Source organism: Variovorax sp. P2_H12, assembly GCF_056403395.1.
The window spans coordinates 1-55,968 of the sequence record NZ_JBFUFO010000010.1 but is presented as its reverse complement, the minus strand read 5'-3'; the positions used below and the strand labels follow the sequence as shown (position 1 = coordinate 55,968).

At 65.8% G+C, this 55,968-nt stretch carries 50 protein-coding genes and 1 pseudogene (1 of these 51 only partly in view); 19 read left to right on the top strand and 32 right to left on the bottom strand.

What is annotated here, in order from left to right; all coding sequences use genetic code 11:
- The 4 genes in view from AC1DYK_RS09120 to AC1DYK_RS09105 are tightly spaced (at most 7 nt apart) and all read left to right on the top strand, a layout consistent with a single transcriptional unit that may run on beyond the window.
- Positions 1-968, top strand: partial view of an NAD(P)H-quinone oxidoreductase gene (locus AC1DYK_RS09120; protein WP_478165982.1) — the 3' portion only. The gene continues 10 nt to the left of window position 1, outside the view; 968 of the gene's 978 nt are visible here — the last part of the coding sequence; its start codon lies off the left edge, out of view; the stop codon is at positions 966-968.
- Positions 968-1,588 carry a glutathione S-transferase family protein gene (locus tag AC1DYK_RS09115; protein WP_478165981.1) on the top strand — a complete coding sequence of 207 codons (621 nt, stop codon included), beginning with the start codon at positions 968-970 and terminating at the stop codon, positions 1,586-1,588. Before AC1DYK_RS09120 ends, AC1DYK_RS09115 begins: the two co-directional genes overlap by 1 nt.
- A 7-nt stretch (positions 1,589-1,595) precedes the next feature.
- Positions 1,596-2,084 carry a type II 3-dehydroquinate dehydratase gene (locus tag AC1DYK_RS09110; protein WP_478165980.1) on the top strand — a complete coding sequence of 163 codons (489 nt, stop codon included), beginning with the start codon at positions 1,596-1,598 and terminating at the stop codon, positions 2,082-2,084.
- Positions 2,071-3,027: a 2-hydroxyacid dehydrogenase gene (locus AC1DYK_RS09105; protein WP_478165979.1), complete on the top strand. Its 957-nt coding sequence runs from the start codon at positions 2,071-2,073 to the stop codon at positions 3,025-3,027. The genes AC1DYK_RS09110 and AC1DYK_RS09105 overlap by 14 nt, the downstream gene beginning before the upstream one ends.
- A 131-nt stretch (positions 3,028-3,158) precedes the next feature.
- Here the strand turns inward: AC1DYK_RS09105 and AC1DYK_RS09100 are convergent, their stop codons facing one another.
- Entirely contained in the window at positions 3,159-6,710 is a 3,552-nt protein-coding gene (locus AC1DYK_RS09100) for an indolepyruvate ferredoxin oxidoreductase family protein (protein ID WP_478165978.1), read from the bottom strand.
- 134 nt (positions 6,711-6,844) lie between these two features.
- Complete coding sequence (gene ilvB, locus AC1DYK_RS09095) at positions 6,845-8,644, bottom strand: biosynthetic-type acetolactate synthase large subunit (protein ID WP_478165977.1); 1,800 nt, start codon at positions 8,642-8,644, stop codon at positions 6,845-6,847.
- A gap of 58 nt (positions 8,645-8,702) precedes the next feature.
- Between ilvB and AC1DYK_RS09090 the strand changes: the two genes are divergently transcribed.
- Together AC1DYK_RS09090 and AC1DYK_RS09085 are read left to right on the top strand one after the other, a co-directional pair.
- Complete coding sequence (locus AC1DYK_RS09090; protein ID WP_478165976.1) at positions 8,703-9,203, top strand: Lrp/AsnC family transcriptional regulator; 501 nt, start codon at positions 8,703-8,705, stop codon at positions 9,201-9,203.
- Positions 9,204-9,221: 18 nt separating this feature from the next.
- Positions 9,222-10,109 (top strand): LysR family transcriptional regulator, encoded by an 888-nt coding sequence (locus AC1DYK_RS09085; RefSeq protein ID WP_478165975.1) that lies wholly within the window; start codon positions 9,222-9,224, stop codon positions 10,107-10,109.
- Between the two features lie 117 nt (positions 10,110-10,226).
- Here AC1DYK_RS09085 and AC1DYK_RS09080 read toward each other — a convergent pair whose 3' ends face one another.
- From AC1DYK_RS09080 to AC1DYK_RS09060, 5 genes are all read right to left on the bottom strand, one after another.
- Complete coding sequence (locus tag AC1DYK_RS09080; protein ID WP_478165974.1) at positions 10,227-10,721, bottom strand: hypothetical protein; 495 nt, start codon at positions 10,719-10,721, stop codon at positions 10,227-10,229.
- A gap of 380 nt (positions 10,722-11,101) precedes the next feature.
- Positions 11,102-11,617: a hypothetical protein gene (locus AC1DYK_RS09075; RefSeq protein ID WP_478165973.1), complete on the bottom strand. Its 516-nt coding sequence runs from the start codon at positions 11,615-11,617 to the stop codon at positions 11,102-11,104.
- 47 nt (positions 11,618-11,664) lie between these two features.
- Entirely contained in the window at positions 11,665-12,552 is an 888-nt protein-coding gene (locus AC1DYK_RS09070) for a DUF2092 domain-containing protein (RefSeq protein ID WP_478165972.1), read from the bottom strand.
- Entirely contained in the window at positions 12,552-13,142 is a 591-nt protein-coding gene (locus AC1DYK_RS09065; protein ID WP_478165971.1) for a hypothetical protein, read from the bottom strand. The genes AC1DYK_RS09070 and AC1DYK_RS09065 overlap by 1 nt, the downstream gene beginning before the upstream one ends.
- The gene (locus AC1DYK_RS09060) at positions 13,142-14,092 is read right to left on the bottom strand and encodes a SphA family protein (protein WP_478165970.1); all 951 of its coding nucleotides are present in this window, start codon (positions 14,090-14,092) and stop codon (positions 13,142-13,144) included. The genes AC1DYK_RS09065 and AC1DYK_RS09060 overlap by 1 nt, the downstream gene beginning before the upstream one ends.
- Positions 14,093-14,303: 211 nt before the next feature.
- On the opposite strand from AC1DYK_RS09060, the gene AC1DYK_RS09055 reads away from it, so the two are divergent.
- Both AC1DYK_RS09055 and AC1DYK_RS09050 read left to right on the top strand, forming a co-directional pair.
- Complete coding sequence (locus AC1DYK_RS09055; RefSeq protein ID WP_478165969.1) at positions 14,304-14,513, top strand: hypothetical protein; 210 nt, start codon at positions 14,304-14,306, stop codon at positions 14,511-14,513.
- A 29-nt stretch (positions 14,514-14,542) separates the two neighbouring features.
- Positions 14,543-16,945 carry a DUF1254 domain-containing protein gene (locus AC1DYK_RS09050; RefSeq protein WP_478165968.1) on the top strand — a complete coding sequence of 801 codons (2,403 nt, stop codon included), beginning with the start codon at positions 14,543-14,545 and terminating at the stop codon, positions 16,943-16,945.
- Positions 16,946-17,014: 69 nt separating this feature from the next.
- On the opposite strand, the gene AC1DYK_RS09045 is transcribed toward AC1DYK_RS09050, so the two are convergent.
- The gene (locus AC1DYK_RS09045) at positions 17,015-18,697 is read right to left on the bottom strand and encodes a histidine kinase (RefSeq protein ID WP_478165967.1); all 1,683 of its coding nucleotides are present in this window, start codon (positions 18,695-18,697) and stop codon (positions 17,015-17,017) included.
- A gap of 102 nt (positions 18,698-18,799) precedes the next feature.
- Between AC1DYK_RS09045 and AC1DYK_RS09040 the strand changes: the two genes are divergently transcribed.
- From AC1DYK_RS09040 to AC1DYK_RS09020, 5 genes are all read left to right on the top strand, one after another.
- The gene (locus AC1DYK_RS09040; RefSeq protein WP_478165966.1) at positions 18,800-19,489 is read left to right on the top strand and encodes a response regulator; all 690 of its coding nucleotides are present in this window, start codon (positions 18,800-18,802) and stop codon (positions 19,487-19,489) included.
- Positions 19,490-19,563: 74 nt separating this feature from the next.
- Positions 19,564-20,598 (top strand): Lnb N-terminal periplasmic domain-containing protein, encoded by a 1,035-nt coding sequence (locus AC1DYK_RS09035; protein ID WP_478165965.1) that lies wholly within the window; start codon positions 19,564-19,566, stop codon positions 20,596-20,598.
- Positions 20,595-22,571: an esterase/lipase family protein gene (locus tag AC1DYK_RS09030; RefSeq protein WP_478165964.1), complete on the top strand. Its 1,977-nt coding sequence runs from the start codon at positions 20,595-20,597 to the stop codon at positions 22,569-22,571. Before AC1DYK_RS09035 ends, AC1DYK_RS09030 begins: the two co-directional genes overlap by 4 nt.
- 498 nt (positions 22,572-23,069) lie before the next feature.
- Positions 23,070-23,945 (top strand): tol-pal system protein YbgF, encoded by an 876-nt coding sequence (gene ybgF, locus AC1DYK_RS09025; protein WP_478165963.1) that lies wholly within the window; start codon positions 23,070-23,072, stop codon positions 23,943-23,945.
- Positions 23,946-24,456: 511 nt separating this feature from the next.
- A complete protein-coding gene (locus tag AC1DYK_RS09020) occupies positions 24,457-26,094 on the top strand; it encodes an alpha-amylase family glycosyl hydrolase (protein WP_478165962.1) in 1,638 nt (545 codons plus the stop codon).
- 4 nt (positions 26,095-26,098) lie between these two features.
- On the opposite strand, the gene AC1DYK_RS09015 is transcribed toward AC1DYK_RS09020, so the two are convergent.
- From AC1DYK_RS09015 to AC1DYK_RS09000, 4 genes are read right to left on the bottom strand one after another with little or no spacing between them, the layout of a single operon-like run.
- On the bottom strand, positions 26,099-28,378 hold the full coding sequence (locus AC1DYK_RS09015; RefSeq protein WP_478165961.1) for a CocE/NonD family hydrolase: 2,280 nt from the start codon (positions 28,376-28,378) through the stop codon (positions 26,099-26,101).
- Positions 28,375-30,135 carry an ABC transporter ATP-binding protein/permease gene (locus tag AC1DYK_RS09010; protein WP_478165960.1) on the bottom strand — a complete coding sequence of 587 codons (1,761 nt, stop codon included), beginning with the start codon at positions 30,133-30,135 and terminating at the stop codon, positions 28,375-28,377. Before AC1DYK_RS09010 ends, AC1DYK_RS09015 begins: the two co-directional genes overlap by 4 nt.
- Entirely contained in the window at positions 30,132-31,565 is a 1,434-nt protein-coding gene (locus AC1DYK_RS09005; protein ID WP_478165959.1) for a glycoside hydrolase family 15 protein, read from the bottom strand. Before AC1DYK_RS09005 ends, AC1DYK_RS09010 begins: the two co-directional genes overlap by 4 nt.
- Positions 31,562-32,857, bottom strand: a complete 1,296-nt coding sequence (locus tag AC1DYK_RS09000; RefSeq protein ID WP_478165958.1) for a glucoamylase family protein — start codon at positions 32,855-32,857, stop codon at positions 31,562-31,564. The genes AC1DYK_RS09005 and AC1DYK_RS09000 overlap by 4 nt, the downstream gene beginning before the upstream one ends.
- Positions 32,858-32,984: 127 nt before the next feature.
- Between AC1DYK_RS09000 and AC1DYK_RS08995 the strand changes: the two genes are divergently transcribed.
- Positions 32,985-35,129, top strand: coding sequence for a glycoside hydrolase family 3 N-terminal domain-containing protein (locus tag AC1DYK_RS08995; protein ID WP_478165957.1), 2,145 nt, complete (start codon positions 32,985-32,987; stop codon positions 35,127-35,129).
- A 450-nt stretch (positions 35,130-35,579) separates the two neighbouring features.
- Here the strand turns inward: AC1DYK_RS08995 and AC1DYK_RS08990 are convergent, their stop codons facing one another.
- A complete protein-coding gene (locus tag AC1DYK_RS08990) occupies positions 35,580-35,885 on the bottom strand; it encodes a winged helix-turn-helix transcriptional regulator (RefSeq protein ID WP_478165956.1) in 306 nt (101 codons plus the stop codon).
- 3 nt (positions 35,886-35,888) lie between these two features.
- Positions 35,889-36,155 carry a DUF1488 family protein gene (locus AC1DYK_RS08985; RefSeq protein ID WP_478165955.1) on the bottom strand — a complete coding sequence of 89 codons (267 nt, stop codon included), beginning with the start codon at positions 36,153-36,155 and terminating at the stop codon, positions 35,889-35,891.
- A 243-nt stretch (positions 36,156-36,398) separates the two neighbouring features.
- Here AC1DYK_RS08985 and AC1DYK_RS08980 point away from each other — a divergent pair, with 243 nt between their 5' ends.
- A complete protein-coding gene (locus AC1DYK_RS08980) occupies positions 36,399-36,656 on the top strand; it encodes a hypothetical protein (RefSeq protein ID WP_478165954.1) in 258 nt (85 codons plus the stop codon).
- 51 nt (positions 36,657-36,707) lie between these two features.
- On the opposite strand, the gene AC1DYK_RS08975 is transcribed toward AC1DYK_RS08980, so the two are convergent.
- The 6 genes from AC1DYK_RS08975 to AC1DYK_RS08950 all read right to left on the bottom strand — a co-directional run bounded on the left by AC1DYK_RS08975 (position 36,708) and on the right by AC1DYK_RS08950 (position 41,560).
- Positions 36,708-36,953: a hypothetical protein gene (locus AC1DYK_RS08975; protein WP_478091676.1), complete on the bottom strand. Its 246-nt coding sequence runs from the start codon at positions 36,951-36,953 to the stop codon at positions 36,708-36,710.
- Between the two features lie 319 nt (positions 36,954-37,272).
- Positions 37,273-37,572, bottom strand: a complete 300-nt coding sequence (locus tag AC1DYK_RS08970) for a hypothetical protein (protein ID WP_478165953.1) — start codon at positions 37,570-37,572, stop codon at positions 37,273-37,275.
- Between the two features lie 263 nt (positions 37,573-37,835).
- The gene (locus AC1DYK_RS08965; RefSeq protein WP_478165952.1) at positions 37,836-38,075 is read right to left on the bottom strand and encodes a hypothetical protein; all 240 of its coding nucleotides are present in this window, start codon (positions 38,073-38,075) and stop codon (positions 37,836-37,838) included.
- 43 nt (positions 38,076-38,118) lie between these two features.
- The gene (locus AC1DYK_RS08960; protein ID WP_478165951.1) at positions 38,119-39,108 is read right to left on the bottom strand and encodes a hypothetical protein; all 990 of its coding nucleotides are present in this window, start codon (positions 39,106-39,108) and stop codon (positions 38,119-38,121) included.
- A 1,095-nt stretch (positions 39,109-40,203) separates the two neighbouring features.
- Positions 40,204-40,647: a YdeI/OmpD-associated family protein gene (locus AC1DYK_RS08955; RefSeq protein WP_478165950.1), complete on the bottom strand. Its 444-nt coding sequence runs from the start codon at positions 40,645-40,647 to the stop codon at positions 40,204-40,206.
- A 283-nt stretch (positions 40,648-40,930) separates the two neighbouring features.
- The gene (locus AC1DYK_RS08950) at positions 40,931-41,560 is read right to left on the bottom strand and encodes a DUF2652 domain-containing protein (protein WP_478165949.1); all 630 of its coding nucleotides are present in this window, start codon (positions 41,558-41,560) and stop codon (positions 40,931-40,933) included.
- Here AC1DYK_RS08950 and AC1DYK_RS08945 point away from each other — a divergent pair.
- Positions 41,471-41,791, top strand: coding sequence for a high-potential iron-sulfur protein (locus tag AC1DYK_RS08945; protein ID WP_478165948.1), 321 nt, complete (start codon positions 41,471-41,473; stop codon positions 41,789-41,791). The genes AC1DYK_RS08950 and AC1DYK_RS08945 overlap by 90 nt on opposite strands.
- A gap of 284 nt (positions 41,792-42,075) precedes the next feature.
- On the opposite strand, the gene AC1DYK_RS08940 is transcribed toward AC1DYK_RS08945, so the two are convergent.
- A complete protein-coding gene (locus AC1DYK_RS08940) occupies positions 42,076-42,366 on the bottom strand; it encodes a hypothetical protein (protein WP_478165947.1) in 291 nt (96 codons plus the stop codon).
- A 643-nt stretch (positions 42,367-43,009) separates the two neighbouring features.
- Here AC1DYK_RS08940 and AC1DYK_RS08935 point away from each other — a divergent pair.
- Positions 43,010-43,519 (top strand): hypothetical protein, encoded by a 510-nt coding sequence (locus AC1DYK_RS08935; protein WP_478165946.1) that lies wholly within the window; start codon positions 43,010-43,012, stop codon positions 43,517-43,519.
- 13 nt (positions 43,520-43,532) lie between these two features.
- Positions 43,533-44,321, top strand: a complete 789-nt coding sequence (locus AC1DYK_RS08930) for a DUF1266 domain-containing protein (protein WP_478165945.1) — start codon at positions 43,533-43,535, stop codon at positions 44,319-44,321.
- Between the two features lie 162 nt (positions 44,322-44,483).
- On the opposite strand, the gene AC1DYK_RS08925 is transcribed toward AC1DYK_RS08930, so the two are convergent.
- From AC1DYK_RS08925 to AC1DYK_RS08905, 5 genes and pseudogenes are all read right to left on the bottom strand, one after another.
- On the bottom strand, positions 44,484-45,404 hold the full coding sequence (locus AC1DYK_RS08925) for a DUF6999 family protein (RefSeq protein ID WP_478165944.1): 921 nt from the start codon (positions 45,402-45,404) through the stop codon (positions 44,484-44,486).
- Entirely contained in the window at positions 45,388-47,304 is a 1,917-nt protein-coding gene (locus AC1DYK_RS08920; RefSeq protein ID WP_478165943.1) for an iron-containing redox enzyme family protein, read from the bottom strand. Before AC1DYK_RS08920 ends, AC1DYK_RS08925 begins: the two co-directional genes overlap by 17 nt.
- Positions 47,305-47,307: 3 nt before the next feature.
- The gene (locus AC1DYK_RS08915; protein WP_478165942.1) at positions 47,308-48,264 is read right to left on the bottom strand and encodes a fatty acid desaturase; all 957 of its coding nucleotides are present in this window, start codon (positions 48,262-48,264) and stop codon (positions 47,308-47,310) included.
- Positions 48,245-49,018 carry a sterol desaturase family protein gene (locus AC1DYK_RS08910; RefSeq protein WP_478165941.1) on the bottom strand — a complete coding sequence of 258 codons (774 nt, stop codon included), beginning with the start codon at positions 49,016-49,018 and terminating at the stop codon, positions 48,245-48,247. The genes AC1DYK_RS08915 and AC1DYK_RS08910 overlap by 20 nt, the downstream gene beginning before the upstream one ends.
- Positions 49,019-49,103: 85 nt before the next feature.
- A pseudogene (locus AC1DYK_RS08905) lies at positions 49,104-49,232 on the bottom strand (IS66 family transposase); the annotation flags it as partial.
- Positions 49,233-49,344: 112 nt separating this feature from the next.
- Between AC1DYK_RS08905 and AC1DYK_RS08900 the strand changes: the two are divergent.
- Positions 49,345-49,560, top strand: a complete 216-nt coding sequence (locus AC1DYK_RS08900; protein ID WP_478165940.1) for a hypothetical protein — start codon at positions 49,345-49,347, stop codon at positions 49,558-49,560.
- Here the strand turns inward: AC1DYK_RS08900 and AC1DYK_RS08895 are convergent.
- The 6 genes from AC1DYK_RS08895 to AC1DYK_RS08870 all read right to left on the bottom strand — a co-directional run.
- Positions 49,557-50,447: an NAD(P)-dependent oxidoreductase gene (locus AC1DYK_RS08895; protein ID WP_478165939.1), complete on the bottom strand. Its 891-nt coding sequence runs from the start codon at positions 50,445-50,447 to the stop codon at positions 49,557-49,559. The genes AC1DYK_RS08900 and AC1DYK_RS08895 overlap by 4 nt on opposite strands.
- 7 nt (positions 50,448-50,454) lie before the next feature.
- A complete protein-coding gene (locus AC1DYK_RS08890; RefSeq protein ID WP_478165938.1) occupies positions 50,455-51,903 on the bottom strand; it encodes an aldehyde dehydrogenase family protein in 1,449 nt (482 codons plus the stop codon).
- A 10-nt stretch (positions 51,904-51,913) separates the two neighbouring features.
- A complete protein-coding gene (locus AC1DYK_RS08885) occupies positions 51,914-53,314 on the bottom strand; it encodes an amidase (protein WP_478165937.1) in 1,401 nt (466 codons plus the stop codon).
- 4 nt (positions 53,315-53,318) lie between these two features.
- Positions 53,319-54,812: an ABC transporter substrate-binding protein gene (locus AC1DYK_RS08880; protein WP_478165936.1), complete on the bottom strand. Its 1,494-nt coding sequence runs from the start codon at positions 54,810-54,812 to the stop codon at positions 53,319-53,321.
- 29 nt (positions 54,813-54,841) lie between these two features.
- On the bottom strand, positions 54,842-55,675 hold the full coding sequence (locus AC1DYK_RS08875; protein ID WP_478165935.1) for an ATP-binding cassette domain-containing protein: 834 nt from the start codon (positions 55,673-55,675) through the stop codon (positions 54,842-54,844).
- A gap of 5 nt (positions 55,676-55,680) precedes the next feature.
- Positions 55,681-55,968, bottom strand: a 288-nt coding sequence (locus AC1DYK_RS08870) for an oligopeptide/dipeptide ABC transporter ATP-binding protein (RefSeq protein WP_478165934.1), incomplete at its 5' end; no start/stop codon positions are given.

Below are 55,968 nucleotides of genomic sequence, written 5' to 3'. Positions count from 1 at the left end.
TCGTCGCCCGGGAGCCCGGCGACGCCAGCGTGCTGGTGCTGGCCGAGCGCCCGATGCCCGTGCCCGGAGCCGGTGAGGTTCTGCTGCGCGTGCTCGCCGCCGGCATCAACCGGCCCGATGTCATGCAGCGCCAGGGCATCGCCAAGCCCGCACCCGGCATCACCGATGTGCTCGGCCTGGAGGTGTGTGGCGAGGTGGTCGCCTGCGGCCCCGGTGTCGACAGCGCGCTTCTCGGCCAGCGCCTCATGAGCCTGGTGCCCGGCGGGGGCTATGCGCCGTGGTGCACGGCGTCGGTCGATCATTCCTTCGTGGTGCCGGCCCATCTGTCCGACGTCGAGGCAGCGGCCTTGCCCGAAGGGCTCTTCACTGTCTGGCACAACCTGTTCGAACTCGGGCGTCTGGCGATGGGCGAAACGGTTCTGATCCACGGCGCCGCGGGCGGCATCGGCACGCTGGCGATCCAGATGGCCCATGCGGCCGGCTGCACAGTCATCGCGACCGACAACGACGAGGCGCGATTTCCCGAACTGAAGGCTCTGGGCGCCGATCTGGCGATCTGCTGGCCCACCACCGACTTCACCCAGGCCTGCCTTGACTACACCGATGGGCGCGGTGTGGACGTGGTGCTCGACATCGTTGGCGGCGACTATGTGCGCCGCAATCTTCAAGCCATGGCTTTCGGCGGGCGGCATGTCAGCCTGTCCTTCATGCAGGGCTCGGCGATCACCATCGAACTGCTGACGCTGATGCAGCGCCAGCTGAGCCTGCACTCCTCCACCATGCGTCCGCAGAGTCACGCTGAAAAGGCCCGCATGGCCAGGCGCCTGGCCCACCATGTGATGCCGCTGTTGAAAAGCCGGCGGATCGCGCCGCGCATCCACAGCACTTTCCCGGTCGCGGATGCCGCGGCATCCCATGCCATGCTGGAAAGCGGGAAGGTGTTCGGCAAGCTGGTGCTGGTGCCCTGATGTTGAAACTCCTCTTTGCTGCTACATCCCCCTTCGTGCGAAAGGTCATGGTGTGCGCGCATCTGACCGGACAGGCCGACAAGATCCGGCTCCTGGACAGCGCCGCTCATCCGGTTCGACGCGACCCGCGCATCGCGGCTCACAACCCGCTCGCCAAGGTGCCGACCCTGATCCTGCAAGACGGCCAGGCCCTCTACGACAGCCGGGTGATCTGCGAGTACCTGGCCAGCCGGGCGGGCGCAGAGACGATATTTCCTGCGTCCGGCGCCGATCGATGGACGGCACTCAGCCGCCAGGCGCTGGGCGATGGCCTGCTCGACGCCGCGCTGCTGGCGCGCTACGAGCTGACGGCGCGTCCCGCCGAATTCCAGTGGCCCACCTGGCACGAAGCCCTTTTGACGAAAGTCACGAGCTGCCTCGCCACCATCGAAGCCATCGCATCCGACCTGGCCCACGAAGAACCCACCATCGGCGAGATCACCATCGGCTGCGCATTGGGATACCTGGACTTCCGGTTTCCCGCACTGAACTGGCGTGCCCAATGCGGCGTCGCAGCCCGTTGGAACGAAGCCTTCCAGAGCCTGCCCGCCATGCAGGCCACCCGCCCCTACGAAGCTTGAAGAACACATGACCGAAACCTCGAAGCCTCCTGTCACCGTCTGGTTCCTGAACGGTCCCAACGCCAACCTCTATGGCCTGGATGCCAACAAGAACTACGGCACCGACAGTTTCCCCGTCCTGCAGTCGCGCTGTGAGCAGAAGGCAGCCTCGCTGGAGGTCGGCCTGCGTTTTCTGCAGTCGAACCATGAAGGACAGCTGATCGACTGGATTCAGGAAGCACGCGGCGTTGCGGACGGCATCGTCATCAATGCGGCCGGTTTGACCTACACGTCCATCCCCATCCTGGATGCCCTGATGTCTTTCCCCGGAAAGATCATCGAAGCCCATATGAGCAACATCTGGAAGCGCGAGCCCTTCCGCCATCATTCCTACATATCGAAGGTGGCGGATGGTGTCATTGCCGGACTCGGGGGGGACGGCTACGAACTCGCCATCGAGGCCATTGCGCGCCTGGTGCGAAAGAACAAACAGGCTTTTGAAAATGACGTTTCCTGAAGCAAAGTCTGTCGGCACCCTGGCCTTCTATAGCGACTTCGACGATTTCCAGACTTGGAAAAAGGCGCTTCAGGCGCAGCTTCCGGCACTTCATGTGGTTCACGCGAGCCAGACCGAGCGGCCGGAACTGATCGACTACGCCCTGGTCTGGAAGCCCCCGCAGGGCATCTTCAGGCAGATGACGAATCTTCGGCTGATCATCAACCTGGGCGCCGGAGTGGATTCGCTGGTGACACGTGACGACCTCCCCGGGGACATTCCCATCACCCGGATCACCGATCCGCAGATGTCGAGGATGATGGCCGGCTATGTGCTGTTCGCGGTGCTCCGGCACGCCCGGGACATTCCGGTCTTCGAGCAGGCCCAGCGCTCAGGCCGGTGGACTTATCGCCACCCGCGTTCGCCGGAGGAAATCACCGTTGCGGTGCTGGGACTGGGACAGCTGGGAGCCAAGGCCGCGCATGAGATTCAGCGTCAGGGGTTCAAGACGCTGGGTTGGTCGCGCAGCCTTGCGCAGATCGATGGCGTGGCGTGTTCTGCCGGCATGGAGACGCTCGATTCCGTGATTGGCCAAGCGGACATCGTCGTCCTGATGCTGCCGCTTACGCCGCAGACGAACCAGCTCTTTCATCGCGGACGCCTCGAAAAAATGCGGCCCGGCGCTGCGCTCATCAACGTCGCCAGGGGCGCCCTGGTGGATCAGGCCGCTTTGACGGAGCTGCTCCAAAGTGGCCACATCGGCGCGGCAACGCTGGATGTCTTCGAGCGCGAACCCCTGCCGGCCGGAGATGCGCTGTGGAGCATGCCCAATGTGCTCATCACCCCACATCTCGCATCGGTGGCCATTCCGTCATCCTCGGCCAAGCAGATCGCAGCCAACATCCTCCGCGTCTCAGCCGGCGAATTGCCAGACAACATCATCGAGCCATCACGCGGATACTGACGGGCCATGCGGAGGCTGGCGCAATCAGATCGCAAGCGCGCAGGCCCCACCGACTCGAGCACCACAAAGAAAGCGCCACGCCGTCCTTGAGCACGGCGTGGCGATAGCGGCCGGGGTAGGCTCGGGCCGCGCTAGGCGGGAACGCCCTCACGCTCCACACTCAGCCTCCGCACCCCACGCAGCTCCTGAGTGAGCTTCGACCACCTGACACGCGCCTGCACCAGGCTCTCCTCCTTCACATGCCCATACCCGCGGATCTGCTCCGGCAGCCGCGCCAGCGCGACCCCGGTGTCGAGCACAGCATCCAGCCCCGCCTGTTCGACGCGCGCCAGCACCTCCTCGATGGTCGCCCGGTACTCTTCGATGAGCTGCCGTTCGGTCTTGCGTTCGGCGGTCCGTCCGAAGAGGTCCAGCGGCGTGCCGCGCAGCCGGCGCAGCGCCGCCAGCACGCGAAAGCCATGCAGCATCCACGGACCGAAGCTCTGCTTGACCGGATGGCCGTGCACATCGCGCTTGCCCAGGATCGGCGGCGCGAGATGGAAGCGCAGCCTGGCCTTGCCTTCGAAGGCCTGCGCCAGCTGTGCCTGGAAGCGCCCGTCGGTGTAGAGCCGGGCCACTTCGTATTCGTCCTTGTACGCCATGAGCTTGAACAGATTGGCCGCGACCGCGCGGGCCAGCGCATCCTTGCCGCCACGCTTGGCCTCGACGGCCTGCACGCGTTCGACAAGATCCGCATAGCGCTTCGCATAGGCGGCGTCCTGATAGGCGGTGAGGAACTCGACGCGGTCCGCAACCAGCGCACGCAAGGTCGTCGGCCGCGAGACCGAAACCACCTGCGCCGGCGAGGCCTCGCGCGTGACCGCGGCCAGATCGAGCGCCGCCTTGCGCCCCCAGTTGAAGGCCGCCTGGTTGGCCTTGACGGCCACGCCGTTGATCTCGATCGCCTTCAGCAGCGCGGCCGACGACAGGGGAATGCGGCCCTTCTGGAAGGCGAAGCCCAGCAGGAACAGATTGGAGGCGATGGCGTCCCCCATCAGGCGGGTGGCCAGGGCGGTCGAGTCGATGAAGTCGGCACCGCCGCCCTCGACGGACTCCTCGATCAACGCGCGCACCTGCGCCGCGGGAAAGACCCAGTCGGCATCCTGCGCGAAATGGCCGGTCGGTTGTTCGAAAGTGTTGATCAGCGCATAGGTGCGGCCGGGCCGCATCTTCGAGATGGCATCCGGCGCGCCCGCGGTGAGCATGTCGCAGCCCAGCACCAGGTCGGCCTCGCCGGTCGGAATGCGCTGCGCCTTGAGCTGCGCGTTGTCGTGCGCGATGCGCACGTGCGAGGTCACCGAGCCGTTCTTCTGCGACATGCCGGTCATGTCGAGCACGCTCACGCCCTTGCCTTCGAGGTGCGCCGCCATGCCGATCAGCGCGCCGACGGTGATGACGCCGGTGCCGCCGATGCCGGTGATCAGGATGTTGTGGATGTTCTCCAGCGACGCGCCCGCGGGCTCGGGCAGCGCCACCGCCGCTTCGGCTTTCGCCGCCACCGGCTTGCTCTTGCGCGGCGTGACGCCCTCGACGCTCACGAAGCTCGGGCAGAAGCCCTTGACGCAGGAATAGTCGGCGTTGCACGAGCTCTGGTCGACGCGGCGCTTGAGGCCCAGGTCCGTCGGCTGGGGCAGCAGCGAGGTGCAGTTGGATTGCTCGCCGCAATCGCCGCAACCTTCGCACACCAACTCGTTGATGAAGACACGCTCGGCGATCTGCGGGAACTCGCCCTTCTTGCGCCGCCGCCGCTTCTCGGCCGCGCACACCTGGTCGTAGATCAGCACCGACACGCCTTCGTAGTCGCGCAGCATGCGCTGCACGTCGTCCATCGCGTCCCGATGGTGGACGGTGAGCGACAGGCCCTCGCTGTCGGCCGGCAGCTTCGAGCGGTCGGACCAGCGGCCCGGGTCCTCCGCCACCAGCGCGATGCGCCGCACGCCTTCGGCCGCCACCTGCTGCGCGATGCGCGGCACGCTGATCGGCCCGTCGACCGGCTGGCCGCCGGTCATGGCGACGGCGTCGTTGTAGAGGATCTTGTAGGTGATGGAGATGCCGGCCGCCACCGCCGCGCGGATCGCCATCGATCCCGAGTGGTAGTAGGTGCCGTCGCCGAGGTTCGCGAACACGTGCCTGCGCTTCGAGAACCAGGCCTGCCCCAGCCACGGCGCGCCCTCCCCGCCCATGTGGGTGGTGGTCTTGTTGTGCTCGGGGTAGATCGCGGTCGCCATCACGTGGCAGCCGATGCCGGCCAGCGCCAGGCTGCCTTCGGGCACCTTGGTCGAGGTGTTGTGCGGGCAGCCCGAGCAGTACCAGGCGGGCCGCGCCGGCGTGGCCACGGACTTGCCGAGCACCACGTCCTTGGCGTCGAGGATGGCCAGCCGCGTGCGGATCATGTCGCTGGTATGAAAGCGCGCGATGCGCCCGGCGATCACGCGGGCGATCTGCGCCACCGAGAAGTCGGCCGTGGCCGGCAGCAGCCAGCGGCCGCGCGGCGACGCCCACTCGCCGGCCTCGTCGAACTTGCCGATGACGCGCGGGCGCACGTCCTCGCGCCAGTTGTAGAGGTGCTCCTTGAGCTGGTACTCGACGATCTGGCGCTTCTCCTCGACCACCAGGATCTCGTCCAGCCCGTCGGCGAATTCGCGGATCGAGTCGGGCTCCAGCGGCCACGGCATCGCGACCTTGAACACGCGCACGCCGATGCGCGCGGCCTCGTCGGCGTCGATGCCCAGTTCTTCCAGCGCTTCGAGCACGTCGCGGTAGGACTTGCCCGAGGCGACGATGCCGAGCTTCGCGCGCGGCGAGTCGATGGTGATGCGGTTGAGCCGGTTCTCGCGCGCATAGGCGATCGCGGCGTAGATCTTGTAGTCCTGCATCAGCGCTTCCTGCTTGCGCGCCTGCAGGCCCAGCGTGTCGGTCGACAGGCGCGCATGCACCCCGCCCGGCGGAAAGACGAAGCCCTGCGGCAGGCGCGTGTGCACCGCCATCAGGTCGGCGGAGATCGGGCCCGACGACTCGACGGTATCGGCCAGCGCCTTGAAGCCCACCGGCAGGCCCGCGAAGCGCGACATCGCGAAACCGTGCAGGCCGAGCTCGATGTACTCCTCGACGCTCTGCGGATAGAGCATCGGGATCATCGAGGCCGCGAAGATGTGGTCGCTCTGGTTGGGCAGCGTCGACGAGTAGGCGCCGTGGTCGTCGCCGGCCACCAGCAGCACGCCGCCGTGCGGCGAGGTGCCGGCGTGGCTCATGTGCTTGAAGACGTCGCCGCAGCGATCCACGCCCGGGCCCTTGCCGTACCACATGGCGAACACGCCATCGACCGTGCTCTCGCCCGTCAGCTGCACCTGTTGCGTGCCCCACACGGCGGTGGCGGCGAGTTCCTCGTTGACGCCCGGCAGGAACTTCACGCCGTTGCCGTCGAGCTGGGACTGCGCCTTCCAGAAGGCCTCGTCGATGCCGCCGAGCGGCGAACCGCGGTAGCCGGAAACGAAGCCGGCGGTGTTCAGGCCGGCCGCCTGGTCGCGCCATTTCTGGACCAGCATCAGGCGCACCAGGGCCTGGATGCCGCTCAGGTAGACGCGGCCGGTGGTGGCGGTGTATTTGTCGTCCAGCGAGACGCTGGCGAGTTCGGGGGTCGTCATTTTTGTTGGATCCGGTAGGACTCTTTTTTCGGGACGTGCGCGCGGCCGCGGGTAAGCGGTGCGCGCACGGAACACCCCGGCCGCCGGTAGGCGGCGGGGCATGAAACTTTTTTGAGCGGGCGCGGGCTGCGGTTTCAGTGGGGCGCGTGGTCCCCCTGCTCTTCTTCGTACCAGCGGTCCTTCGCGAGCATCACGCGGTGATGGCCCCGGCCCGACGGCATCATCGGGAAGCAGTTCTCCTGCGCCGCCACCTGCACATCGAGAAAGAAAGGCCCGTCGTGGGCCAGGCATTCGGCCAGCGCGCCGGGCAGCTCGGCCGGATCGGCGACGCGGCGCGCGCCCCAGCCGAAGGCCCTGGCCAGCGCCACGAAGTCGGGCAGCGCCTCGTTCCAGCTGTGGCTCAGCCGGTTGCCGTGGTTCAGCTCCTGCCACTGGCGCACCATGCCCATGTAGCCGTTGTTCGACAGCACCAGCTTGACCGGCGTGCGGTGCTGCGCGGCGGTCGACAGTTCCTGGATGTTCATCAGCACCGAGGCATCGCCGCTGACGCACACCACGAGCGCGTCGGGATGCGCGATCTGCGCGCCGATCGCGGCCGGCAGGCCGTAGCCCATCGTGCCGGCTCCGCCCGAGGTCAGCCAGCGGCCCGGCCGCTCGAAACGCAGGTACTGCGCGGCCCACATCTGGTGCTGGCCGACGTCGGTCGAGACGATGGCGTCGCGGCCCTCGATGGCCTCTTGCAGCGAAGTCATCAGTTCCTGCGGCAGGATCACGTCGGCCCGCGGCGTGTAGCCGAAGCAGCGCTGCGAACGCCAGTGATCGATGCGCCGCCACCATGGCGCGAGACGCTCCGGCGCGAGGCCGTCCAGCTCCGGCATCGTGAGCAGCACATCGAGGACGGCGCCGCAGTCGCCGACCATCGGCACGTCGACCTGCACGATCTTGTTGATGCTGCTCGGATCGATGTCGATGTGGATCTTGCGCGCGTGCGGGCAGAACTCGTCGAGCTTGCCGGTCACGCGGTCGTCGAAGCGGGCACCGACGCAGACCACAAGGTCGGCCTCGTGCATCGCCAGGTTGGCCTCGAGCGCGCCATGCATGCCGAGCATGCCGAGGAAGCGCGGGTCGGATGCCGGGAAGGCGCCCAGGCCCATCAGGGTCAGCGTGCATGGGGCGTCGAGCCGCTCGACCAGCCGCGTGAAGGCCGCGCAGGCCCCGGGCCCGGCATTGACCAGCCCGCCGCCGCCATAGAGGATCGGCCGGCGCGCCGTGGACAGCAGATCGGCGGCCCGCTGCAGCATCCCGCGCGGCGGCAGCCCCAGCGTGCGGCCCTTGCGCAGCGCGGCCGGTGCGGCGCGCGCGGCATTCAGCGGCGTGAGCTGGATATCCTTCGGCACGTCGAGCAGCACGGGGCCGGGGCGTCCCGACGCGGCGATGTCGAGGGCGCGCCGGACCACGGCCGGGATGTCGTCGGCGCTGCGCGTCTGGTGGTTCCACTTGGTCACGGGCCGGGACATTCCGAGCGCGTCGCTTTCCTGGAAGGCGTTGGTGCCGATCACGGAGGTCGCCACCTGGCCGCTGATGCACAGCACCGGGATCGAATCGCTCATGGCGTCCAGCAGGCCGGTGATGGTGTTGCCGACGCCGGGGCCCGAGGTGACCAGCACCACGCCCACCCGACCGGTGGTTCGGGCATAGCCCTCGGCGGCATGGACGGCCGCCTGCTCGTGGCGAACCAGGATGTGGCGCAGGCGCGGCTCGCCGTGCAGTGCGTCGTAGAGCGGCAGCGCCGCGCCGCCCGGGTAGCCGAAGATCGTGTCGACGCCGCACTCGATCAGGGTCTCGAGCAGCGCGACCGCGCCGTTGCGCACGCGCGGCGGCGACGCGGGGTTGTCCAGAGGGGGCGACGTGGGGGGGGTGGCGAGCGTTTGCATGCCAATATTCTTCCGTTTTGGCGGCAGAATATGCTTCTTTAATCCGGCTCATTTCCACGTGAACCAAAAAACCAATCGCCAAAAGGAAGTCGGAGACGAAAAATCATCCGACAAGATTGACCTGGCCATCCTCCGCGTCCTGCGGGAGGATTCGCGCAAGACCCTGCAGGAGATCGGCGCCGTCGTCGGGCTGTCGCCGACGAGTTGCTGGACCCGGATCAAGAAGCTGGAGTCGCAGGGCGTGATCAAGCGCTACACGGTCGACCTCGACGCGCCGAGCCTGGGCTACCACGACTCGGTGATCGTCCAGCTCACGCTCGAGAGCCACACCGACGAGACGCTCTACGAATTCGGCCGCGTGCTGGCCACCATTCCCGAGATCCAGGAGGCCTACCTGGTCTCGGGCGACTACGACTACTACATCCGCATCGCCGTGCGCGACACGCGCGACTACGAGCGCCTCTTGCGCGAGAAGCTCTACAAGATCCCCGGCATCCGCCACAGCAAGTCGCACTTCGTGCTGCGCGTGCTGAAGGAGGCCAGCGTGCCGCTGGGCTGATTCCCGACAATGGCCGTCATGAGACCTGATCTGGATTCCCTGGCGCTCTTCCTGAGCGCTGTCGAAAGCGGCAGCCTGTCGAAGGCCGCGCACGAGCATCACCTCGTGCTGTCGGCCGCCAGCCGCCGCATCGGCATGCTCGAGAGCGAGTTCGGGGTCACGCTCTTCCATCGCACCTCCAGGGGCGTCACGGTAACCGGTGCGGGAGAGTCGCTGGCCGTCCACGCCCGGCTGATCCTGCGCGACGTCGACCGCATGCGGGCCGATCTGTCGGATTACGCGCAAGGCGCGACGGGGCGCGTGAGGCTGCAGGCGAACGCGTCGGCGATGGGGCAGTTCCTGCCCGACGACGTCGCCAGCTTCCGCCGCAGCTATCCGGAGATCCGGGTCGACGTGGAGGAGCATCGCAGCGTCTGGATCGTGCAGGCGATCCGCGACCGGCAGGCCGACGTCGGCGTGATCACCGGCGAGACCGCAGATTCCTCGCTCAACTTCATTCCCTACCGCACCGACCGGCTGGTGGCCATCGTGCATCGCAAGCACCCGTACCGCAGCCGCGAGGTGTCCTTCGCGGAGCTGCTCGACTTCGATTTCGTGGGGCTCGAAAGCGACTCGGCCATCACCCGCACCATCGAGGACGCCGCGCTGCTGGCGCGCAAGGTGCTGCGCCTGCGCGTGCGGGTCAAGAGCTTCGAGGTGGTCTGCCGGATGATCGAGGCCGGCATGGGCGTCGGCATCCTGCCCGAAGGCGCCGCGGCGACCTACCGCAAGGAAATGGGCCTGCGCTTTCTGAACCTGTCGGACGCCTGGGCCTCGCGGCGCATGTACCTGTGCACCCGGCAGGAGGCGCTGACGTTTCCGCAGCGGCGGCTGGTGGACCATCTGCTGGCGCGGAGCGTGGCCTAGCAGTTGCTGAACTGTTGTGCACGTGTCGTGCTTGCCAGACAGGCGACGGCAACCAGTGAAATCGCTCGAACGGCCGAGCCGCTCAACTCACGGCTCTTCATTTTGTCTCCTCATGAGTCATACTGCCGCAAGCGTTTTCGCAGCCCCCTGGTTGTCGGCAAACTCAAGTGCAAGCCGAGGCTTGCCGTCTACGGAGACCAGCAGGTAGTCGCCGGCGACACGGTCCACGAACAGTCGGCCATCGGCCCGGGAATTGAACCAACCGGACCGAAAGCCCGGAAGGCCTACTCCATTGACGCGCAAGCCGACAAGGTCGTCCTCGGAACCCCCCACGACAGTGCGGACGTCGGTGACACTGGACACGGGCACGGTGGTTGAATAGAAAGTCGACTTGACTGTCAGTTCGGCATCCTGGATGACTGCGCTCCGATTCAACATCGAGAAGCCGATCACACCGAGCGTCAGCACACCAATTGCCAGAATTACCCAGAATGCGTAATGGCTGGCAGTGCCTGCTTGACGTTGAAGAACTACGCCCGCCACGATGGGCCCTATCGCAACGATTGCAAACAAGATTGCAAAGGGCTTCACGCCCATGTCTTGAAGTTGCATTTCGATCTTCCCTTGTCGAGTGCCGCGGATCGCGGCGCGATTTTCTGAATGGTGGAGACGACGTCATTCCGAGTCGCCCTTGGAACTTGCGACAGTTGCCCAACGCCGCCAACGGCAGTCCGCCGATGAGTTTGACTACATCGAGCGGTTCTACAACCCGACTCGACGCCATTTGACGCTCGACTACGTCAGTCCTATACGGTTCGAGAAGGCTCAAAAATCCTAGGTAGGTGTCCACGAAGCCGGCAGCAGCCCAGTATCGGGTTGATCAACATGGCTGCGGTGTAGGAGAACAACAAGTCAGAGCCGTCCGGCGAGCGCGGCCCTGCGTCGGTGAGGAAGAGTGCCAGAACTTCGGCGCTCCGGTGTCAATCGCAAGCTCAGCGGGGCGGATTGACGACGATGTAGTTCACCTGGGTCCCGACATACTGCGGCTGATACCAGGTGCCGTTGCAGTTCTGATAAGTGACTCCGTTGACTGTCGTGACGGTGCACGAAGGCGGGAGGCTATGAACGATCGCCCCCACCGCCGCGGCGGTCAGCGCGACACCGGCCGTTACCGCAGCCGCCGTCGCCACCGGATGGTAGTTGTCCACGACGACGGGGCGGCCCACCACGAGCGGCGGCGCCACGACCACGGGGCCTCCCACCACGCCGATGTGGCGATTCACGTTCACGTTGCGATTGACGTTCACGTTCCGGTTCGCAGCGATGTTCTGATTGACAGCCAGATTGCGGTTGGCCGCCACGTTGTGGTTGACCGAAGTCCGTGCGGCGCCCGCGCGAATGTCTCGCTGCGCATGCGCCGCGCCGCTGGCGAAGAGACAGCCGGCGGCCGCCAGTGCCAGCAGCAGACCGGAAAGCGAAATGGATGGGATCGCTGATGGATGATTCATGGATACGCCTCGCTTGACGAAGGGGTTTGCGGTTTGCGCGTGCCGTCTCATGGCGTGCCGGTTCGCGGACTTGCCACGCCACCGTCGAGTGTCTGGATCGCGATTTCGCGCGCGCCCGACGGTGGCCTGAACTCGAAGTCGGCGGACGCGACCTTCGGTGCGAGCTTCCAGCGCATCAGGACAGTGTGTTGCGGGCGCGCCGCCACGTCCGTGGTGCGGATCACGAGCTTGCGTGGCAACGGAATTGCGCTGCGCTCGACCCAGATCTGCCAGTCCATGCCATCTTGACGGATCGCGTAGTGCTCGGTCTGGCTGCTGTCGACCTCGGCGTAGCCGAGGAAGTCGGCCGAGCGAACGCCGCGCTCGTCGAGCTTGTTCGAATCCCAATAGAACAGGTCGGTGGCCGGCAGCTCGATGCCGTAGCGATCCGCCAGGACGCGCACGAGTTCGGCCAGCGTAGACGGCGCATCGACTATCGTGTAATACCGGCTCGCCGGGTCCCACAGACTTGCCTTTTGCCCGTTGTAGTAGAGGACCTTGCGGTCGCCACGGTCGTTGCGCATGTCGGCCCGAAGGGCGTCGGGCCGACGCACCTTGAGGGTCGCGGAGCGGCTCACCTGGGCCATCTGGTCGTTGTCCAGCAGTTCGTCGGTCGTCGTGGACACTTGCAGCTCGAAGGTCTTCAGCTCGCGCAGCGCATCGCCCATGCGGTCAAGCGCCTGCAGCACTCCGGGATCGATCGAAGCGCGTGTGGAATCCGCCCGTGCGGCAGTGCCCGCCGCCTCCGAGACCGACGTCGCAGTGCTCGCGACCGGCGCCGGAGAGGCCGGCGCCGAGGTGGCAGCGGGTTGCTGCGCACATCCGAACAGCAGCATGCACGCACAAGTCGTCGCCTTGAACTTCCAACCGAGGAATCCGTCCATTCTCCGAGTCATCACGACCTCCTTTCGTTGTTTCTTGTGGCTCGGCGGCTGCTCCAGCACAGCAGCACGCCGAACACGATGCAATAGGCACTCAATGCCGCGCGCTTGTCCACGTCGAGAAATCCAACGCCCACGCCGAGGCCGAGCATCGCGGTGAGCGCGCAGGAAATGAGAGCCGGCCAGACCACGTCCTCGCTCCCGGCGGGCGTCATGCGCGGTCGGGTCCACCACACACAGGCCGCGCCGAGGATGCCGAAGGTCATGAGCGCCACGCTCATCAGCGAGAAGAAGAGCGCCGAACCGATCACCGAGGCTTCCATGCCGGGATTCCCGAGCAGAAGCGCGCCGATCAATATCCGGACGATTGCATCGATACACGCGAGCGCGAAGAGCCAGCGAGCCCGGGTCCAGGTGAACATCGCCCATACGAGGCCGAACAGGCCGTCGACCAGAGCGAAGATCCCGCCCCATTTCGAACCGTGCATCGCCTCGGAGCTCGCCAAGCCGATCAGGGCGATCCCGAAAGCGAGATTGAAAATGCCGCGCCCGAGCAGCACCAATGCGGGCGTGACGTCTGTGTTCCTGATCACGCGCGCTTCCACTACATGATGGGCAGCGTGAGGCTGACCGTCACGCCGTTGCCCTTGGGCCGGTTCTTCGCATCCACGTCGTGGACCCAGCGCGCCGAGAACGCCGCGGGCAGGGGCCCGATCTTGCCCGTCCAGGTCACGATCGGGCCCAGCCCGACCGAGCGGCCCTCGAAGCCGTTGAGCTTGTCGGCGGTGGGGCCCGAGTCATTTTCGATCTGCTCGATCCAGCCGCCCACCACGCCCAGGCGCCATTGCGACGCAACGGCCGTGGTCCACATCGCATCGATGCGGAACACCGACCCGTTCTTGTAGTCGGTGCCATCGTTGCGCGTGTAAAAGTCGAAAGCGGCGAGAGCGCTGAACTCGCCTCCGCCCTTGAGCAGTTGGGTGTAGGCGATGGTCGGCGAGAAGGTCCAGGTGTTCTGACCCGCGTTGGCCAGGCGATTCGGGTTGTAGGCGCCCGTGGGCGCATAGATCGGAAGCGACAGCGCCATGTGCTGTGTGTCGCTGAAGTGGTAGCCCGCCACGATCGGGTTGATCAGAATGTCGGCGAACTGGGTGCCGCTGTCGGTGTTCGACAGCCCCGGGCGCAGGTTGCTCGATGCGTCGATGGTGACCTTGGTGTATTGCACCGGCAGGCCGATGCCCGATGCGAAGTTCCATCTGCCCGGGCCCGTGTTCCAGACGTAGGTCAGGTTGGCGATGTTGTAGCTGACTGTGGCTTCCATGCCGGCGCTGACGACCCGCCCGATCGATACGCGCCGCGAGCCTTCGATGTCGCCGTTGAAATTGATGCTCGCGAGCGTGAGCGCGAGGCCCGGTGTCGACGGCACGATGCCCGCATTGGAGTTCACCTGCTGCCCCGTGATGGGCCGGCCCATCCCCCCTTCGGTTGCTGCCGCGCCCAGCGGCACCAGCGCAACGCCCGCCCACACGGCGCTGCGCAGCAATCGATTCGTCATCCTCTTCCTTTCTCGTCTCGCGAGGTCATCGCTGTCTTCTTGTTTCCCTGAACGATGCGACGAGTCTTGCGTGAAGGTTTTTCAGCGTCAACGCCAAAGGGACCGGATAGGTAGATCTCCGCCCGGAAATAGACCCTTTTCCTAGTGCTCGCCACCCCTCCCGCCTCAGTAAGGTAGGCGCTTCCGCAACAGCGCAGTCCAGACCAGCCCCATGGCGCATTCCAGAACCCCAACACAAACGACTTTCGCCGCTCTGCTGCTTGCCGCGGCATGCGGTGCCGCTTCCGCACAATCGAACGACGACATGAACGCGGCCAACAATCCGCTGACGCCGACGATCGGCCTGAACCTGCAGAACCAGTACACCGGGCGCTACTACGGTCTCGGCGATGCGGACGGCAACGCCGCCGATACAGTCTGAACAACCACACGAGCCAAAAGGCAGCCGTCATGAAATTTCGATTCTCAACCGTTCGAGAGCTGATGCTCGCCTGCGCCTTGGCGCTACAGGCAGCCATCGTTCCAGCATCAGCCGCTTCGGCTCGGCAGCAGGTACCGCCCGCCGAAGTGCGCGCTATCGCCAAGGAGGCAACGATCTACGGATTCCCGCTGGTCGACAACTACCGGGTCATGCATTCGTACTTCGTGGACACGACCGGGTCCGAGTTCAAGGCGCACTGGAACACGATCCACAACGTCGAGCGTGTCTACACACCCGACGACAAGGCGATTCAGACGCCGAATTCCGACACGCCGTACTCGCAACTCGGCGCGGACCTGCGGACCGAACCGCTTGTGATCTCTGTGCCGACGGTGGGCAAGGACCGCTACTACTCGCTGCAGTTCATCGATCTCTACACCTTCAACTTCGCCTATGTCGGCAGCCGCGCCACCGGCTCGGAGGCTGCCAACTATCTGTTGGCCGGTCCGCACTGGAAGGGCAAGGTGCCGGCCGGGATCAAGCAGGTCATCCGCTCCGAGACGGATCTGGCTTTCGTGCTGTACCGGACGCAGCTCAAGGGCCCCGACGACATCGGCAACGTGAAGAAGATCCAGGCGGGCTACAAGGTCCAGCCGCTGTCGGCCTTCCTCGGCACGGCGGCACCCGCGCCCGCGCCTGCCGTGGACTTCTTGAAGCCGCTATCGGCGCAGGAGCAGCGCACCTCGCCGCGCTTCTTCGATGAACTGAACTTCCTTCTGCAATTCGCGCCCACCCATCCGAGCGAGACCGCGTTGCGTGCGCGCTTCGCGCGGATCGGCGTGGTGGCGGGCAAGCCTTTCGACGCCGAGCAGTTGCCACCCCCGCAGCGCCAGGCCGTCGAAGAAGGAATGGCCGATGCATGGCAGACGCTGGCCAGGTTCAAGACCGAGCAGATCGACACCGGCAAGCGCACCTCGGGCGACGGCTTCGGCACGCGCAATTTCCTGAAAAATGACTACCTCGCCCGCATGGCCTCGGCGGCCTTCGGCATCTACGGAAATTCGAAGGAAGAGGCAGTCTATCCGGCCTACTTCGTCGATTCCAAGGGGCAGGCGCTGGACGGGGAAAGCAACCGCTACGTCCTGCGCTTCCCGGCCAACGCGCTGCCGCCGGTCAACTCGTTCTGGTCGTTCACGATGTACGGCCTGCCCGAGAGCCTGCTGGTCGCCAATCCGCTCAACCGCTACCTTATCAACTCCGCGATGTTGCCAGCGCTGAAGCGCGACGCGGATGGCGGCATCACGCTGTATCTTCAGAACGAGTCACCCGGCAAGGACAAGGAAGCCAACTGGCTGCCCGCGCCGAAGGGGCCCTTCTGGGCGGCCATGCGCCTGTACTGGCCCAAGCCGGAAGCGCTTGACGGCCGCTGGAAGCAGCCGGCGCTCGATCGCGTGGCAGCCGAAGGCGCGGCGGCGCAGCCGCAAGCCAAGGCGGTGACCGTGGAAAACTTCGCCCGCGCGGAATCGGACCTTTACTTCGCCGGCATCGTCAAGAATGGCGGTTTCGGCAAGTTCGACCACACGAGGAACGTCGCCCCGCTGGACAAGCAGACCGTGATCCGCCTGAACCGCGACACGCTCTATTCCTCCGCGGTCTTCGACCTGGATGCCGGGCCAGTCACGATCACGCTGCCCGACCCCGGCCAGCGCTTCATGTCGATGCAGATCATCGACGAAGACCAGTACACCCACGGGGTGCACTACAAAGCCGGCAGCTACACCTTCGATCGCGCCGGCATGGGCACGCGCTACTTCGTGGCGGCCATCCGCATGCTGGCCGATCCGAACGATCCGAAGGATCTCGCCAAGGTCCACGCCTTGCAGGATGCGATCAAGGTCCAGCAGCAGTCCTTGGGCAAGTTCGAGATACCTCGGTGGGACCTCGCCAGCCAGAAGAAGGTCCGCGACGCCTTGATCGCATTGTCCGACACGCTGCCCGACAAGAACCGCATGTTCGGCCGCAAGGGCGAAGTGGACCCGGTGCGCTTTCTCCTCGGTGCCGCGTCGGGGTGGGGTGGCAATCCGGACAAGGACGCCGTCTACCTGAATATCGTGCCGGAGCGCAACGACGGCAAGACGGTTTACAGGCTCACCGCACGCGAGGTACCGGTTGACGGATTCTGGTCGGTGAGCGTCTACAACGCCGAGGGGTACTACGAGAAGAACCCGCTCGATGCGTACACCCTCAACAACATCACCGCTAAGAAGGATGGCGACGGTTCGATCGCCGTCCAGTTCGGTGGTTGCGACGGCAAGGTCGCGAACTGCCTGCCGGTGATGCAGGGCTGGAACTACATGGTCCGGCTGTACAGGCCGCACCCCGAGATCCACGGCGGACAATGGACGTTCCCCGTTGCGCAACCCGTCCAGTGAGGCCGGGGGAACGTATCGGCAACTCAGATGGACGCTGACAGGACGCTGCAGGCCGGAAGCCGGTGCCGCTCAGGAGGCGGCCGGACGCGGCACGACGGCGCGCACGACCGTGCCGCTCGCAGTGCTTTCGATCTTGAGTTCGCCTCCGAAGGGGATGAGCCTTCCCTGCATGCTGGGAATGCCGACGCCGTGGCCATGACCTTGCTCGCCCGGCGCCGACTGCCGGTTTCCGAGGCCGTTGTCCTCGATGCTCAGCACGATGCGTTTCGCATCCATTTCGAGCCTGACGTCGACCTGCGTCGCCTTGGCGTGACGATGGACATTCGCGAGCGCGCCTTGCGCGATGCGCAGCAGGGATCTCTGCAATTCGAAGGGCAAGGAATCGGTGGCCGAATCGACGGACACCATGCCCGTCAAACCGCTGCGGCGGATGAAACCCTGCGCGAAATCTTTCAGCGCCCGCGCAATGCCGTGCTCGCCGAGATCGCGAGGATGGATCAGAAAGGTGAAGGTCCGGAGTTCGTTCAACGCCGATTCGACGGAGGCCTTGACATCCTTGAGCATCGATCGCGCCCCGTCGTTTCCGGCCTCGGTCCTTTCCAGGTTGGCGACTCCCAGCATGGCGCCCACGAGGTGTTGTGCCGTGGAGTCGTGCAACTCCCTTGCGATGCGCTGATGCTCGTCCTCCTGCACCTGCAGCAGGCGCTCGGACAGATGCTCGACGTTCGCATCGGCGGCAGCGATGTTTCTTTCGAGTCGTTCGATCGGCGATTCGATCTCGCGCCGGAGATAGCGCCAGACGCCGAATCCGGCAAGGCCCAGCAGGAAGCCGGCGCCCGCAAGAAGTTTCACGGCGTCATGCAGGGGCGCATCGAGGTCGGCCCGCGTCATCGAGGTCGTCGCGATCCACTGCGTGTAGCCGGAGCGGGTATAGGCAATCAGGCTTGGCTCGCCATGCAGATCGGTCGCACGGATCAGTCCGGATGTCGCAGGCGCGGCCGTCTCGCCCAGCACAGACGATGCGGCCTCGGCCATGACCGGCGCCACGATGATCTCGTCGCCACGGACCGAAACGACGCCGTTCAGGCTGTGGTCGTATATGGCTCCAGTCAGCCCGGGCGCCATTTGCTGCTCCTTGAGAATGGATGCGAACCGCTGATCGGAGAGCACCGTCGTCAGGAAGTACGTCCACCCGCCATCGGGATCCCGCGCCTTCATATTCACGGTGACCGCCGTCTGGTTGAGCAGGAGGCTGCGCACGCGCCCCGTGAGGCTCACGTCGAGTTGGTCAATCCGCTCCAGGAACGCAGGTTGAGGCGTGAAGTCGGCGAGCGTCGGCAGCGGCGAGCCGAATGGCCGCAGCGAGTGCGCAATGAGTTTTTCCCGGTCGCAGAGGATCAGCCAGGCGCCCTCGGGAACCCTCGTGGCGGCCATCTGCTTCTGGAACACCTCGAGGTCTCGTCTTTGCAGGGCCGGCGAATACTCGAGCCCCATCAGCAGCGCATGCGATCGCGCGACTTCGCGGTCCAGCGCCTGCGAAAGATCCGCGGATGCCGCGCTCAGTCGTCCGATCTCGCCGCTTCGGGCCCGAAGCACGCCGACGATGATGTAGGTCGCGGACAGCGAGAAGACCACGAGCAGCGCGCCTGCGATGACGATCGCAAGCTGCCGCCGCAGCCGCGGCTTGACTTCGTCGACAGGGGGCTGCCAGTTGAAGCGGAAGCTGGAACGTGTCGACACTTTCAGGTTCATGTGCGCGGAGGCGAAAAGGGCGCGAGCCCACATGCTTGCCAACGAGTCGGGCAAGTTCGTGAAACTATACTTGACCATCGTTGCGAGGAGTGATCTCGGATCATGGCTGTTCAATCAGGTGGGCTCAATGCTCAGGAGCATCGCAGCGGCGGTGGTCACCGCGTCCTCATCGCGGACGACCACGACGTGGTTCGCCGGGGCCTTCGCTCCTTCATCGAAAGCCGACCCGGTTGGCAGGTCGTCGCGGAGGCCGCCGACGGGCTCGAGGCGCTTCGCCATGCGACGGCCGAAGAGCCGGACTTCGCCATCGTCGACTACAGCATTCCGTTGATGAACGGCGCGCAACTCACGCGCAAGATCTGCGCCCGCTCTCCCAAGACACAGGTGCTGGTCTTCACCATGCACGAGAGCGACCTGGTGATCCGCGAAGTGCTCGCGGCCGGCGCGCGGGGATTCCTGGTCAAGTCGGATACCGAGAAACTGCTCTTTGCGGCGCTCGACGCGCTGGCGATGGGCAAGCCCTTCTTCACGGGCCAGGTGAACGAAGCGCTGCTCGCGCATTACCTTTCCCCGCTGTCAGACCCCGGCATTCCCGAAGTCCTGACGCCGCGGGAAAAGGAAATCATCCAGTTGATCGCGGAAGGCCACAGCAGCCGGACCGCCGGGGAGATGCTGCACATCAGCGCCAAGACGGTGGAGGCGCACCGGGCTGCCGCCATGAGCAAGTTGCGCATCAGTTCCACCGCCTCGCTGGTGCGCTATGCGATTCGCAACAAGCTGATCGAGCCCTGAATGCCACGAAACACATCGCGAGGTGCCGAGCCTCGGCAGCACGGAGCACCAACGAGGACTTCACGAATTCCATGATGCGCGCCGTCCTTTTCGCGGGTGCCGTCGTCGCACGGCTGCTCGCGACGCTGCTTCTGCTCGCCTCCGGCCTGTGGGCTGTTCTGGCCCTGCACTACCAGTTGCAGCTATCGCCGGTGCCCCGGACCATCGTCTGCGCGCTGTGGGCCGTCTTCGCCACGGCTGCCGTGGTGCTGCTCTGGCGGCGTCAAGCCCCGCGCGCGCTGCTGTCCTATGGCGTGGCCTTCGCGCTGCTGCTGGCGTGGTGGGTCCGCATCGTTCCTTCCGATTCACGCGACTGGGCCGACGACGTGGCACGCCAGCTTCATCCGCAGGTGCGCGGCACCATCGTGACGCTGGAGAACGTTCGCAACTTCGATTGGCGCAGCGACACGAACTACGACGCGCGCTGGGAAACCCGCGGCTACGATCTGGACCGTCTCGCCAGCGTGGACCTGGCCCTCTCGTACTGGATGGGTCCGGCCATCGCCCATACGTTGGTGTCGTTCGGCTTCGACGACGGACGCGGCGGCACCGACTACCTGGCCTTCTCCCTCGAGATCCGCAAGGAGCGGCACGAGCAGTTTTCGGCCATCGCAGGTTTCTTCAAGCGCTTCGAGCTCGGACTCGTGGCCGCCGATGAGCGCGACATCATGCGCGTGCGCACCAACGTGCGCGGGGAGGATGTGTACCTGTACCGCCTCGCGATGACACCGCAGGCCCGGCGCGCGCTGTTCCTCGCCTACCTCGACAGCGCTGCGCAGCTGTTGGAGCATCCGCGCTTCTACGACACCCTGACGGCCAACTGCACGACCCTTGTGTTCGAGATGGCGCAGCACATCTTGGGCGGCCTGCCACTGGACTGGCGCCTGCTGGCCTCGGGCTACCTGCCCGAATACCTGCAGCACATCGGCGGATTGGCCGCCGGTGGCGATCTGGCGGTGCTGCGTGCCGCCGGCCGCATCACCGCGCGGGCCGAGGCGTCCGATGCCGATCCGCAGTTCTCGCAGGCCATCCGGCGCGGCATTCCAGGAATGAAAGGAGCGACTCAGTGAAGATATGGTCCCCGATAGGCGTTCGGCCGGGTGCGCCGACCATGGCGCACGGAGGCCGCCGCTTCGCGGCCTTCGCGATGCTGCTGGCCACGGCCTGCCTGCTTTGCGGCTGCGCCGTCGTGAGTGTGTCTTCGGTGTCGCCATCGGGCTACCTTGCCGAGCGCCGCAGCGACGCGCTGACCACCGGCCACCTCAGCCTCTCGGCCCGGGAGGTACTGCGCATCGTGGGCATCACCGACTGCCGCGGCGACCCTGAAGCCTGCCGCAAGCTGCTGGCGCAGGCGCCCGGCATCACCGACGAGCAACGTCTCTCGACCTTGTCGGAACTCTGGCTGGAGGCCGCGCTCGCGGCCGGCAGCGCATCCGTACAACAGCAGCAAGTCCCGGCGGCCGCGCCGGATGCGGAACTGGACGCCTGGATCGAGACCGCGCGCCACGCGTGGGCCTACCTCTTCTTCACCGACCGCCGACCGGGCGACCGCGCTTTCGAGGAACGCCAAACGCAGGTGCGCGACTACTACAACTACGCGGTGCAGCAGGCGATGGATCGCCTGTTCCGCAACTACGCGAGCGGGCGCACCGGCACGCGCGACTGGTGGGGCGACGTCATCGGCTGGCGCCTGTCCGTCCACTTCGAGACATCGGAGCCCGGGCGCGAAACGCGCCAGCCCGAGGAACTCGTGGCCGCCACCTCGTTGCGCTTCTCGGGACTGCGCAACACCTACCAGCGCGACGGCTTTGGCGCCGCCCTGGTGGCTGTTCTCCCGGAGCCGGACGCCACCGCGAAGTCGATTCCCTTCGTGGAGAACCGCTATCCCGCGATCACCGCACTGATGCGCTTTGGAGGGAAGAACCTGCAGGAGGTGATGGAGACGCGCAAGGTCGAATTGGCGTTGTACGACCCGTACGAGAGAGCGCAGGCCACGCTTGCCGGCGAGACCGTGCCGCTGACCGCGAACTTCACCGCCGGTTACGGGCTGTGGCTCGCCCGCTCCGGATTCTCGACCCAGGCCCTGAGCAGCCTGTTCGGACTGAGCGACGGCATCGTGCGCCCACGCATCCAGCTGATGCAGCCCTACGACCCGAAGCGTCACATCGTGGTAATGCTCCACGGGCTGGCGAGCAGCCCCGAGGCCTGGGTCAACGTGGCCAACGAGGTGATGGGCGACGACACGCTGCGGCGCAATTTCCAGATCTGGCAGGTGTACTACCCGACCAACGCGCCGCTGGCGCTGAACCTGCACAACATCCGGCAGGCCCTCGATACGACGCTGGCGCACTACGACCCGCAAGGGACGGCCCTGGCTTCGAAGGACATCGTACTGGTCGGCCACAGCATGGGCGGCGTGCTCGCGCGATTGCTGGTGTCCGACTCGGGTGACAAGATGTGGGAGACGCTGCCGCCCGATGTGCGCAGTCGCCGCGCATACGACAAGGCATTTCGCAGTGAGATGGGCGACTACCTGGAGTTTCACCCACAGCCGAAGGTCAGCCGCGCGATCTTCATCGCGGCGCCCCACCGTGGGACGTCCTTCGCCGAGAACCGGCTGGCACGCTACGCCGCCAACCTCGTGACGCTGCCGGTGGCGATGCTGGACGAGGTCGGAGACCTGACCCGCATGGCCACTCGGCTGCGGCCGCCCGAGAGTGGAAAGCCGCCGCTGCGTATCCCCAACAGCATCGATAACCTCAGTGATCGCAATCCCTTCGTTCGGCTGTCTTCCGCGCTGCCCATCGATCCGGCGGTGCGGTACCACTCGATCATTGGACGCGAGAATGCCGAGGGCGACCTGCTCGATTCCACCGATGGCGTGGTGCCCTATACCAGCTCGCACCTCGTCGGCGCACAGTCGGAGCGGGTCATCGTTTCCTGGCACAGCGTGCAGGAGAACCCGCAGGCCATCCTCGAGATCCGCCGGATCCTGCATGAGCACATCGACAAATATGTCACCGCGAGGAAACCACCGGCATGAAGGCCCTTCGTCGATGACGTTCACATCGTCGAATTCACCATGAATGCGCGAGCGCAGGCCATGCAGCCAGCTCGGCGATAGGGATCGCGTTGGGCATGTGCAGTTTATGTGGCTTCGGATCCGACTCCGCTTCGTCAATGCCAACGACCGGTCTCGCCAGAGAAGCGGAAGTTCAGGTCGACGAGACGTAGGACTGCTCGGGGCCCATCTGCGACATCCACGGTTCGCAAGCGAACGGCTGCAACCAGTCTGAACCGGTACTTGGGGCGGCTGACGACGTCCTGGGCCGATTCGGACTGCCAGTTGACGTGAGCGCCGAACGCGATGACGAAGTTCGGGGTAAGGGTTTCTCGCGAAACGCGAAGTCATGGCCACAGCGGCGGTTTGTTCGCTGGGTAAACCCCTGCACGCCAAACCTGGAGCAAGGGCGTCATGACCCTACTGACCTAAGTCTGTTTCCTTCAGGATCTAATTGACAACCGCCTTGGAGGAACGAATATGTCCGGATCGAGCACGCCCAGCGCGCTCGGCATATCGAGCGGCCTTGCTGGGCTGGGCCTGGCCCCGCTGACTGTCTTGGGGGTGATGTTCTGGGCTTTGTTAGGCGGCGACTTTCGCCGTCGGGTAGGTGCTGCATTGATGGGCGCGGGCGTGGCGTGCTCGATGGGCTGCACCGTGGGGCATGGCCTGTATGCCCTTTCAGCCGCGAGCGCCATCGAGTTGCGACAAAGGGTCTCTAATTCCCAGCAGCGCGTCGCAGATGACCTGAGAAAAGCCAATGAGGACAATGTCCAGCTTCGTCGCAGCATGCTCGATCTTTCCAACCAGATGGAGGAGTTGCGCAACGAAGTGGCAATCGTGCGCGGACAAAACGAGGAGCTGGCCCATGGCATGGCCGATATGCAGCGAAGCCGGACGGGCACGGTACAGAGGAGCGCTCGCGAGCGCAATGTCGAGTCGACCATGGTCTTGGTGGATGGCCAGCAGTTTGTCGTCGGGCCAGCCGAGAAGCACGAGTTTGAAGTGGCGCTTGCCACCCTTCGCGAAGGCGACATTGCTCAAGCACAAGATGGCCTTGTGGCTTTCATCAAGCATTACCCCCAAAGCAGATACAAGCCTTCTGCGCTGTTTTGGCTGGGCAATGTCCAGTACGCCCTGCACAACTACTTGGATGCTGAAGTCAATTTCCGGGCGCTGGTGACGGCCGAGCCCAGCCATCTGCGCGCACCCGACGCGCTGTTGTCTGTGGCCGATTGCCAAGTAGAACTCATGGATGTCAAAGCGGCCCGCCGGACGCTTCAAGACGTCGTAGAGGCGTATCCAGAATCCGAAGCGGCGGACGTGGCCGAGGAGCGCCTTACCAAGCTCCAATAAGCCGGGTATGGGAAGAGCCAAAGGCGCACGAGCCGCCCGGGGCAGGCGTCGCAAGGCAGCTATCGTGAAGACGTCCGGCCGCCGCCACGTGAATGGGCCGAACGCTTCTTCAACGTACAGCGTTGGACCGAGCTTCCACACGGCGGACACTTCGGCCGCGCTGGGGCAAACTAAATTGCTGGTCGAGGGTCCGCGCGCCTTCTTCCGACCCTTGCGGACAAATGCTTGATCGCAAACAACGGGGCGCGAGTTACGGCGGATCTGCAGCGGTTGCGGTCCTTCCGGGCCGGACGGCGAACTCACGCTGTGAGGCCGACTCCGTTCATCAGGTGCCAAAGAGGCCTCAGGATCGACGACCGGTCTCAAGGTAGTGCAGACATAGTCCGTTGCTGGCGCGCGGCGTCGTCGCGGCCCGACGACGTCTGGAAAGGTATTGGCCACAGCGTGGTGATGCCCTGCACACTTTCTGGAGACAATGGACCCTCTCGAAACCGAGCATGAGAGGATCAAGATGTCAGCCGACGACTGGTGGAAGTGCGGAATCGTCTATCAGGTCTACCCGCGTTCGTTCCAGGACAGCAACGGCGATGGCATCGGAGACCTCGACGGAATCCGCGCCCGGCTGGATCATCTGGTCTCGCTCGGCGTCGATGCCGTCTGGATCTCGCCGATCTATCCCTCGCCGATGGCCGACTTCGGGTACGACATCTCCGATTTTTGCGACATCGATCCGCGCTTCGGCACGCTGGACGGCTTCGATGCGCTGGTGCAGGAGGCCCACGCGAGAGAGCTCAAGCTCATCCTGGACTTCGTGCCCAACCACACGTCGGACCGTCATCCGTGGTTCGTGCAGAGCCGCAGCGCACGCAGCGATCCGCGACGCGACTGGTACATCTGGCGCGACCCGGCGCCGGGCGGCGGGCCGCCCAACAACTGGCTCAGCAACTTCGGCGGCCCGGCCTGGACCTTCGATCCGACCACCGGCCAGTACTACTGCCATTCGTTCCTGAAGGAGCAGCCCGACCTCAACTGGCGCAACCCCGACGTGCGAGCCGCGATGTACGAGGTGCTGCGCTTCTGGCTTCAGCGCGGCGTCGACGGATTCCGCGTCGACGTGCTCTCTCAAATCATCAAGGACGCGCAGTTCCGCGACAACCCGCCGAATCCGGACTTCGTCGAGGGCCAGGACCCATTTCACCGCTGGTTGATGCTCTACAACACGGACCTGCCGGAGGTGCAACCGATCGTGGCCGAGATGCGCCGCGTGGTCGACGCGTTCAGCGACACACGCTCGTCACGCGTGCTGATCGGCGAGCTCTACCTGCCGCTCACGCGCCTGGTCGCCTACTACGGACTCAACGCCGAAGGGGTGCTCGAAGGCGTGCAACTGCCCTTCAACTTTCAGCTGATCGCGACCGAGTGGCAGGCGGCGCGCATCGACCGCCTTGTGCGCGACTACGAAGCCGCCTTGCCCGCCGGCGCCCAGCCGAATTGGGTGCTGGGCAACCACGACAAACCCCGCATTGCGAGCCGCGTCGGGCCACAGATGGCGCGGCTCGCGGCCATGCTGCTGCTCACGCTGCGCGGCACGCCGACAATCTACTACGGCGACGAGATCGGCATGACGGACGTCGCCATTCCCGCCGATGAAGTGCAGGACCCGTTCGAGAAGAACAAGTCCGGCATGGGCCTGGGTCGCGATCCGGAGCGAACACCCATGCAGTGGAGCGCCGCAGAGCATGCGGGTTTCACGACCGGTACGCCGTGGCTGCGCTTGGCGGCCGACTGGCCCACGCACAATGTGGAAACGCAATCACACGACGCAGGGTCGATGCTGGCGCTCTACCGGCGCCTCATCGCGTTGCGCAGCGCGCAGCCTGCGCTGAACCGAGGCAACTATGAAGCGCTTGAAACCGAGGACGAGGTGCTCGCCTATGCGCGCAACGGCGAAGGACAGCGGCTGGTGGTGCTCTTCAACTTCGGCGCCACCTCGGCGCCGATTTCGCCGGCGTTGATGCCGCGCCAGCCGATCGTGCTGGCATCGACCGATCCTGCGCGCGCCGAGTTCATCAAGGGGCCCCTGGTGATGGCGCCTTACGAAGGCGTCGTTATCGGCGCCGTGAACGACAAAGGTCCGACGACACGATGAGCAATCAAGACTTGCCGGTCTGGATCTCGACGTAGCTGTGCGTATGCCAGCGCACGCGCACAGGCCACCTTGCGTCGGCAATGGTTTCCGAATTCACGTCCTTGCCGCTGCCGTAGTTGATCTGCCGGTCGGGGCGCCTGTTGAGGCCGATCAGCAGCACGATGCGGCTGCCCGCCGCAAGCCTGCAAGCCGTCACGCGTTCGGCGGTGAACGCAAGCAGCTGACGCTCGCCGGCCCGAAGAAGCCGGCGACGCACGCGATGGCCTGCGTAGCTGGCGCGGAAGTCGTAGGGATCGAACAGCAGTTGGTATTCGCCGCTTTCCGTCTGCTCGTACAGCGAGATGTTGAAGTCCACGTCCTGCCGCGAGGGCGTGATGTCGAACACGCCGCGCAGGCTGCCGACGATCTCGGTGTCCTCCGAGAGCGGATCACTGACAAAGCTGATGCTGTTGCGCGTCGGCAGTTGCTTCACGCGCAGCGCGTCCGGCCACGGGATGCGCACGTCACGTCGATCGGCGAGATCGACCGAGAGCCGCGCGCTGCCACCGCCTTCGGACGGCGACGGCAACAGGCGGTGCGGGTCGTCGCGCTCGCGGGTGTTGTCGAGGTAAAGGCGCAGCCGGGGGCGCTGCGGCGCGTCCAGCGTCGGCACATGGCGCCACTGGTCCGCGCCCATCACCTGGTAGTTGACGCGATCCATCAGCAGAGAAGGCTTGTTCGTGCCCTTCAGGATGTGGTCGAGCCATTGGTAGCGCAACTCGGGCAGGTCGACGCGTGCGACAGGGTCAAGCGTGTAGCCACGCAGCGTTGCCGCCGTGCCGAGCCGGATCGAGACCGCGTCGTAGGGGCCGAGCAGCAGCGTCGTGTCGGCCTGCGGCCGGTTGCGACGATGCTCGTGGTGGAAGTAGAGCGCGCCGGCGTCGGCGCCGTAGTAGCCGGCGAAGCTGAGCACCGGGATGTCGATTCGCGCGAACTGCTCCGCCGACGGCAAGAACTTCTGCCAGTAGCGATCGTGACTTGGGTGCGTCAGCCAGGTTCGGATCAGCCTGCTGCGCCTGCCCAGCAGGACGCGGTCCACGTCCCAGTAGGGGCGATCGCCACGATGCCAGCGCGCGTCGAGTGCCTGCCATATCGTGTCCGGGTCGGCGTCGACGTCGGCCCGCGGGGGCTCGCCATTCGCGTGCTCCTGCGCCCAGCGGACCATGGCGTTGCGGAAGATTTGTCCGGCCATTGGGAAGTCGATGCCCGGCGCCATCGGCGCGATCGTGGCGATGGCCTTGAGTGCCGCCGGTCTCCTACGGGCGGCGGCCCAGGCGGCGTAGCCGGAGTAGCCGTCGCCGAGCATGCAGACGCGGCCGTCGCTCCACGCCTGCCGGGCAATCCAGTCGATGACGGCGGCGGCGTCTTCGCCGTCGCGAACGAACGGCCACACGGCGCCCTTGCCGTCGGGCGTGCGTCCGCGCACGTACGCCGTGACGCCGACGTAGCCTTTGACGGCGCTGCGCTGGGCGTCGTCCTCGGCGGGATCGAGCGTGAAGCGCAGCAGCGCCGGCAGGGCGCCATTCGTGCGGCCGGGCCGAACCAGGCTCGCATGGATGACACCCGCGCGCACGGGAATCCTGACGTCAGCCTCCGCCACGTAGCGGTTGCGGTTTTCCGCCGCGAACAATTCGGGCAGCAGTGCACCGAAGCTGCGACGCGACTGGTACGAAAGCCAGGTTCGCACGAGCGCCAGAGCATCGGCCTCCGGGAGGCTGCCCTTCGCGCGCCAGAGATCGAAAGCTTGACGCAGCGGCTCTCGATACACCGCCAGCGGGGTTTCGAGCCGCGCCATGATGGCCTGGGCTTGCGCGTTGTCGAGCGGCGACACCAGTTCCTGGAACGAGCGCGCGTAGGCTTCGGCGAAGCCGAGGCGCTCGTCCGCTTCGAGTGCGCGCGCATGCGCATAGATGCCGTCGAGGATCGCACGCTCGACCAGGTCGTCGAACGGCTTGCCTTGGCGGCGGCGGCGCAGGGACCCGCTGCTGTCGTAGGCTGCACGGTAGGCGCCGCCGACGATCTGCAGAGCGGTCACGTTGGCCAGGAAGACATCGGTGTCCGCCTCCTGGTACACCGGCAAGATGCGCTGGGCCAGATCTCGCATCAGGTCCGCCGCGGTGGCATCGTCAGGATCGCGCGGTGGTCGGAATCCGAAATCCGCCGCCCAGGCCCACGCGGGCAGCGCAAGAATCAGCCGCATGAGAGCGCGACGCGCACGACTGACGGTTGACTCGGGGTGTCTCATGGTCGCTGCTCCTCGGGCACGGCGTTCGGCGCTTTGACCAGATGCACCACCTGCGTGAACAGCCGGTCGTGCGCCTCTCCGGCCGAGCCTATGTGGACAATGCCCGTGTGCGTGAGCTTGCCCAGCACGTCGATGATGAGTTCGAGCGTGTCGTCGTCGAACGCGCCGAAGGCTTCGTCCATCACCAACCAGGGCGGTGCCTGCAGCACCACGCGGGCGAAGCCCAGCCGCAACTGCTCGTCCATGCTGAGCTCGCTCTCCCAGCGACCCGTCTTGTTCAGCAATGGTTCCAAACGCTGGAGGCCCACACTCGCCAGTGCGGCCACCATGGCTTCTCTCGGGTAGCTCGACGGTTCCATCGCATACGACAGCACTTCGGCCAGCGTGCCGCGGGGAATGTAGGGCGTGCCGCGCGGCATGTAGTGGATCGTCTCGCCGACGGGCCGGCGCACGGTGCCGGAGCCCCAGGGCCAGAGGCCCGCGAGCGCCCGGAACAGCAAGGTCTTCTCGGTGCCCGGTGTGCCGAGGATCAAGACGCGCTGACCGCGGTGCACGACGAGACCCGGGGCGTCCAGCCGATCGTGGCCGGTCCAGGAGCGAACCCCGAGCGCTTCGATCGCGAGCGCCCCGGCTTCGCTCTCCTCATAGGCGATGCGACTGCCGCCTGCTTGTGCCTCCAGATCGGACGCCAGCATCCGACGCAGGTCGGCGACACGCAGCAGCGTGGCGCGCCAGTCGGCAATCATGCTGAAGTTGTCGACGAACCAGCGCAGCGACGACTGCGCCTGCGTGAAGGCCGCGGCAGCCATCATCAAGCCACCGAACGAAACCTTCCCCGAGAAGTAGAGGGGTGCGGCCACCAGCGTCGGCGCGATGATGGTGACCCAGCCGAAGCCCGCGGTGACCCAGGTCAGGTTGGTCAGCCCGAGCACCACGCGCGATGTGGCGCGCAAGACGTCGCCGAAATGCATGGCGACGCGACGCTTCTCGTCGGCCTCGCCACCAGCCAGGGAGATGCCGTCGAGATGCTCGTTGATGCGCGTCAGCGAGAAGCGCAATTCGCCTTCACGCGCGTAGCGCTCGGCGTTGCGCGAGATCAGGCCGTTGCCGACCCAGTAGGTGACCAGCGAGCCGGCGACCGCATAGGCAATCGCCGCCCACAACATGAAGCCCGGCAACACATGGTCCTTGCCGTCGAAGAAGAGGCTGAAGTCCTTGGAGAGGACCCACAGCACGCTCGCAAAGCTGCCGAACAGCATCGCTGCCTGCAACAGACCCACGCCGAGGGCGACCGACAGATCGCACAGCTTCAGCGTGTCTTCGTGCATGCGCTGATCCGGATGGGCCCCCATCGGGCCGCTGGCCTGGAGCCAGAACGCCCGGCGCGGCTGCAGCCACAGCCCCACGAGGTCATTGACCACGGCCTCGCGCAGCTTCAGCTGCAAGGTTTCGCCCAGCCACCTCTGCGCGACATTCAAGACCAGCAGCACGCCCGCAATGACCGCGAAGACGCCTACCTGCACGACGAATTCGCTCAGGTCGCGACGCGAGATCGCATCGTAGAACGGCTTGTTCCAGCTATTGAGCTCGATCTGCCCATACGCCGTGAGCGCGACGACCACGACGATCGCGCCCATCAGCGCGACAAGCGTTTTCGCGACCGGCGACACTCGCAAGGCGCCGAGCAACTCGCTGACCTGACGGAAGACACCGGTCCTTGCAGCCGGCTCGACACGGTTCTCTGGCCTCGCGCTCATCGCCACCGCGGCGCCTGACAAGCGGCGGCCGCGATGCGGCGCGCCGAGACACACGAAATGAACGCGGCGTGGCTCCAGGCCAGTTGCTTCGCCGAGGTCTGCGCGCCGCTGCACTGGTCGAACTGTTCCGACAGATCACCACCGGCCGGCGTGTACGCACGTACGGTGGCGAGGTAGGCGTCACCGCGCTCGAGCCAATGGCGTGCATCGCCGCCCATCGCCGCGGCGCGGAAACAGAACTCGGCGGCACCGAGCGTCGAGAAGTAGTACGCGCCGCCCGAGTAGTACACGTCGCCGGCGTACCGACCCATCGCCGCGCCACGGCCTGCGGCACGGCCGTGGTTGATTGGATAGGCCGCATCGAACAGCGCGTCGAGTCGCGCCAGCGTGGCCTGCATGCGCGGATCGGCCGGTCCGTGCGCGGCCGGCATGCGTGGATCGGCCGCGCAGCGCGCGGCCTCGGTGCCGAGGCTGTGGATCGCCGACAGGATCACCGCGATGTCCAGCGCCTTCGGACTGGGCCGGCCGTCCGCCAGCACGCGTGAACGGTAGTAGCCGCGCGTCGCGTCGCGATCGTCTGACCGTTCGTCTCGTTCGTCTACCCAGTAGTCGTCGAGCAGGCGCCGCACGGCCCGCGACTCCTCCCGGCAGCGCTGCGCCTGCGCCGTGTCGCCCAAGCCCTCCAGCCATGCCGCGCCTTCGGCCAGCGCGGCCCCTGCGACGCGCAGTGTGTAGTAGTGGTGGCCGAGTTCCTCCTCCCAGATGTCGTATGACGGCTCGCGCCAGTGACGCAGCGTGAAGTCGATGTCGAAACGGATCAGCGGCGTGACCTCCGCCAGCAGGGCCGCGTCGAGGTTCCCGCCGGCCGCCCAGCGCAGCAGCGCCATCGCGCGCAATGGCGGCCCGTCGTGCTGGGGGCGCGCCCATCGGAGGACATCGAGCGTACCGTCGGGGTTCACCCGCGTCTCGGCGGCGACGGCATCGCCGTGGGCGCCCGCGAGATCACGGTCCTCGCGCAGCCACTGCAGGAAGTCGGGGTCCACTCGCGCTCTGCGGTCGGGCACCGCGGCATCCGCGCGGCCGTCGAGTCGGTTCAAGGCAAGGCTGAAGCGGGTGAAATCGCGCAGATGCTGCAGGGCTTCGTCGCCGATGCGTCGGTCGACGTAGAGCAGGCGCAGTGCATCGATGACGACAGCAGAGTCTCGGAACCAATGAAAGAAGTAGTCCGGGTCCGGGTCGTAGCCGCCGAGTACGGGCGAGGCGACGATGGCGCCGGCGATCGGCCGTATGGTCTGACCGAAGCCTGGGCGATGCTTGACGATCGACACCGGCGAGATACTTGACAGCATCGCGCTCGCCGAATGGGACAGCTGTCTCTCGAGCCAGGACTCGAACGCCGGGTCTTGCTGGCTCGCCACGCTGAAGGTCACGGTGCAGGCGACCCGAGATGCGGGCTGCTGAAGTCCAAGGCGCGCAGCCCGGCCTGCACTTCGGGCACGCTCATGAACAGTTTCCACAGAAGGCCCGTCCGATGGTTCTCCATCATCACGACGATCGGGCCCTGGTCGATGGCAAGAAAGGTGTTTGCGAACCAGCCGCGCTGCGCGCAGAAGGCATCGACGAAGCCGTAGTCCCTCCACAGTCGCGCGCCATGCACCGTGAGGAAATGCCGCAGCACCTGCATCACCTCGGCGGGCGCATACGGCAGGCTGGACAGCGCCGCCGTCGGCGAGATGGTGCCGTTGTCGGTGTCCGGGGCGTGCGCGAGGTAGCCGTCGGGGTCGTCGCTGGCGGTCAGGCCCCAGCAAGATTCGCCGTAGCCCTTGTAGCCCTGTGGATTGGCGACACAATGCGCGCGGTTGATCCGCAGGTGGCGGCAGTTGAGATCCCAGTAGTCGGCGTAGCGATCCTTCAGGCCGTGCGGATCGAGTCCGCAGAACGAGTAATGCGTGAAGAACAGTGGGCCGCCGTACGGCATGCCCAGCGGCAACTCGACGCCGTAGTACGACTGGCCGTTGAGAAAGCCGGGCCCCGACGCGAAGCCTCGGTGGTAGACCCGCGGATCGATCGCATGGCGCGGCGAGGCCGCGGCCATCAGGTAGGTGATGAGGCACTCGTTCCAGCCGCGCACTTCATGGTTCATCGCCCAGCCGTGGTTCGGGCTCCAGTGCCAATACAGGACGTCCCGTCCGCCCTGGGTGAACCAGTTCCATTCGACGTCGTGCCACAGCGTGTCGATGTCGCTGCGCAACCGGCGCGCCGCGGTCGTGTCCTCGCTGAAATACTGGCGCGCACAGAGCAGGCCCATGCAGAGGAACGAGGTCTCGACCAGATCGCCCGCGTCGTCCTTGGGGCTCATCGGGATCGTCGCGCCGCTCGCCCCGTCCATGAAGTGCGGGAAGGCGCCGTGGTAGCGCTTGGCGCGCAGGAGGGCGTCCCGCATGCGCCCCAGGCGCTCCAGCGCTGCGTCCCGCGTGACCCAGCCGCGCTCCACCGCGACGATCAAGGCCATGATGCCGAAGCCCGTGCCGCCGACCGCGACCCTGTCGTCGGCCAGATCTTCGCCTGTGGGGCCGACGAGCGTGCGACGGTCGAGCGCCAGGCCGCTGGCGGCATCCGCACCGTCCCAGAAATAGCGGAAGGTCTGCCGCTGCACGGCGTCGATCAAGGCTTCATCGGGCAGGGCTGCCAGCGCCCTCGGGTTCCTGTCATCCTTCAACACGAACGGCTCCTTTCGTTGTCGCCCTGAGTGTCACGTTTGGTTTCACGGAATCATCGGCGCCACGCGGCCGATCGCCCCCCGCAGCATGCCATCATTAGGCCCCCTTGGGTTCTATTCGAAATCCCTGATGAGTCGCATCGATATCCTCATGGCCCGGATGACGCTAGCCGAAAAGCTGGGTCAACTGACGATGACTGCCTCCAGCTACACGGTCACCGGGCCGGTGCTTGCGGGGGACTCCACGCAGTCGATCATCGACGGCACCGTCGGCAATCTGCTGAACATGGTCGGCGCCGGCCCCACGCACGAGATGCAGCGACTGGCCGTCGAGAAGTCACGGCTCGGCATTCCGCTGCTGATCGGCCTGGACATCATTCATGGCCATCGCACGCTCTTTCCGATCCCGCTTGCGGAGGCGGGCACCTTCGACGAAGACCTCTGGGAGCGCACGGCGCGGGAGGCCGCGCGCGAAGGCGCTGCCGAAGGCCTGGCGATGACTTTCGCGCCGATGCTCGATGTATCGCGCGATTCCCGCTGGGGCCGCACCGCGGAAGGACCCGGCGAAGATCCTTGGCTGAACGCACGCATCGCGCAGGCCAAGGTGCGCGGTTTCCAGGGGGCCGATCTGTCATCGGCCGAATCGCTGGCCGCCTGTGCGAAGCATTTCGTCGCGTACGGCTCAGTCACCGCGGGGCGGGAGTACGCCGCCGTGGACATCTCCGAGCGCACCTTGCGCGAGGTGCATCTGCCGGGCTTCGCAGCAGCGGTCCGCGCCGGCGTCGCGACGCTGATGCCCGCCTTTACCGATCTCAACGGCGTGCCGATGACGGCGCACATCCCCTTGCTGCGCGACTGGCTGCGCGGCGAGATGGGCTTCGACGGCGTCATCGTCAGCGACTACAACGCGATCGCGGAATTGATCAAGCACGGCGTCGCGGCCGATCTCGTCGATGCCGCGGTACTGGCGCTGAAGGCCGGCGTCGACATCGACATGATGGCCGACGCGTATCGCAAGGGTCTGCCGATCGCGCTCGAGCGGGGACGGGTGACGATCGAAGAGATCGACGCGAGCGTGCGCCGCGTGTTGCGACTCAAGGAGCAGCTCGGCCTGTTCGACGACCCCTACCGTCGCGGCGCGACACCGGAACTCGCGGCGGTTGTCGCCGAGCGGCACAAGCTGGCGCGCGACGTCGGGCGCAGGGCCGTCGTCATGCTGAAGAACGAGCGGGACACCCTGCCCTTGCCTGCTGCGGCGAAGGCACTGTGTGTCATCGGCCCGCTGGCCGACGCAAGCACCGAGATGAAAGGCCCGTGGTGGGGTGCCGGCGAACACGAGCCGGCCGTCAGCGTGCTTGCCGGCTTGCGCGCCGCGCTGCCGCAGACCGACATACGCCATGCACCCGGCGTCGCCATCGAGGGCATCGACGACGGTGGCATCGAAGCTGCCGTCGCGCTGTGCGACGGCGTCGACGCCGTCCTGCTGTGCCTGGGCGAGCGTGCCACGATGAGTGGCGAGGCGGCGAGCCGCGCCACGCCCGCGCTTCCCGGTCGACAGCAGGCTCTGGCCGAAGCGGTGACGGCACGTGCACACGCGCTCGGCATCCCCGTCGTCGCGATCTTGTTTTCGGGCCGCCCGCTCGTCGTCCCCTGGCTGGCCGAGCACGCCGATGCGCTGCTGGCTGCGTGGTTCCTCGGCGTCGAAGCCGGCCACGCGATCGCCGACGTGGTCACGGGCCGGGCAACGCCTGGCGGTCGCACGCCGATGAGCTGGCCGCGCGCCGTCGGACAGCTGCCGATCTACTTCGGCCAGCGTCCCACCGGCCGGCCGATAAATCCCGCCGACTACTTCACGAGCAAGTACCAGGACGTCGAAAATACGCCGCTGTATGCCTTCGGCCACGGCTTGACTTACGGCCGGTTTTTCTACGACGAGCTTCAGGTCGAGCCGCGGCGCGTGTGCGAGCAGGACGCGCTGAAGATCAGCGTCAGACTGCGTAACGTTGGCGCGCGCGAGGCTGAAGAGACTGTCTTCCTGTTCGTTCGCGGCAAGCTAAGCCGTGTCACCCGGCCGTTGCTGGAACTCAAGGGCTACGCGAAGCTGCGATTGATGCCGGGCGTTGCCGGCTCGGTGAACCTGGAGCTGCCGGCGGCCGAGTTGAGCTACCTCGGGCCGGACCTGCAGCCCTTGTTCGAGGCGGGCGAAGTCGAGATCCTCGTCGGGCCGAGTGCCGAGCAATCAGGGTTGCTGCGCCAGACCATCGAGTTGTGTTGAAACCCTGGCAATCTGGGCGGCGGAAGCTTGGCGCATCTGCGCAGGGAGGGCGCGGTCCGGCGCGGACGAGTTGTGACGGCACGTGATTTCGTCCTGATCGTCCGTTGCCACCGGCGATCAGTCCGCATCGCCGAACCCGGATTTCATCGACGATGTCGGCGAAGGTCCAGTTCCGAAGGTAGAGCGGCCGTTCGTGGTGAAAAGTGCCAAGGTCTGCAATCGTCAGCCGCCGACATTCGACGGGGCGAAGGCGAACGGCGGCAACCAGTCTGAAGCGGGTACTCGAGCACGCATGCGCCAACGGTTGGACCCTGTTTCCGCTTTGGACGCGAAAGCGCGCGACGGATCCCGTGCCCGCTTTTCGATAGGCGTGGGTGCTTGCGAGTTGGGAGAACCTTTCGCCCAAGAAATGTTTCAAGCGGACGCCGTGCGCCGGCACCCCGAAGGATGTCAGCGGCGCCGGGGTGCAAATCGCCGAGCGGTGGCATCGGCATTGATCTCGAGGGCCGCTTCGTTGAAAAGCCGTGCCCTACCCTTGGTCGTCAGGCTGTATTGCCGTCGTTGCGGCGTCGCCGTATCGCCCGCGCCGGGAGCGACGGTGTCAGCGGGGGACACGAGTCCCTGATCTTGAAGGATTTCCAGGCGCGCTTGCAGTGTTGCACTGGAGATCGAGCCGGACTGGGCCAGCTCGGAGTCGAACTGCGACGAGCGGTCGCGAAGGAGGAAAAGGATGAGGGAGTTCTTGTCGAGGGTCATCGCTTACGGCGCCGTCGGCAAGGCGCGCAAGTCCGCATCGCGAAGCATGACGGGCTCGACCGAGCCATTGGCGACCCGGCGGCGCACCGCGGCATGGATTTCCTGAAGATGGTCGGCAAAGGTCGACAGGGGCGTGTCGTTATGCCCGGTCGGGTGATAGCGATAGTGGAGTGTCTCCTTACCGACACTCGCACCGACGTGCTGCTCGCCTATCGGCACCCAGAAACGGACAGTGCCCGACGATTCATGAAATGTCGATTCATCGGTCAAGATTTAGGCTTTCGGGAGATGAGGGAAGTCATCGTTCCAGAGGACGGCTCGCGTTCGATCGAACGAGGCGCGTCACACAATTGAAAAACCGCAGGCGGCGCTGGCAGCAGAGACCGAGGTCGTTCCCATCGTAGTGCATTGGCCGTGTGATCAGGCGAGGGGGAGCGAAATAAGGGCATTCAGGACAACGCGCGCTTGCGAATGCCGCACACTCCACGCTCCACATCGCCTGAAAGGCACCTCATGTCCATGACCATTTCGCAGGCGATCGACCGTCTCAATCAGATTCCGAACGATCTCGATATTCGAGGTCGACTCGAGGCCTTCGAGTTGTGCGCGCCCAATCACAAAGGCCGACCCGGCGACATCAGCATGGTCAAGTCCGCGCTGTGGCAAGGGCAGCTGCGCATCGACGCCGACACCCTGAAAATCATACAGGCCATCGCGGTTGAATCTGCAAAATCGCAGGAGGCGTTGACACTGGCAGGGGCCAGAGCTTGAGATCCAACGCCTGCGCGCTCCGCTTTCCGCTCCTCTCGGCCGGAGGTTTTACTACGAGATGTGGAAGCGGCCGATAGCGTCGCGCTGCGCATTCACGATCGCGGCAAATGCATCGTCGATACTGCAGTCGCCCGTGTTGACGACCAGAGAGTCGGCCCAGTTCTTTCCGGCGTGATCGGACTTCGCGAGCTTGTACTGAACGCTCACCTTGAGGCCCGTGCAGCCGGAGGTTCTGCGAGCCTTGTCGGTGATCCATTCGCTCAATTCTTCGAGTGTGACCGGCTGAGTTTTTGCCATTGTGTCCTTGTATGCAGGTGCATTGTTCTACACGGAAATTCTCGAAATACAAAAGGTATTTTCGACCTCACCAGAGCCACCGCTTGGAGGGCAGTGCCCCACCCATCAAAGCGGTCGAAGGCTGGCTTTGCAGCGGTTGCTGCCGATCACGGGCGGTCCCCGAACGCACGCTCTTGGCCGCATACAGGTCATTTTGGGTAGGACGGAACTCCTGGAGCGGATGCACGTTTCTAGAGACGCAACTGAGTGCGCACCAAAGCTACCGTTCAGACGAGGTCTTCACTAGCGGACCTCGGCTGTCGCACCGCGGGCCCACCTTTCACGGGCCGTTGAGCGCCTGCAGCCCCCGACCGGCCACGAACGTTCGCCGACGCCGAGCGGCCACCAGGGTCACCGCCGCACAACACACCAGGTTGAGCATCGCAATCAGCGTGAAGAACAGGTCGCAGGCGACGAAGGCCCCATAAGCAACAGCCGTCGCATTGGCCACGACCCAGGATCCCCAGGTTAGCAGGGAGATGTCGCGTGCGCCGTCAGCGCTGCGCCAAACCGCCCTCAATTGCGGTACGTAGGTGAAGATCCGCGCCGCGTTGGTCAGGATGTAGAACCAAGCGATCATTGTGTCTGACGCGTGGGGCGCCGGGATGGGAAGCAGGGTCATCTTGCGGCGATCAGCGTCGGTATCGAGTTGTAGACGCCTGCCCTATCTTCGAATGCGCAGACTGCGACGTCATGGTGTTGTCGTCCGCGATGCTGCCGCCGACGGCGTTCTCGATGTCGGCGTCGCTCGGATTTCCTTTTGCCACGCAGGAGCTCGGCGACGCTCATCATGTGGCTGGATCGATAGGCCGCATTGCGGCATCCGCGAAATTTCCGGGGGAATCACTGAGTGGAGCGACGGTAAGTTCGCGCGAGCATGCCCGCATCGACATGCGAGAGAGATGCCTCACGCGCCTCGGCCACCTGATCGGCCGGCGGCAGCGCCGCCTCAATATCAGTCAGGACCTGCGGCAGCGCAAGCGCCTGCCATCGATTGGAAGTGGTCAGCGCGAGCACTGCAAACACCACCAGCGGCGCGGCGAACCACACTCGTGTATGAAGCACCAATGCGGCAAGGATCATGACGAAGCTTTCGATCCACTGCGGTGGTCGCAGGCGTGTCGATTCACTGGCGAGCCTCCGCATTGAAGAGCCAGGTGTCGAGAAGCGCCGTTCCCTCCGGGCCTACGCGGAGCGCCCGGCCCTTTCCCGTGCGCGAATTGAGCGTGTAGACCCACAGCACCGTTGTGCCGCGCGCTGTTGCGAAGATCGATTCGCCTTCCGACTCGGCAAGTGCAATTTGGTTGCCGAGACCCGCACAGCCTACGCCCGCACGTGAGGCGAATCCGCAGTCGGGGCGCTCGGGTCCGTTCAGAAGCGACGCCACCGAGGGTTGTTCGGTCGGCCAGAATGTGACCTCCTCGAGCCGTTCGCGCACGCAGGCCTGCTCCGCACCATTCATGACCCCATCGAGCCCGTCGTGGGGAAACTCGTATTTGCGCACCAGCAGCACGCCACTTCGGGTCGTCGGATTGACCAGCAGCACGAGCCACGACGCACCGGCGTGCTCGCGCAGCAGACTGGCGCGCAATCGTTGGCGGAGCTGCGCGACGAATCGCTCTCGTTCGCCGGACTGGATGGCGCCGCTGTCCATCGCCCGCTCGGCCACTGTCCCGGCATCCAAGGACATCGCGGCCATCGCCTCGAGCTCGACGCGCACGCGCGAGTTCAACGCGCTGCGAGTCGAGACCCCATCGGAGGCGCTGGCATCGCTGGCGATCTCGTTCGCATAGAACAAGCCGGTATAGCCGGCTTGCGTCGTGCTTCTGATGGCTTGCTTGAGCGAACGGCATTCGCCATCTGCATGCGCCGTGCCAAAAGCCAACATGCCAGCCACCAAAAACAGAACAATATGCAGCCACCTGGTTGCGACGCATGTAATCGAGACGGCGTAACGTCGATGTTGTACAGCCTTCCAGGACGTGAACGCAAAAACCGCTGCTCCCATGCAAGGTTTCATCGCCGACGCCAGACCTAGCCAAGCCAACCCGACCAAGGGGCGGGCGAACAACAACGCCGAACCGCGGCGCTCTGCAAAACCGAGTAGGGACTTCATCGTGGGCTCTCCTCCTTCAACGGTCTGCGGTGGCTGCCCGTGGAAGGCATGGTCGCGGCGCCTGAGCTGCCCGGCGCACCAACGTTCAATACTGACCGGCGGGCCCTGGCGTCGTTGTGAGATGACTCAAGCAGGCGGCCGCTGGCCAGCCGGGCCTGCGGCAGGCCTTCGCCCCAGTCTGGTACGCGTCAGATCAGGCTCGGGCGCGCACGGCAGGCCGAGTTGGCGCTTCGAAGGCACTGGTCAGCCGGCTGCTGACCGACCTAGCCAAGGGCGGCTACGTCGAAGTCTCGCGCGAGCGCATCGCGCTGACGGAAAGTTGCCACTCCGCCGTTAACTGCGCTACTTTTCGTAGCGCACGACGCCGTCCCAACGGGACAACTGCTCCCGGACTTCCAATGGTCTGCACTGTGCTTGCAACCAGCGCACGCGAGGATCGCCTGCCCACACGGGCGCGCCAATCGCCGCTTGGAGCTCTTGCAGATCGGCTACCTGGCGCAACCCTTCCAGCATGCGACTGGCTTGCGGTCCGGCTTGCTGCACACGCTCGTCGGTCGGTCGGCAACTCGGTCAAGCAGGTTCCTCGGAATGGCGGTCTCCATATGCACCTTTTGGGCCATCCTAGGCGCCGACTGCGACAATTGCTGGACCAAGAAGGCGGGATCTCGATCATCGGCGTGCTGGACCTGTATGAGGGAACGATCCCGGTGTAGTTCGTTTTGAGGCCCTGGCATATGGATCTTCGCGAAGCCGCCCGCCTGACCGACCACCCGGGGAGCGGTTTTTCGTTGTATTGCATGCCCCTGCGGGCGTCTTCGACGAGATGGTGCGCGCGGCCGAGGCGAAATCGCTTCGATCCATCCGCCTGATCGCGGTTCTCGACGAGCTCTACAGCGAGCACGACCTCGGGCGAAGGTCAAGTTCCGAAGTTGGACCGGCCGTTCGCAAAGAAAAGGGCCAAGGTCGGGTTTCGGCGACCGCCGTCATTCGGCAGCCAAATTCGAAGGACAGCAGACAGTCTTTCCCTGCCGTAGACCCGCATGGCTCGGTCGGCTAAATCGGACCGCCATAGGCGGGTCCGTTTGAAGCAAGCGGCTAGGCCGCACTTTGCCGTAAATCAGCGACGAGCTTGCTAACTCTGCGTTGCCGGGTTTCTGGAGATTTGGCCTCTTCGATCGCCGTAACGTACTTGCGTTTGAGACCGAAGGGCAAGCGATCAAAGGCCGATCTCGCTTCCGATGTCTTGTTCAGCGCCGCCGCGAGATCTGCCGGCTCAGACACTACTCTTGGCTCAGTGTCGAGTTCAAGAAAAACTTGGATCAGATCACCTTCGGCTATCCCGCTTGCGGTTCTATTGGCTGCGCTGATACCAATCAAGCACTGCCCGCGCATCAAGGCAACCCTGCTTCGCCAGGCGTGACCGTTGATCGAGACTGCGACGAGCGGTCGAGCGTCAGAACCGAGCGCCTCCATGACAGGTGCGGGAACTACAACGGCGGTTGCGTTGCCGGATGGAATGACTCTGGCTTGAAACTTCACGTCGGTGGGGGAATGAAGAAATGGTTGTGGGCGGCCCAACGGTTGCTGGTTCAGGTCTGTGAGCGAATTCGTTTCAAGCACTATAGCTTGCGCACCGAACCGCCGGCCCCTTGAGTGTTTTGGCGTTGAACTTGCCATCGTGGTGAACGGCGGCTTTGCGGGTTGCTGTCCTTCCCTCCCGCGGGGCGAACTCAAGCTATGAGGCCGACTCCGGTCATCCAGATGCCAAGGAGCCTCTCGCAGCTCGAGCCCACTCCCGACCACACGCGCGGCGAAGCGCTTTTCATGTGGGGGATTCGGTGACCGTCGCCTTCGCCTCGGCCAGGTACGGCGCCATCGAACGGTGCCGATACGCCACCTCCCCGATCTCGTCGTAGCTGCAGTGGCCACACTCGAACGACGAGGCCGTCGCGGTGCCGTCGGCCAGCTGGTTCAGCGTCTCCTCGCTCACCAGCAGGTACTCGGACTCGGGCACCTGATTCTTCAACAGCCGGTGCGCGACGATGATGCTCTTGCCGATGAATTTCGAATGTCCCTTGACCTGCATGGTCCTGGCCGGCCCGAAATGCGCGATGAACTTGAGCGACAGGCAATGGACGCTGGAACAGGCGCCGCATGCGCAGGTGCGCAGGATCTCGATCCGCTTGATGTGCGAATGGAAGTCCACGAACATCTTCCGTGCCTGCGCCAGAAGCTCGTCCAGCGACGGCGGCGCGCCGGGACGAACGAACAGCACCGCATCGCCTTCGAACTCGGACACCTCCAGCCCGAGTTGGTTGGCGTCCACGATCAACTCCAGCAACTCCTTGATGATGTGCTGGCTATGGCTCACCTCGGTCTCGGTCACGAACTTCGTGAAACCGCTGATGTCCGGAATGAAGAAGAGCATGTTGTCGGGATCTGTTGTCGCCATGGCTCGCTCCAAGGATTTGCGTCATCACATTCAACCACGCGCCCACGCAGGTCAGCCACAGCCATAACAAGACCCCGAAGGCAGCCCCGTCTTGCGATAAGCGAGGCCGAGCGACCGCGAACGCCACGGCCCACCTGGTGCCTGCTGTTTCCAGGCAAGACCGTCGCGGCGAAGGGCTGGTGCAGCGCTTACGTGAAGAAGGCTTGGTTCTGTCACCCTTCCGGCACGTAGGAGCCAGTTCGTTTTGCTGGCCAAGCGATACCTCGTTGCGGACTGAAGGCTCGCCACACGGCGCAAGCGTTGTAGCGTCTACGCTGCTACCTGCGGAGACTGCGCGCAGGGTGAGGGGCTGGCTTGCCTTCGAAACTCAGGCTGACATCAACAATGGGAGCTGTGGACCAACGCGTTGCGCGAGAGAAAGTTCGCCACGGCGTCGTTGACCACTTCCGGATGTGTCACGGGGCCCATGTGACCCAGATCGTCAAACTCAAGCAACACCGGGTCCGGTGCCTGCCTCACGCACACTGGGAATCCGGTATGTCATCGGTGCTCCTTGAAACGCGGCTCATGTGCCGCACCATCGCGACCTCGGGTGAATCGTGCGTCTCGGTCCCGCTGCAGGCGATCGGCGCCTGCGACGGATAGGGAATCGGTTGCGGAATCAGGACAAGGACGATCGCGCTCGCGAGAGCTGCGACGGCGACGGCCAGCACCATCAGCGCTTTTCGCAGAGAGCGCGTGGTGGCGCTGGCTCCCGCCCGCTCGACAGCGTCGGTCCGCGGCGGTTCCTGACGGATGGATTTCATGGAACGTCTCCTGAAAATCTGTGCATCCTCGTCTGCCTCGCGGCAGGTCGCTCGAGTTCCCATTGTTGCGTGGGCGCGCTGGGCTGTATGTGCGATTCGGCACACCAGCGCCCATCTCGATGTTGGCCCTACGGTGCACGGCCTCGCCCTTGGCCAAGGCGCCGGAAGGCTCGCAGTGTTCAGCGAAGCCCGGCAGCTATGCCTGCCAAGTCAACGAGTACGAGAACACTGGAGGTTGATATCAGTCGGGGGTCGGCGCGCGCTGCGCCTGATGGCGAAGGCGGTGGAGGCCTGCGTGTCGCTCCAGGGCGCCAAGATCGAGCAGATCCAGCTCTGACTAGCACCATTGCGGTTGCTGTGGGCTCCGGGCTATCGAAGGAGGATCAGTTTGGGCACAGCATCGGAGCCTGCCCACACGATGGCGTTCTGTTGGTAGCGATCCCCTTAGCTCACGCGCCGCGTCTCCGGTTCCTGACCGCAGTCCGACCAATTGTGTTGCGGCGCAACACAAACATGACGCCGCTGCACCAAAGGCCAATATCGAAAATCTCGAACCGAGGTTAGCTTGGCAGTAGCTTGAGGGCCAAGACACAGGACCTCATAAATTCAACAAGGGCCTCTAGCTAGAAGGACTTCTCATTTCATGCAAACAATCTCACTTCGCACGGGCTACGCCCATCTGGTGGCAGTGGTCACCATCCTGTCGGGCATCGCGTTCTTCGTCGTCCCGAGCTTCGTCGCGGTCGACGACTTCAAGATTGGAACGCTTCAACTCCATCTTCCTGAAGGGCTTGCCGCGTTGATCATCCGTGGTCTGGGCGCTCTCATGATTTTGCAGGTCCCCGTGATGTACGCGCTGACCTGGCGGCACAACCAAAAGGACCACAAGATCACGCTGGCCGAGAGAAGCATCACCTTTCCTCGCCACAGCTTTCTGCGTCTTCGCCGGAGCGTCGAGATCACGCTTGGGTACGAAGCCATCACCAAAGTCGTGATCACAAAAACCGATGAGGAGAACAAGGTGGAGTTCGTCGCGCCATCCAAAGGTGTCAAGGCGCAGTTCGATGCCGATGAGATGACACCCTCTTCGGACATCGTGCTGGTATCCACGCTCAAGCGCAAAGCCGCCAACGCGACTTTCAAAGCGATTTGAACGGAGGATTCAAATGGTCAGCTTCAACGGCATCAAAACCCTTTTCAAAGCCCTGTCGGGAAAGAAATACCGCAAGAATCCGCATGCCCCGGCCCTGAACGAAAGCGTGCGACTCGGGCTGCGCGCCGGCCTCATCAATTCCGAGCAGGTCATGGCTTTCAGCGACAGCTTGACGACAGGGCTGGGCAAGGATCGTGTTTCGGAGGGCCTGAGTTCAGCATGGTCGATCGAGAGCCGGGAAGACGCGCTCAACATGCTGAAATGGTTGAAGGACGGCGGTCATCAGGCCATTTACGCGTTGGCTTATCCGATCTTCGTCAGCGAAAATCCTCAGACTTGGCAGAGCGATGTCGCGACGGCGATCGGATCCAGCGCAAGGTATGCCGGCGCAAGCGAGGAAGTCCGCCAAGAAACTCAAGGCCGGGCCATCGAGATGATCGCCAACCTGGACTCGGTCTACCGGGTCATCGGCGACTCTGTCACGCCGCAGTATCTCCCCGAGCACTACGCTGCGGGGATCGCCGCCTGGGACCTTGGTCGCCTGGTCACCGTCGCCCGGCTCAGTTTCGACGCCGGATTCATCGATGCCGATGAATGTGGTGAGTACGTGCATTTCGCCGGGGTCGAGACCGCGAAGAGATTCGCCGCCTGGCCGAAGTTCGCCATGAGTTACATCATCGGCCGCGCCGTCTGGGGCGGCAACAACATGTCGCTCCAGGGGATCATCGCGATTGCCGACGATCTGTCAAAGGACGCGGACAGCCCCTGGGTCATCGCGAAGGGGCCCAGCCTGGGCCTGTAGCGCGCGGGATCGCCATCGCGATCCCAAAATGCGGCGTCGCCGCACTTGCCTTTGCGTACCATGCTGGGGTTTCACGCCGGAACCGCCGAAAAATCCGTCAGTGCGCTAGATGCATCGGCTGCGCCACCAGGCGCACGCCCGAGGCACGGTAGCAACCCCCACTCAAGATTCAATCGGCGCCGACACTGAGGCGCTGAGACATTCCGGCTCCCCGGCTTTCTGCGCCGCCTGCATCCGTTGGAGCAGGCTGTGCAGCATCTCGGTGGACAGCCCGTGGATCACCAGCCGATGTCCTGCCCGCAGGGTCGACAGGGGCACAAGCGGGTGCTTGTTGTTGACCAGGATCAGATGTTCGGGCGCCGCCAGGATCGTCGCCGTGTAGATGCCGATGGTTTCGTCCAGTTGCAGCGAATTGGCCGCGCGCCAGAAATCGTTGTCGGTGAGCATCAGCTGGTAGAGCGGCGTAAACAGTTCGATGGCGCTCTGCAGGTCGAGAAAATTCAGCCTGCCCCGTGGCATGTCTTCCAGGCGCAGCCCCGGTTCCCTGATCATCGAGAAATCGACCTTTTCCGCCTTGCAAAGCGCCACGCCCTTGTCGCGCAGCGCCTTGTTCAGCCGGATCACGAAGTTGAAGAGATTCAGGTCGTGTTTCAGGAACATCTCGTCCTTCAGCGCGTCGATGTCGGCCGGCTCCAGCGGGTTGGTGGACACCGGAACCGGCGAATTCCGCCCGATGAAGGCCAGCACCTGCGAGCCCAGGCAAAAGTGCCGAAGGATCAGCCAGTTGGCCTCCGGCGAGACGAAGCGCTTCAGCCCCCAGGCCAGGAACCGGTGCAGCAGCATCGAGTGCGACCAGTTGCGCGGCACGAACACCTTCACGATCTGGATCAGGATGATCGTCAGCCGCGCGATCGGCCGCAGGAACGGCAACAGGTATTGCCGCGAGCCCGAACTCGAATCGGCCAGCCATGCGGCCTTGACGTTGTCGGACAGCGGCGTGCTCTGGTCGAGATACAGCGCCAGCCAGGGACTGGGGTCGCGCTCGTCGTGCGCCTGCGTCAGGAAATCAGGTGTTCGATCCATGGGGCATTCGCTCCGTGATGTTCTGGAACTGCATCAGGTACAGGGCAGCCGTGTGGCGCGCGGTCTCGATGATCTGGCGGGCGGCGCGCGCCTGCCCTTCCACGGCCATCACCATCTCGACCGCCGCGAGCCAGCGGCTCAGGTGCTGCTCGTCGTTGTGGCCGTGGTATTCGAGAAAGCGGAAGGCATCGGGCGGCAGCTTCAGGCTGGCCTTCAGCAGCGGTAACAGCGCCGGCACGATGCGCTGGCCCGTACCCTCGATGATGTAGATCGCCCCAAGCAGGCCGATCGGGTCACGCGTGGCGGCCAGGCCGTGCAAATAGGCATTGAGCGCTTCGCCGCCGGGGTTGCGGCGCAGGTCTTCGATCTTTTCGACCGTGCCGCCGGCCTTGCGGTAGTCGCTAAAGAGGATGTTGAAGTCGTTCTGCTCCTCGCCTGCGTGCACGCCGATCAGCGAGGCCAGCATCAGGTATGGCTCGCTCAGCGAGGCAGCGCCTTCGCGCATCCACAGGCTGCCTTCACGCACCTGCGGCACCCACTGCTCCATCCAGTTCAGGTAGTCGGGCACGGCGAAGCGGCGCTCGCGGATCTGGCGGACGAGCGGCGTGCGCCAGACGCAGGAGCGGTAGTCGTGCCAGATGGCGGCCAGCTCTGTCAGCAAGGCGCCGAGGCCTTCGGGCGCTGCGGCCGGGTCGTGCGGCGGGGCGATCACCAGATCGTCGTCGGGCGCCGCCGCCGTGCGGGGAGCCAACGCCACGGGAGCCGCATCGGCCGCCTCGACTTCGAGCAGCATGTACGCCGCCATGAAGCGCCCCGACTCGGGCACGTAGCAGAAAATCTGCTCGCCAGGCTTCAGCGCCTTGGTATGCAGGAACTCGGCCAGCATCACGAGGATCGACGCCGCCCCCGTATTGCCGCGCCATGCGAGGTTGCTCCACCAGCGCTCGCGCGGTATCGACAGATCCGCCTTGGCCATCAGGTCCTCGACCACCGGGATGAACTTCTCCGACGAGTAGTGGCACAGGAAGTGATCGACCCGCTTCGGATCGACCCAGCCGTCGCGCACCAGCCCCGCGTACTCGTGGATGCCGATGTCGAACAGGTGCGGCAGCAGGCGGATGTCCTGCCGCAGCGACAAGGCGCCCGCCGCCTCGGCCTCGGCCCAGGAGCCGAAATCGAGATGCCCGCGCGCGCGGTCTTCGGTCAGGCCCAGCTGCATGCAGACCGGGTAGTCGCCCGAAAAGGCTCGCTGGTGCACCCACTTCAGCTTCAGGCGCAGCCCCGGCGCGCCGGCCAGCATGGGCGTGCCGTCAGACAGCAGCAAGGCGCCCGCGCCATCCGACAGCATCCAGCGCAGGAAATGGGAGTCGAAGTCGGTTTCATAACCGCGCGCCGCGAAGCGCGAGCGCTTGAAGAGGCGCGACGGCATCTCGCTCGCCACCGCCATCGCCGAGCGGTGCGCGCCCAGCTCGATGCCTTGCGCGGCGGCCTGAATCGCCGAAACGCCCGCCGCGCAGATGCCGTGCACCGAATGCGTTTCCATCGGCTGCGCCGCCAGTTCACCCTGGATCATGTTGGCGAAACCTGGCATCAGCGTGTCGCCGCCCGAGGAGCCGCTTGCCAGCAGCGACACGCGCGACAGCTCCGCCCCGCCCCGCCGCAGGCAGTCGCGGATCGCGCCGGCAGCCAGCTGCGCGTTGGTGTGCCGGGTCACACCCTCCGCGTCGATGGCGTAGTGCCGCGTGAGGATCCCGTTCTCCGTCAGGATGCGCCGCTTGATGCGCTCCGACATGCGATTGAGCGGCGCGATGTACGCGTCCATGCGGTCGTTGGGAATGGGCTCGCCCGGCATGAAGTAGCCGGCGCTTTCGAGGTAGACGCGTTGGAATGAGACGGGCATGGTTCAGGTGAAGGATGAATCGGGAGGCATCAGCGGGCGGCTGCGAAAACGCGGCCACACGGTCCCCAGCACGAACACGCGCACCATGTACGGCACCAGTCCACCCTCGTTGAGCACGGGGTCCACCAGCGCGCGGTAGCGCGTGCGATGCAGGTGGGTGAGCTCGGACCAATGGGCATGCGGCTTCTCGTGGTGCGCGGTATGCAGGCCGATGTTGAACAGCAAGGGGTTCACCAGCCCCTCGAAATTGCGGGCGTAGTTCAGCCGGCTACCGGGGGTATCGCCGGGCGCCTCCTCCCGCGCGGCCGTACGCACGGACTTGCGGCCATCTGCATGGGCGTGCTGCAGGTAGTTGGTTGCCAGCAGCCAGTGCAGCCCGTGCAACTGCGGCACGATCACGAAGACCAAGGCCTTGCGCCAGTCGAGCGCCAGCAGCACCGCCCAGCTGCCCAGCCACAGCGCGTACTGCTCCATGCAATAGCGCCATGCGCCGCGCCGGTGCTGCTGCAGCCGCGCGAGCCATGCGAAGAACACCGGCATCAGCACCCATACAGCCTGGAACGGATGCAGCAGATAGCCCCACAGGTGGTTGGTGTCGCCGCCGAAGCGGTAGGTGCGCGCCACATCCTTCGGCCCGTGCCGGTGGCGATGGTGGTTGGCCACGTGCGCTGGCCAGAACACGAAGGTCGGGTGGCCCTGCAGCAGCGTGATCCAGAAGTCCGTCAGCCGATTCATGCGCCGACTGCGCCACATGCGCAGGTGCACATGGTTGTGATGGATCACACCGATGCCGAGCGTCAGGAACAGCATCAGCCCGTACAGCAGCGCGTTGAAGCCGTGGAGCCATTGCCAGGCCGCCAGTGCGGGCAAGGCAGCGAGGTAGGCCAGGCTCTGCCAGTCGCGCCAGTGGCGCAACCCCGGCAGGCGACGGCGAGCGTCGTCAGGCCGTTGTTGCGCCATGCTTTTTTCGGAAAGCCTGAAGCACCGGCTCGGCCGCGTCGGCCGCGAGGCGCGTCCTGAACAGCCGGTCCATGAAGGTGAACTGGAAGCCGTAGTTGCCGTTGTGCACGGCATGGTGCAGATGGTGCCGGCGGCTCGCCGCGAACCAGTGGCTGTACGACACGCCCGTGAAGAAGTCGTAATTCGAATGCCCGATGCAGTTGAAGAGCAGGCTGAACACCGGCACCGCCGCCAGCGACCAGAAGCTGAAGTCGTGCACCACCATCGGCAGCAGGATCACGTTGCCGAGCATCAGCGCCTCGACGGGATGGAAGCTGTAGGTCGCCCACGGCGTGGTCACGAACGAGCGGTGGTGCGGCCCGTGAAAGCGCCGCAGCCAGCGCGTGTGCAGCAGCCGGTGGTTGATCCAGAAATGCACGTCGTTCCAGAGCGCGAGCACGAGGATCTCGACGACGATCTGCAGCCACGCCGCATCGCCGTCGAGCCGCGCCCAGCCCAGTTGCAGCAGCCCCCACGGAAACACCATGCCCAGCCCGAAGATCAGCACCGACTCCCCCGACTGCCTCAGCTCGCGCTGCAACTGCCCCGGCTGCAGCGGCCGCGGATCGAGTTCGCGCCCGACACCCAGGGCCGGCAGCAAGCGCTTCGTCACTAGCCACGTCAGGCCGCCGAAGCCGAGGTAGATGCCACCAAAAAAAAGAACGCCCCACAGCATGACCTGCGGGGCGGACAACGAAGTGAATGTCTGCGCCATCCCCCGAGGCTACAACAGAAGTGCGCCAGGGAGCCCGCCTCGATGCGGTCTTCCAGCTTGAGACGACGTCGCAAGCGGCGTAGTCATCACAGGTCAGCGTGCCGCTCCACCGGTCCAGGAACGCAACCGGATGGCGTGCAGCACGACTCACGCAGAAGTCGTAGATGACGCCGGGGCTCGGGTCGAAGGCGCCGCGCGCATACGCCCACACGTACGCCTTGCGCGTCTCTCACGTCCTCGCCTACACGCACCATCGGCTGACCACAGCCGCAGGTGGTGTCAGCCGGCTCGTTTCCATGGTGTCCACCTATTGGTGAAATGGACGCATGCTCCAGGGGCTGTCTGTCGCTTTCAAGATGGAATGCCCGGCAGCTTACGTGGATCGGGCCTGGAGCAGATGCCACGTCATCGAGGTGCGACCGTTGCTGCTGGAACTGGTGCATCAGATGGGCGCCGAGGATGCCGACACCACCGACGTCCAGCGCTATCGAAGCATGTGCGTGCTGGCGCTCAGCGAGATGCGCGTACCGGTGCGGCCCTAGCGCAGCGCCTCCACCAGATCCAGCACCATCCGGTCCGGCCCGAAGGTCTCGATGCCCTGCCCCAGCAGCTTTTCCACCGCCTGCGCGATGCCGTGGCTGGACGACGACTGCTCGGCCATGTCGTTGTAGTAGCCGAGGTCCTTCTTCGCGTTGGCCATCGAGAACTTCAGCGAGGCGGTGTCGCCGGTCAGCAGCTTGGGCTTGACCCGCTCCAGCGCCACGCCGTTGCCGCCGCCCTTGGCCAGCACGTCGACGAACACCTCGGGCGCGACGCCGGCGTGCTGGGCGCAGGCGGCCGCCTCGCACAGCAGCGCGACTGTGCCGAGCGACACGAAGTTGTGCAGCAGCTTCATCGCGTGGCCGGCGCCGATGCCGCCCACGTGCGTGATGTTCTCCGCAAAGCAGCGCAGCAGCGGCAGGCAGGAGGCCAGCACCTCGGCATCGCCGCCCACCAGCAGGTTGAGCCGGCCTTCGGCGGCTTCCTTCGCGGTCCGGGTCATCGGCGCATCGAGAAACTTGCCGCCCTTGGCCTGCACCGCCTGCGCGACCCTGGCGGTGGATGCGGGCACCGCGGTCGAGCAGTCGATCACCACCGTGCCGGGGCGCAGTGCCGCCAGCGCGCCCTGGTCGCCGAGCATCACGGCCTCGACCTGCGGCGTGCCGGTGACGCAGAGGATCAGCACATCGACCTGCGCCGCCAGCGCCGTCACGTCCGGCACCGCACGGGCACCGGCCGCGAGCAGCGCGTCCACGGGCTGGTTGCCGGGATGGTCGAGGATCGTGAGCTGGTGGCCGTGCTTGACGATGTTCTGGGCGATGCCGCTGCCCATCAGGCCCACGCCGACCAGGCCGACGCGCCGGGGTTGCGCTTGTTCGTTCGAGTTCATAGGTGCTTCATCCATGTTTGATGGCGATTGTCTTCAGGGTCGTGAAGCCTAGCAGGGCCTCGAAACCCTTCTCGCGGCCGAAGCCACTCGCCTTCACGCCGCCGAAGGGCAGCTCCACGCCGCCCGCCGCACCGTAATTGTTGATGAAGACCTGGCCGCAGTGCAGCTTGTGCGCCATGCGCAGCTGCCGGGCGCCGTCGCGGGTCCAGACGCCCGCCACCAGGCCGAAGTCGGTGCCGTTGGCCAGCCGCAGCGCCTCGGCCTCGTCGGCGAAGGGCATCACGGCCAGCACGGGGCCGAACACCTCGCGCTGCGCGATGTCGCTGTCCGCCGGCACGTCGCGGAACAGCACGGCCTCCTGGTAGTAGCCGCTGGCCGAGGCGTTCGCCGCCACCGTGCCCCGGGCGGCCACTTTCAGGCCCTGGGCCTCGGCCGTCGCGACCATGTCGCGCACCTGGCGGAACTGCTTCTCGTTGATCAGCGGCCCCATGTCGAGGTCGTCCGCGGGCGGCCCCGAGCGCACGGCCGTGAAGCGTTCGGCCAGCCGCCGCAGCACCTCCTCGTAGACCGTGCGCTCGACCAGCACCCGGCTGCCGGCCGAACAGGTCTGGCCGGCGTTCTGGATGATGGCGTTGACCAGCACGGGCACCGCCGCGTCGAGGTCGGCATCCGCGAACACGATCTGCGGCGACTTGCCGCCCAGCTCGAGCGTCACGGGGCAATGGCGCTCGGCGGCGGCGAGGCCGACGCTGCGGCCCGTGACGGTCGAGCCCGTGAACGAGATGTGGTCGACGCCCCGGTGCGCGCACAGCGCGGCGCCGGCCTCCCGGCCGTAGCCGGTGACCACGTTCAGCGCGCCGGCGGGAAAGCCCACCTCGCTGGCGATCTCCGCCAGCCGCAGCAGCGAGAGGCTGGCGTCCTCGGCCGGCTTGACCACGCAGGCATTGCCGGCCGCGAGCGAGGCGCCCACGCTGCGGCCCGCGATCTGCATCGGGTAGTTCCACGGAATGATGTGGCCGGTGACGCCGTGCGGGATGCGCACGGTCATCACGGTGTAGCCGCGCTCGTACGGCAGCGTGTCGCCGTGGAGCTTGTCGCAGGCGCCGGCGTAGTACTCCATGTAGCGCGCAAGCGCGGTGGCGTCGTTGCGCGCGACGCGCAGCGCCTTGCCGGTGTCGCGCGCCTCGAGCTGCGCCAGTTCCTCGTGGTGCTGCAGCACCGCGGCGCCCAGCTTGGCCAGCAGCCGGCCGCGCTCGAGCGCCGTCGTGCCGCCCCAGGGACCGTCGAAGTTCTCGCCCATCGCGCGGCGTGCCGAACGCACGGCCGCGTCCACGTCCGCCGCGGTGCCACGTGCGATCTGGCCGAAGCGCTGGCCATCGCTGGGATCGATCACGTCGATGGTTTCAGCGCTTTCGCCGGCCGCGCGGCGGCCGTCGATGTAGTGGGTTGCGTTCATGGGGAGTTTCTCAGTTCGGTTCGGGCCAGGGTTTCTGCGCTTCGCGTATCTGCTCGAAGGCGCGGCTGAACTGCAGCACGCCCAGGTCGTCGAAGCGGCGGCCCGCGATCTGCAGGCCGATCGGCAGGCCTTCGGCCGAGTAGCCGCAGTTGATCGATGCCGCGGGCTGCTCCGACATGTTGTAGGGCACCGTGAAGCCGATGTGTTCGAGCGACAGCAGCGGGTCGTTGGTCGGCGAGGCATGCTCCGCGGGCGCGGGCATGTTCGGCGACACCGGCGAGATCACGAAGTCGTAGGCCTTGGTGGCGGCGACCGTGGCCGCTCGCGTGGCGATGAACTGGCTGTAGGCGTCGAAGACATGCTCGCCCGAGAAACCGCTGGCGCTCTCGGCCCAGGCGTCGATGTAGGGCAGGATCTTCGCGCGCTTCTCGGCCGGCAAGGCGCGGATGTCGATCAGCGAGCGCATGCGCCAGAAGTGGTCCATGCCCTGCAGCATCTTGGGCGTCATGAAGGGCCTGATCTCTTCCACCTGCGCGCCGGCCGCCTCGATGCGCTTGGCGGCGCGGCGCACCGCTGCGGCGATCTGCGGGTCGAGCGGCAGGCCGCAGCCCGCGTCCATCTGCAGGGCCACACGCTTGCCGGCAAGGAACGAGGGGTCGACCTCGAAGGCCGTCCAGTCGATGGCTGCCGGCGGCAGTTCCGAATAGTCACGGTCGTCGGGCTGCGCGATCGACTGCATCATCAGCGCCGAGTCGGCCACCGTGCGCGTCATCGGCCCGGCGCAGCGGCCCATGTAGGGCGTGCCGAGCGGAATACGGCCGGCGCTGGGCTTGAGCGTGAAGATGCCGCACCAGCTGGCCGGCAGGCGCAGCGAGCCGCCGATGTCGGTGCCGACGTGCAGCGGCCCGTAGCCGGCGGCAGCGGCCGCACCGGCGCCCGCGCTGGAGCCGCCGGGCGTGCGCGACAGGTCCCAGGGATTGCGCGAGATCGCGTGAAAGGTCGAGAGGCCCGACGACAGCATGCCCAGGTCGGGCATCGTGGTCTTGGCGACGAGCACGGTGCCGTCTTCCTTGAGCCGCGCCGCGGGGGGCGAATCCTGTGGCATCGGCACCAGGTCGTAGGCCGCGGTGCCCAGCGGCATCGGGTCGCCCGCGGTCGCGAGGTTGTCCTTGAGCGTCACCGGCACGCCGTCGAGCGCGCCGCGCGGCGTGCCGGCTCGCCAGCGCGCTTCCGAGGCGCGCGCCTGTTCGAGCGCGCGTTCGGGACGGAAGAGCCAGGTGGCGTGCAGCTTCGGCTCGAGCGCCTCGATCCGCGCGTTGACCGAGCGCGTGACCTCGACCGGCGAGAGTTCCTTGCTGCGGTAGGCCGCGCCAAGCTCGGCCACGCTCAGCGCGTGCAGGGGCTGGGTCATCGCATCAGCTCCAGGAGATGGCCGCCAGGTCGTTCGCCACGATCGGCATGCTGGGCCACAGGCCCTTGACTTCCTTGCGCGCCACCGTGGGGAACACGGCCTGGAACAGGAAGCCGTTGACGGCGTCGGCCGCCAGCATCTTCTGAGCCTCGCCCAGCAGCGCGTTGCGCTTGCCGTCGTTGGCCTCGCCCTGGATCGACGCATACAGGTCGCGGAACTTCTTCGAGTCGTAGCCCCAGTAGTAGTCGGGCTCGGTGTACTTCACGAGGTCGAAGGGCTCGACGTGCGCCACGATGCTGAGGTCGAAGTCGTGGCCGCCGCCGAAGGTGCCGCTGAGCCACTGGGCCCACTCGACGTTCTGGATCTTGACGTTGATGCCGATGGCCGCGAGCTGCGCCGCGATCACTTCGCCGCCCTGCCGCGCATAGGAAGGCGGCGGCAGCGTCATGCGCAGTTCGAGCGGCGTCTTCACGCCGGCCTCGGCCAGCAGCTGCTTGGCCTTGGCGACGTCGAAGGGATTGACCGGGGTGGTGTCGACATAGCCCGGAGCGCCAATCGGGTAGTGGCTGCCGATGGGCTTGCCGAAGCCGTCGGCCGCGCCCTGGATGACCGCGTTGCGGTCCACCGCGGCCAGGATCGCGCGCCGCACGCGCACGTCGTCGAGCGGCTTGCGCTTGTTGTTGATCGCCAGGATCACCTTGCTGCGCGTGCCCACCTCGATCACCTGGAAGCGCGGGCTGCTCTTGAACTGGACCACGGAGCGGGTGCCGGCGCGCGGGAAGATGTCGATGTCGCCGGCCATCAGCGCCGCCGTCTGGGCGGCCGAATCGGACATGAACTTGAAGACGAACTTGTTGACCTTGGCCAGAGCCGGGTTGCGGTAGGCCGGCGACTTGACCAGGGTGCAGGCCGAGCCGCGCTGCCAGCTGTCGAGCCGGTACGGGCCGGTGCCCACGGGCTTGGTGGCATTGGTGTCGGCGCTCTTCGGCTCGACGATGCAGGCGGTGGCCTGGCCCAGCATGAACAGCAGGTCGGGGTTGGGTTGCGTGGTGCTGATGACGATCGTGTCGGCATCGGGCGTCTTGACGCTGATCTCGCTGAAGAAGCGCTTGTCCTTGTTGGTGCTCTTCTCGCCGGCGGCGCGCTCGAAGGCGAACTTGACCGTGGCGGCGTTGAAGGGTTCGCCGTTCTCGAACTTCACGCCCTTGTGCAGCTTGAAGGTGTGGGTCTTGAGGTCGGGCGAGACCGTCCAGCTCTCGGCCAGCATCGGCGTGACCGAGCCGTCGGGGTTGATCTTCGTGAGCGTCTCGAAGACGTTGTAGTGGACGATCTCCGCGATCGCCGAAGCGGCGGCCGTGGTCGGGTCCAGGCCCGGCGGTTCCAGCGGCATGCCGATGGTCAGCATGTTCTTGCCCGTCTGCGCCTGCGCGAGCGGGAGGAAGGCGCCCGGTATCGCCGCGGCCATGGCGGTGCCGATGAGGGTGCGTCGCTTCAACATTCGTGTGTCTCCTGAAAATGAGGGAACTGCTAGGGCGTCTGCAAGACGGCCGACAGCAGCGTGCGGGTGTAGGGGTGCTGCGCTTCGCGGAACAGATCGCCGGGCCTGCCCTGCTCCACGATCCGGCCCTTGAAGACGACCGCGACGTCGTCGCACAGGTGGTTGACCACCGCGAGGTCGTGGCTGATGAGCAGGTAGCTGATGCCGAACTGCTGCTGCAGGTCCTGCATGAGGTTGAGCACCTGGGCCTGCACCGAGACGTCGAGCGCGCTGACCGGCTCGTCGGCCACGATCAGCTTGGGGCGCGTGATCAGCGCCCGCGCGATCGCGATGCGCTGGCGCTGGCCGCCCGAGAACTCGTGCGGGTACTTGTCCAGGTCGGTGCTGCGCAGGCCGACGGCGGCGAGCGACTCGGCCGCGCGCTCGCGCTGCGCCTTGCGCGGCAATTCGGCCAATGCTTCCAGCGGCTCGGCGACGATGCATGCCACGGTCTGGCGCGGATCGAGCGAACCGTAGGGGTCCTGGAACACCATCTGGAAATCGCGCCGCGCGGTGCGCAGTTCGGTCTTCGACAGGGCATTCAGGTCGCGGCCCTCCAACTGCACGCTGCCGGAGGTCGGCGCGTCGAGCGCCATCACGAGGCGCGCGATGGTCGATTTGCCCGAGCCCGATTCGCCGACGATGCCGAGGCTGCGCCCGGGCTCGACGCTGAAGCTGACGCCGTTGAGCGCCTTGACCAGCGGCGGCGGTGCGAACAGCGTCTCGCGCGGCAGCGCATAGTGGCGCACGAGGTCGGTCACCTGCAGCAGCGCTGCGCTGTCTGCCGCGCCGGTCCGGGCCGTGGATGGGGGTGTGGGGTTCATGGCAGTCAGGCGTAGGCCGCGGCGCCTTGCGCCGTCACCTCGTCGAGCCGAAGGCAGCGCACGGCATGGCCGCTGGGCTGCACGGTCAACGGCGGCGGGGCAGCGCGACAGGCCTCCACGGTGAATCCGCAGCGCCCGGCAAAGGGACATCCCGGCGGCAGGTCCACCAGTTCGGGCACGCTGCCGCGGATGGTCGCGAGCTTGAGGCCGCGCGGGGCGCCCAGCGCCGGCCGGGCCGCGAACAGGCCGCGGGTGTAGGGGTGGGCGCGCTCGGCGAAGACCGCGGCGGTCGG

What these genes read in the sequence shown, in the direction of transcription:
- AC1DYK_RS09115 (WP_478165981.1), top strand. Translation starts at nt 968, where the DNA reads ATGTTGAAACTCCTCTTTGCTGCTACATCCCCCTTCGTGCGAAAGGTC.
- AC1DYK_RS09110 (WP_478165980.1), top strand. Translation starts at nt 1,596, where the DNA reads ATGACCGAAACCTCGAAGCCTCCTGTCACCGTCTGGTTCCTGAACGGT.
- AC1DYK_RS09105 (WP_478165979.1), top strand. Translation starts at nt 2,071, where the DNA reads ATGACGTTTCCTGAAGCAAAGTCTGTCGGCACCCTGGCCTTCTATAGC.
- AC1DYK_RS09100 (WP_478165978.1), bottom strand. Translation starts at nt 6,710, where the DNA reads ATGACGACCCCCGAACTCGCCAGCGTCTCGCTGGACGACAAATACACC.
- ilvB (WP_478165977.1), bottom strand. Translation starts at nt 8,644, where the DNA reads ATGCAAACGCTCGCCACCCCCCCCACGTCGCCCCCTCTGGACAACCCC.
- AC1DYK_RS09085 (WP_478165975.1), top strand. Translation starts at nt 9,222, where the DNA reads ATGAGACCTGATCTGGATTCCCTGGCGCTCTTCCTGAGCGCTGTCGAA.
- AC1DYK_RS09080 (WP_478165974.1), bottom strand. Translation starts at nt 10,721, where the DNA reads ATGCAACTTCAAGACATGGGCGTGAAGCCCTTTGCAATCTTGTTTGCA.
- AC1DYK_RS09075 (WP_478165973.1), bottom strand. Translation starts at nt 11,617, where the DNA reads ATGAATCATCCATCAGCGATCCCATCCATTTCGCTTTCCGGTCTGCTG.
- AC1DYK_RS09070 (WP_478165972.1), bottom strand. Translation starts at nt 12,552, where the DNA reads ATGACTCGGAGAATGGACGGATTCCTCGGTTGGAAGTTCAAGGCGACG.
- AC1DYK_RS09060 (WP_478165970.1), bottom strand. Translation starts at nt 14,092, where the DNA reads ATGACGAATCGATTGCTGCGCAGCGCCGTGTGGGCGGGCGTTGCGCTG.
- AC1DYK_RS09055 (WP_478165969.1), top strand. Translation starts at nt 14,304, where the DNA reads ATGGCGCATTCCAGAACCCCAACACAAACGACTTTCGCCGCTCTGCTG.
- AC1DYK_RS09050 (WP_478165968.1), top strand. Translation starts at nt 14,543, where the DNA reads ATGAAATTTCGATTCTCAACCGTTCGAGAGCTGATGCTCGCCTGCGCC.
- AC1DYK_RS09045 (WP_478165967.1), bottom strand. Translation starts at nt 18,697, where the DNA reads ATGAACCTGAAAGTGTCGACACGTTCCAGCTTCCGCTTCAACTGGCAG.
- AC1DYK_RS09040 (WP_478165966.1), top strand. Translation starts at nt 18,800, where the DNA reads ATGGCTGTTCAATCAGGTGGGCTCAATGCTCAGGAGCATCGCAGCGGC.
- AC1DYK_RS09035 (WP_478165965.1), top strand. Translation starts at nt 19,564, where the DNA reads ATGCGCGCCGTCCTTTTCGCGGGTGCCGTCGTCGCACGGCTGCTCGCG.
- ybgF (WP_478165963.1), top strand. Translation starts at nt 23,070, where the DNA reads ATGTCCGGATCGAGCACGCCCAGCGCGCTCGGCATATCGAGCGGCCTT.
- AC1DYK_RS09020 (WP_478165962.1), top strand. Translation starts at nt 24,457, where the DNA reads ATGTCAGCCGACGACTGGTGGAAGTGCGGAATCGTCTATCAGGTCTAC.
- AC1DYK_RS09015 (WP_478165961.1), bottom strand. Translation starts at nt 28,378, where the DNA reads ATGAGACACCCCGAGTCAACCGTCAGTCGTGCGCGTCGCGCTCTCATG.
- AC1DYK_RS09010 (WP_478165960.1), bottom strand. Translation starts at nt 30,135, where the DNA reads ATGAGCGCGAGGCCAGAGAACCGTGTCGAGCCGGCTGCAAGGACCGGT.
- AC1DYK_RS08995 (WP_478165957.1), top strand. Translation starts at nt 32,985, where the DNA reads ATGAGTCGCATCGATATCCTCATGGCCCGGATGACGCTAGCCGAAAAG.
- AC1DYK_RS08990 (WP_478165956.1), bottom strand. Translation starts at nt 35,885, where the DNA reads ATGACCCTCGACAAGAACTCCCTCATCCTTTTCCTCCTTCGCGACCGC.
- AC1DYK_RS08980 (WP_478165954.1), top strand. Translation starts at nt 36,399, where the DNA reads ATGTCCATGACCATTTCGCAGGCGATCGACCGTCTCAATCAGATTCCG.
- AC1DYK_RS08975 (WP_478091676.1), bottom strand. Translation starts at nt 36,953, where the DNA reads ATGGCAAAAACTCAGCCGGTCACACTCGAAGAATTGAGCGAATGGATC.
- AC1DYK_RS08970 (WP_478165953.1), bottom strand. Translation starts at nt 37,572, where the DNA reads ATGATCGCTTGGTTCTACATCCTGACCAACGCGGCGCGGATCTTCACC.
- AC1DYK_RS08965 (WP_478165952.1), bottom strand. Translation starts at nt 38,075, where the DNA reads ATGATCCTTGCCGCATTGGTGCTTCATACACGAGTGTGGTTCGCCGCG.
- AC1DYK_RS08960 (WP_478165951.1), bottom strand. Translation starts at nt 39,108, where the DNA reads ATGAAGTCCCTACTCGGTTTTGCAGAGCGCCGCGGTTCGGCGTTGTTG.
- AC1DYK_RS08945 (WP_478165948.1), top strand. Translation starts at nt 41,471, where the DNA reads ATGGCTCACCTCGGTCTCGGTCACGAACTTCGTGAAACCGCTGATGTC.
- AC1DYK_RS08950 (WP_478165949.1), bottom strand. Translation starts at nt 41,560, where the DNA reads ATGGCGACAACAGATCCCGACAACATGCTCTTCTTCATTCCGGACATC.
- AC1DYK_RS08940 (WP_478165947.1), bottom strand. Translation starts at nt 42,366, where the DNA reads ATGAAATCCATCCGTCAGGAACCGCCGCGGACCGACGCTGTCGAGCGG.
- AC1DYK_RS08935 (WP_478165946.1), top strand. Translation starts at nt 43,010, where the DNA reads ATGCAAACAATCTCACTTCGCACGGGCTACGCCCATCTGGTGGCAGTG.
- AC1DYK_RS08930 (WP_478165945.1), top strand. Translation starts at nt 43,533, where the DNA reads ATGGTCAGCTTCAACGGCATCAAAACCCTTTTCAAAGCCCTGTCGGGA.
- AC1DYK_RS08925 (WP_478165944.1), bottom strand. Translation starts at nt 45,404, where the DNA reads ATGGATCGAACACCTGATTTCCTGACGCAGGCGCACGACGAGCGCGAC.
- AC1DYK_RS08920 (WP_478165943.1), bottom strand. Translation starts at nt 47,304, where the DNA reads ATGCCCGTCTCATTCCAACGCGTCTACCTCGAAAGCGCCGGCTACTTC.
- AC1DYK_RS08915 (WP_478165942.1), bottom strand. Translation starts at nt 48,264, where the DNA reads ATGGCGCAACAACGGCCTGACGACGCTCGCCGTCGCCTGCCGGGGTTG.
- AC1DYK_RS08910 (WP_478165941.1), bottom strand. Translation starts at nt 49,018, where the DNA reads ATGGCGCAGACATTCACTTCGTTGTCCGCCCCGCAGGTCATGCTGTGG.
- AC1DYK_RS08900 (WP_478165940.1), top strand. Translation starts at nt 49,345, where the DNA reads ATGCTCCAGGGGCTGTCTGTCGCTTTCAAGATGGAATGCCCGGCAGCT.
- AC1DYK_RS08895 (WP_478165939.1), bottom strand. Translation starts at nt 50,447, where the DNA reads ATGAACTCGAACGAACAAGCGCAACCCCGGCGCGTCGGCCTGGTCGGC.
- AC1DYK_RS08890 (WP_478165938.1), bottom strand. Translation starts at nt 51,903, where the DNA reads ATGAACGCAACCCACTACATCGACGGCCGCCGCGCGGCCGGCGAAAGC.
- AC1DYK_RS08885 (WP_478165937.1), bottom strand. Translation starts at nt 53,314, where the DNA reads ATGACCCAGCCCCTGCACGCGCTGAGCGTGGCCGAGCTTGGCGCGGCC.
- AC1DYK_RS08880 (WP_478165936.1), bottom strand. Translation starts at nt 54,812, where the DNA reads ATGTTGAAGCGACGCACCCTCATCGGCACCGCCATGGCCGCGGCGATA.
- AC1DYK_RS08875 (WP_478165935.1), bottom strand. Translation starts at nt 55,675, where the DNA reads ATGAACCCCACACCCCCATCCACGGCCCGGACCGGCGCGGCAGACAGC.